The organism is Burkholderia sp. BCC1985, from assembly GCF_905339915.1.
GTDB lineage: Bacteria > Pseudomonadota > Gammaproteobacteria > Burkholderiales > Burkholderiaceae > Burkholderia.
The window spans coordinates 55,697-113,367 of sequence record NZ_CAJPGY010000007.1; the positions used below are offsets into that span (position 1 = coordinate 55,697).

Consider the following 57,671-nt stretch of genomic DNA (forward strand, 5'->3'; position numbering starts at 1 on the left):
AGGCGCGCCACCGGCGCGCGGCGCAGGTGCTTGAGCACCGCGCCGGCGAAATCGCCCATTTCGATCAGTGCCATGTCGGGCAGGCCGTAGTGCGCGCGCATCGCATCCTCGCTCGCGTTGCCGGTGCACGCGGCGATGTGCGCGATCCCGTTCGCGCGTGCGACGTCGATGCCCTGATGGATCGACGCGATGTATGCCGAGCACGAGAACGGCCGCACGATGCCGGTCGTGCCGAGAATCGACAAGCCGCCGACGATGCCCAGCCGCGGGTTCATCGTCTTCAGCGCGAGCGCCTCGCCGCCCTCGACACCGATCGTCACGTCGAAGCCGCCCGTGTAGCCGTATTCGGCCGCGAGCGCGTCGAGGTGCGCGGTCATCATCTGGCGCGGCACCGGATTGATCGCCGGTTCGCCGACCGGCAGCGTGAGCCCCGCGCGCGTGACGGTGCCGACCCCCGGCCCCGCGTGAAAACGCACGCCGGGCGCGGCGGCGAGCGCGACCCGCGCGAAGATCAGCGCGCCGTGCGTGACGTCCGGATCGTCGCCGGCATCCTTGATCGTGCCGGCTTCCGCGCCGTCGGCCGTGGCTCGGCAGAACGCGAGCCGCATCATCACGCGCTGCCCCTTCGGCAGCACGATCTCGACCGCATCGTCCGCGCGGCCCGCGAGCAGCACGCGTGCGGCGGCAAGCGACGTCGCGGTCGCGCAGCTGCCGGTCGTGTAGCCGAAGCGCAGCGGTGCCGGTTGTTCGGGGGTTTCGTCGCGCATCAGGCAGGGTCCGCGAGGTCGGTCGCCGTGGAAGCGGGCTTGTGCACGTCGTACAGCGTGACGGGCAACGGCTGCCGCCACGTGTCGAAGCGGCCGAGCGGCTCGGCGTGCGCGAGCGATACGCGCGTGAGCGTGCCGCCGTGCGCGTCGCGCCACGCGGCGAGCGCCAGCTCGCCCTGCAGCGTGACCGCGTTCGCGACGAGCCGTCCGCCGGGCTTCAGTGCCGACCAGCACGCGTCGAGCACGCCGGGCACGGTCGCGCCGCCGCCGATGAAGATCGCATCGGGCGCGGCGAGCCCCGCGAGCGCATCGGGCGCGCGCCCGGCCACGAGTTGCAGGCCCGGTACGCCGAGCGCGTCGCGGTTGTGCTCGATGAAGCGCTGCCGCTCCGCATGCGACTCGATCGCGATCGCCTGGCACGACGGATGCGCGCGCATCCACTCGATGCCGATCGAGCCGCTGCCCGCGCCGACGTCCCACAACAGTTCGCCGGGGGCAGGCGCGAGGCGTCCGAGCGTCAGCGCGCGCATGTCGCGCTTGGTGAGCTGGCCGTCGTGGCGGTACGCGTCGTCGGGCAGGCCGGGCGTGAGTGCGCGGCGCGGCGCATCGGGGCCGGCCTGGCAGTCGAGCGCGACGAGATTGAGCGCGGCGGTTTCGTCGATGTGCCAGTCTTGCGCGAGCCCGTCGATGCGCCGCTCGAGCGGGCCGCCGAGGTGCTCGAACACGCTGATGCGCGTCGGGCCGAAGCCGCGCGCGGCGAGTTCGGCGGCGACCGTGGCCGGCGTGCGGCCGTCGGCGCTCAGCACGAACAGGCGCCGGCCCGGCAGCAGGTGACGCGCGAGCGTCGCGAGCGGCCGGCCGACGAGCGACACCGCGCCGACGTCCTGCAACGCCCAGCCGAGCCGCGCGGCCGCCAGCGACAGCGACGACGGTGCGGGCAGCACGCGCCATTCGTCGGGGGACAGTTCGCGCGCGAGCGTCGCGCCGACGCCGAACAGCATCGGGTCGCCGCTCGCCAGCACGCAGACGGGTGAACCGCGCTGCGCGAGCAGGCCCGACAGGTCGAACGGCGACGGCCATGCGGCGCGTTCGGCCGGCAGCCGCGCGGGCAGCATGTCGAGGTGCCGCTTCGCGCCGACGACCCGCTTCGCCTCGAGCAGCGCGCGCCGCGCGCCGCGCCCGAGCCCCGCGTAGCCGTCGTCGCCGATGCCCACTACCGTCAGCCACGCCGTCATGCACCCTTCCCCTTCGTCCGATTCCATCGAGTCGCCGCACGGCGGCCGTGAAGGCGCCGGTGCGGCCGTCCGCATTGCGAAAGTCGGCATGGTACCGTGTTCCACCGCGCGTTTCATCTGCGAGCCCGCCGACGCCGGGCCGCGTTTCGCGTCGGCCACGGCGCCTGCCCGACGGTCGCCCGGCGGTCGCCTGGGGGGCCCGAAACGCCGGTGAAATCGGGTATCCTACGGCCGTTCGTTCGCCGGTGCCCTTCGGGGCCGAAGAGGGAACACAGGGCGCGCCTCGCGCCGCTGTGGCTGCCCCCGCAACTGTAGACAGCGAGCCGATCTCCCCCCTCATGCCACTGGTTTCACCGGGAAGGCCGGGAGCCGGCGCCGACCTGTCAGCCAGGAGACCTGCCGGCCTGAAAGTGCGTGCGTGCCAGTCGGCGTCGGGCGGGGTGTACCGATGCGTTGGCCGCGGCGCGACACTGTCCCGGTATCCCGTTGAGATCCGCCCCCGATTCGAATCCTGCTTCGCCCGTCGTGCGCCCTTCGGCTTGCCCGGGGCTCGTGCGCGTCGTCGCGGCCGCCGATGGCGGGCTGTGCCGGATCAAGCTGCCGGGCGGCCGGTTCGACACGCGGCAGGCGCGCGCGATCGCCGCCGTCGCGCGTGCCTGCGGCTCCGGCGCGATCGACGCGACCAATCGCGCGAATCTCCAGCTGCGCGGCATTCGCGACGGCACGGCCGATACACTGGTCGACGCGTTGCTCGACGCGGGCCTGGGCCCACGCATCAACGCGGGCGAGGCCGCTGACGACCGCGCCGCGCTCGCCGCAAGCGACGACGTCCGCAACCTGATGCTCAGCCCGCTTGCGGGGCGCGATCCCGACGCGCTGCTCGACAGCCGCGCACTCGCGCTTGCGCTGCTCGACATGCTGACGCACGAGCCGCGCCGCGGCGAACTGTCGCCGAAATTCTCGATCCAGCTCGACGGCGGCGAATCGGTCGCGGCGCTCGATCATCCGCACGACATCTGGCTCGCCGCGTGGCGTCGCGGCGACGGCGCGGTCCGCATCGCCGCGGGCCTGGCCGGCTGTCCGCCGGTCGCGCCCGGCGATCCGCCCGCCGCGTTCGACGTGGCGCCGGACCAGGCCGTCGCGCTCGTGCGCGCGTTGCTGCTGGCGTTCCTCGATCTCGCGCCGGCCGACGTCACGCGGATGCGCGCGTGGCTCGCGACCGGTGGCGCACGCGCGTTGCGCGAGCGTGCGCAGCATTACGTACCGTTCCCGCTCGAAGCCGATCCGACACTGGCCGGCTGGCGGCGCACGCAAGCGGATGCCGCGCTGCGTTTCGGCGCACGGCCGTCGCGCGACGCGGATCGCTGCAGCGTCGGCGCGCAGTTCGTGCTCGGCCGGCTCGACGCGTCGCAACTGGAACGGCTCGCGGCACTGGCCGACGCCGACGGCGACGGCACGCTGTCGATGACGCCGTGGCAAGGCGTGTTCGTGCACGGCGTGCGGCACGAACGTGCGCCGGCCGTGCTCGACGCGCTCGCGTCGCTCGGGCTCGTGTGCACGACATCCGACCCGCTGGCGGCGCTGGTCGCCTGCACCGGCAGCGCGGGCTGCGCGAAGTCGCGCGCCGATACGAAACGCGATGCGCTCGCGCTGGCCGCGCGCGTCGGCCATCCGGTCGACGTGCACCTGACCGGCTGCGAGCGCCACTGTGCGCTGCCGCGCCCCGCGACGCATACGCTCGTCGCGGTCGCCCCCGCGCGCTACGACCTTTACCGGCGCGACGCCGCCGCGGGCCTCGGCGCCCCGCTCGCGCGCCATCTGACGATTGACCAGGCCGCGGCCCGACTGAGGGGCGCGCGCCACAGCCAGGACACCACCGATGCTTGACTACATTCGCGACGGGCAGGAAATCTACCGCCAGTCGTTCGCGACGATCCGCGCCGAGGCCGACCTGTCGCAGGTTCCGCCCGATCTCGAGAAACTCGCGGTGCGCGTGATCCACGCGTGCGGGATGGTCGATGTCACCTACGACCTGCGCTTCTCGGCCGGCGCCGGCACGGCTGGCCGTATGGCGCTCGCGGCCGGCGCGCCGATCCTGTGCGACGCGAAGATGGTTGCCGAAGGCATCACGCGCGCGCGGCTGCCGGCCGGCAATCGCGTGATCTGCACGCTCGGCGAACCGGAAGTGCCCGACCTCGCGCGGCATCTCGGCAACACACGCTCGGCCGCGGCGCTCGAACTGTGGCGCCCGCATCTGGCCGGCAGCGTCGTCGTGATCGGCAATGCGCCGACCGCGCTGTTCCACCTGCTCGACATGATCGACGCCGGTGCGCCGCGCCCCGCGCTGATCCTCGGCTTTCCGGTCGGCTTCATCGGCGCGGCCGAATCGAAGGCGGCCCTCGACGCCGACAGCCGCGGCGTGCCGTACGTCGCGCTGCTCGGCCGGCGCGGCGGCAGCGCGATGGCGGCCGCCGCGGTCAACGCACTCGCGACGGAGGCCGAATGACGGCCCCGCGCGGACGCCTGTTCGGGGTCGGCGTCGGCCCCGGCGATCCTGAACTGATGACGATCAAGGCGCTGCGCGTGCTGCAGGCCGCGCCGGTGGTCGCGTATTTCGTCGCGAAGGGCAAGAAGGGCAATGCGTACGGAATCGTCGAGGCGCACCTGCGCGACGCGCAGACGCAATTGCCGCTCGTCTATCCGGTGACGACCGAGGCGCTGGCGCCGCCGCTTTGCTACGAGACCGTGATCGCCGACTTCTACGACACGGCGGCCGAGATCGTCGCGTCGCATCTCGACGCCGGGCGCGACGTCGCGGTGATCTGCGAAGGCGACCCGTTCTTCTACGGGTCGTACATGTACCTGCACGATCGCCTCGCGCCGCGCTACGACACTGAAGTGATCCCGGGCGTGTGCGCGATGCTCGGCGGCACGGCCGTGCTCGGCCAGCCGCTCGTCTATCGCAACCAGAGCCTGTCGGTGCTGTCCGGCGTGCTGCCGGAGGACGAATTGCGCGCGCGGCTCGCGCAGGCCGACGCGGCCGTCGTGATGAAGCTCGGCCGCAACTTCGACAAGGTGCGGCGCGTGCTCGACGAACTGGGGCTCGCGAAGCGCGCGCTGTACGTCGAGCGCGCGACGATGGCGGCCCAGCGCATCGTGCCGCTCGACGAAGTCGATCCGATGGCGTCGCCGTATTTCTCGCTGCTCGTCGTCCCGGGGGAAAAATGGCAAGGATGACGACCCCGCCCGCGATCGTGATTCTCGGCGCGGGCGCGCTCGATACCGCGCGGCGCATCCAGGCGCGTTATCCGGGGGCCGCCGTGCACGGGCTCGCGTCGCGCGTCGAGGCCGACGTGCCGTTCGACGAACTCGGCGCGCACCTGTGCGAACTCTACGCGCGCGGCTTGCCGATCGTCGCGCTGTGCGCGGCCGGCATCGTGATCCGTTGCGTCGCGCCGGCACTCGCCGACAAGGGTGTCGAACCGCCGGTGCTCGCGGTCGCGGAAGACGGGTCGGCCGTCGTGCCGCTGCTCGGCGGGCTGACGGGCGTCAACGTGATCGCGCGCGAAATCGCCGCATGCCTCGGCGTCGCGCCGGCGATCACCACGAGCGGCGAACTGCGCTTCGGCGCATGCGTGCTCAACCCGCCCGACGGCTATGCGCTCGCCGATCTCCAGCAAGGCAAGCGCTTCGTGTCCGACCTGCTCGCGGGCGCGGCCACGCGCGTCGACGGCGCGGCGCCGTGGCTCGACGACGTCGCGCTGCCGCGCGACGACGCGGCCGCGCATGCGATCCGCGTGACGCCCGATGCGTGGCGCGGCGCGCGCGACGAACTCGTGATCCATCCGCGCAGCGTGGTGGTCGGCGTCGATACGCGCGGCGTGCGGGCCGATGCGGCGCCGTCGCTTGCCGAACGCATCGACGCGCTGCTCGACGCGTACGGCCTCGCGCGGCTGGCGCTTGCCGCGCTCGTCGCACCGGCGACGTTGCTCGGCGATGCACGGGTCGAAGCCGCCGCACGGACGCTGGATGTGCCGCTGCGCTTCGCCGATGTCGATGGCGATGGTGATAGCGAAGGCGATGGCGATAAGGCCCGCGCTGGCAATACCGCTGCCGCCACCCTGCTCGCCCGCACGTTGCGCGTCGCGCATACGCTGCGCGCAGCGACCGATGGCCTCGCGTGCGCGGTCGCTGCCGAGCCCGTCGACCCCGCCACGCTCGGCCGTGCACGCGGCCGCCTGACGGTGCTCGGCCTCGGCCCCGGCGACGCTGCATGGCTCACGCCAGCGGCGCGCAGCGCGCTCGCGGACGCTACCGACATCCTCGGCTATACGACCTACGTGACGATGGCCGGCCCGTTCCGCGCGGAGCAGCGCGTGCACGGCACCGACAATCGCGAGGAAATGCAGCGTGCGCGCCATGCGTTCGAACTGGCAGCCGAGGGCCGGCGCGTCGCGGTCGTGTCGTCGGGCGATCCGGGCGTGTTCGCGATGGCCGCGGCCGTGCTCGAAGCCCTCGACGAAGCGCGCGATCCGCGCTGGGCCGCGGTCGAACTGCGCATCGAACCCGGCGTATCGGCATCGCTCGCGACCGCCGCGCAAGCCGGCGCGCCGCTCGGCCACGATTTCTGCGCGATCTCGCTGTCGGACAACCTGAAGCCGTGGGACGTGATCGATACGCGCCTGCGGCACGCGGCGCAAGCCGATCTGGTGATGGCGTTCTACAACCCGATCTCGCGTGCTCGGCCGTGGCAGCTCGATCGTGCGCTCGATGCGGTGCGCGCGCACCGCGCGGCCGACACGGTCGTCGTGCTCGGCCGCGACATCGGCCGGCCCGGCGCGACGCTCGCGACGACGACGCTCGGCGCGCTGCGCAGCGATCAGGTGGACATGCGCACGATGGTGATCGTCGGTTCGTCGACGACGCGGCGTTTCGCGATCGGCGACGGGCGTGAGTGGGTGTATACGCCGCGCTGGTATCGCTGAACTTTGATGCGGATTGAGCCACAGTCCAGCCTTGCTGGCCGGGGCGGTGGCGTGGTTCGGGCGTCGAGCTGCCCGGATATCGCGCAGCAGCCGTTCGCGTTCGCAGCGACCTTCGGGACGCTCGACGGCGAGCGGCGTACCGGCACGTGATGCGATGCGGCCGTTCCCGGTCGCTATCCTGCAGCGCGGTGAACGGGACGCGAAGCGAAGCAGCCACTCCGCCCCGCTTCGCGGCCTTTGCTAGCCGCGCGCCTGCTCGGCCAGCAGCCGCGCCTTCGCATCGACCAGCAGCGCTGCATGCGTGTCGCGATGCTGGCGGATCCGCTCGGTCGGCCCGACGACCGACAGCCCGTACCAGTCGCCGTCGAGCGTCAGCGCGACCGCGATCGCCGACAGCTCGGGCGCGCTCTCGCCGAAGTTCTCGGCCCAGCCGAGTTCGCGAAACCGCGCGGTTTGCGCGACGAGCGCCGGCAGGTCGGCCACCGTCGCATCGGTGAAGCGCTCGAACGACAACTGCGCGCCGAGCGCCTGCTGCGCATCGCTCGCGAGTTCCGCGAAGATCGCCTTGCCGATCGAGTTCGCATGCAGCGGGCGCAGCTCGCCCGGCTGGCGCGTATAGCGGATCGCCTGCTCCGATTCGACGACGTCGAGATACGTGACCGACGCGCCCTGGATCTTGCCGAGCACGGCCGTCTCGCGGCTCGCGTCGCGCAGCGCGACGAGATGCGGATGCACGATGTCGACGACGGGATCGGTCGCGTCGATCGCGGCGGCGATCGTCTGCAGGCGCCGCGTCGGATAGTAGCCGCCGCGCTTGCGCACCTCGTACAGATAGCCGCGGCTCACGAGCGTGCGCGCCATCGCCAGGCAGCTCGACGCCGGCACGTTGAGCAGGCGCGCGAGTTCGGTGAGCGGCAGCGGCCGCCGTTCGGCGGCGAACAGCTCGAAGAGATCGAGCGTGCGGGCAACGAGTTTGACGTCCATGACGAGCGCTTGATTCGGAACGGGAAACGCGCGCCGGGCGAGCCGCCGCGTGTCAGTACGACTTCGGCAGCCCGAGCACCTTCTCCGCGATGTAGCACAGGATCAGTTGCGGACTCACGGGCGCGAGCCTCGGAATCATACACTCGCGCAGGTAGCGCTCGACATGGTATTCCTTCGCATAGCCCATCCCGCCGTGCGTCGCGATCGCCGTCTGGCACGCCTGGAACGCGGCTTCCGCGCCGAGGTACTTCGCGGCGTTCGCCTCCGCGCCGCACGGCTGCCCCGCGTCGTAGCGCGTCGCGGCCTTCATCACCATCAGCCACGCGGCCTCGAGCTGCATCCACGCCTGCGCGAGCGGATGCTGGATCGACTGGTTCTGCCCGATCGGCCGGCCGAACACGACGCGCTCGCACGCATACTGCGTCGCGCGTCGCAGCGCGGCCTGACCGAGGCCGATCGCCTCGGCGGCGATCAGGATCCGCTCGGGGTTCAGCCCGTGCAGCAGGTAGCGGAAGCCGTCGCCTTCGTTGCCGATCAGGTCGTCGCGCGGCACGCGCAGGTTGTCGATGAACAGCATGTTCGAATCGACGGCCTTGCGGCCCATTTTCTCGATCTCGCGCACCTCGACGCGCGAACGGTCGAGGTCGGTGTAGAACAGGCTCAAGCCGTCGGTCGGCTTCGCGACCTGGTCGAGCGGCGTCGTGCGCGCGATGATCAGCATCTTGTTCGCGACCTGCGCGGTCGAGATCCAGATCTTGCGGCCGCTCAGCACGTAGTGGTCGCCGTCGCGGCGCGCCTGCGTGCTCAGGTGCGTCGTGTCGAGGCCGGCGTCGGGCTCGGTCACCGCGAAGCAGGCCTTGTCGCGCCCGGCGATCAGCGGCGGCAGGAAGCGCGCCTTCTGCGCGTCGTTGCCGAACACCTGCACCGGGTTCAGCCCGAAGATATTCATGTGGACGGCCGAGGCACCCGACAGGCCGGCGCCCGACGCGCTGATCGCGCGCATCATCAGCGCGGCCTCGGTCATCCCGAGACCGGCGCCGCCGTGGGCCGGATCCATCGCGATGCCGAGCCAGCCGGCCTCGGCGAGCGCTGCGTGAAAGTCGGACGGAAATCCGCCCGCGCGATCGCGCTCGAGCCAGTAGTCGTCGCCGAAGCGTTCGCAGATTTTCTCGATCGCGCTTTCGATCGCGCGCTGGTCGTCGGTCAGGTCGAACTGCATGGATTGCTCTCCAGGAAAACGTGAATGGCCGCGCCGCGCTCGAGACGACACCGGGCTTCGAGGCGCGTCGGTGGCGGCCGGCGCGGCGCGACAGGCACGCGGACGCTCACAACGGAAACACGCCCGCCACGACCGCGGCGAAGACCATCAGCACGGTGGCGGCGAACAGGAACGGGATCGTGAACTTCTGGTGCTCGGCCAGCTCGACGCCGGTCAGGCCGACGATCAGGAACGTCGCGGGCGTGAGCGGACTGACCGGGAACCCGGTGGTCATCTGGCCGAGCAGCGCGGCCTGCGCCATCTGGATCGGCGGTACGCCGAGCAGCTTCGCGCTTTCCGCGAGCACCGGCAGCACGCCGAAGTAGAACGAATCGGGATCGAACAGCAGGCTGAGCGGCATCGACAGCAGGCCGAGCACGAACGGCATGTGGCGCGCATGCTCGACCGGCACGTGCGCGACGACGACGTCGGCCATCGCCTTCAGCATCCCGGTGCCGGACATGATCCCGGTGAACGCGCCGGCCGCGAGCAGCACGCTCGCCATCATCAGCGCGGCCTTCGCGTGCGCGTCGATCCGCTCGCGCTGCGCCTGCACGTCCGGATAGTTGATGACGAGCGCGGCGACCGTGCCGAGCATGAACATCACCATCGGGTCGACGATGCCCGACACCAGCGTGCCGAGCACGACGAGCGTCAGCGCCAGGTTGATCCGGAAGCGGCCGGGCCGGCGCAACGCGCGCTCGGCGTCGGTCAGCTCGCGCGGCGCGACCGCGAGCGACGCCGCGCCGGCGCGATCGAGCCCGAGCCGCTTGGCCTCGCGCACGCCGAGCACGTAGGCGGTGCCGAACACGAACGCGAGCCCGACGATCTGCACCGGGATCATCGGCATGAAGATCGCCGAGCCGGGAATGTGCAAGGCCGCCGACGCACGCAGCATCGGCCCGACCCACGGCAGGAAGTTGACCCCGGCCGCCATCGACGCGACGCACGCGAGAATCCGCCGGTCCATGCCGAGCCGCGTATAGAGCGGCATCATCGCGGGCAGCGTGACGAGAAACGTGACGGCGCCCGAGCCGTCCAGGTGGATCAGCAGCGCGAGCAGCGCCGAGCCCGTCACGATGCGCGGCGGATGGCAGCCGATCACGCGCAGCACGCCCGCGATGATCGGGTCGAGCATCCCCGCATCGGTGAGGATTCCGAAAAATAGAATCGCAAAAACGAACATCCCGGCGATCGGGCCGATGTTCTGCACGCCGCGCACGATGAACGTGCCGGTCGAGAGTCCGAAGCCGGCCGCGAGCGACGCGGCCACCGGCACGACGATCAGTGCGACGAGCGGCGACAGCCGCTTCGTGATGATCAGGCCGAACAGCGCGACGATCGCGATCGCGCCGATCCATGCGAGCATGATGTGTCTCCTCTGGCGCCGGCGCGCGTCGGGCGCGGTGCGGCGCGATGTCCGAAGCGGCGTGCGGGCGTGCGGCGGCGTCGGGGGGCGCCTTCGCACGGCCGCCGGCCGCCACGCGTGTCAGTTGCGGCGCGTGCGGCCGGTGTTGTCGTTGGCGTCGTTGCCGTGGCCGGCGTCGCATGCATCCTCGGCAAACACCTGTGACGCGTGTTCGTTCAGCGCCGGCGGCGGCCGCCGGTACGTGGCCGGTGTGCGGCCGAGCTTGATCGGCGACGCGATGCCGCGATGCCGGCCCAGTTCGACCTTCATCTGCCGATGCGCGACGTGCGGATGGTCGAGCGCCGCATCGAGCCCGAGCACCGGCGCGCACGGCACGCCGCGGCGCATCAGCTGCTCGGCGAGTGCCGCGCCGTCGTGCGCGGCCAGCGCCGTTTCGAGCAGCGCGCGCAACGCGGCGCGGTTCGCGCTGCGCGCGCGGTTGTCGGCGAAGCGCGGATCGGCGGGCCAGTCGCGCGTGCCGAGCACGTCGCACAGCGCGGCGAACTGCCCGTTGTTGCCGACCGCGAGAAAGATGTCGACGCTCGCGGTCGGAAAACTGTCGTACGGCGTGATGTTCGGATGCGCGTTGCCGGTGCGCGCCGGCGCCTTCCCGGAATGGAAGAAATTCGGCGTATGCGGATGCAGGATCGACAGCGCGCAGTCGAACAGCGTCGCTTCGACGAACTGGCCGCGCCCGCTCGCATCGCGTTCGCGCAGCGCCATCAGCACGCCGAGCGCCGCGTTCAGCCCGGTGACGAGATCGACGATCGGCACGCCGACGCGTAGCGGCGCGCCGCCCGCCTCGCCGTTCACGCTCATCAGCCCGGCCAGCGCCTGCACGGCCGCGTCGTAGCCGGGCAGGCCGCCGAGCGGGCCGTCCGCGCCGAAGCCCGAGACGCGGCAATGGACGAGGCGCGGAAAGCGCGCGTGCAGCGTGTCGAAGCCGAGGCCCCAGCGCTCCATCGTGCCGATCTTGAAGTTCTCGACCAGCGCATCGGCGTGCTCGAGCAGGCCGAGCAGCCGCTCGCGATCCGCCGGCTGCGTCAGGTCGAGCGCGATGCCGAGCTTGTTGCGGTTCACGCCGAGGAAATACGACGCCGTGTCGCCGTCGAACGGCGGCCCCCAGGTGCGCGTCTCGTCGCCCGACGGCGGTTCGACCTTGATCACCTCCGCGCCGTGGTCGGCGAGGATCTGCGTCGCGTACGGGCCGCCCAGCACCCGCGACAGATCGATGATGCGCAACCCCGCCAACGCGCCCTGCTGCTTCAGTTCCGCCATGCGTCTCGCTCCTGCTTCCGGTTGATCGGACCGCCGGTTCCACCGGGCCGACAGCGACGGCACGGCTTTCCGGATTCGAAGAATAATTCTTGTGTGTGAATTTATATTCACACTCGCGAATTTCATTGTCAAGCAGGAGATGCCGCGGCGGCCGCGCCGAGAACGCGGCCGGCCGCAAGTGGGGACGCCACCGAACGCCGGCCGGTTGCCGCGCCGGGGCGCGATTCGCTAAGCTGGCGGACGGTGCTCAACTGAAGAAAGACGGAGATTTCATGAAACGCATGCTGCTCGCGGCCATCCTGCTGGCGTCGACGCTGGGCGTCGCCCGCGCGCAAACCCAGACCTTCCATTTTGGCGAGGGACAATTACAGCCGCAGGCCGCCGCGCCGGTGGCACGACCCGCGCCGGTGCGCCCGCATGTGACGCCGCCGCATCACCACCGGCGTGCCGTCCACAAGCAGCGCCACGGGCGGTCCGGAAAGCCGCCGCGCGCGGGGATCGACACGCACGCGTGAGGTGATCCGCGTTGCGCGCGGCAACGCACGGAACTGTCACGAACGGCCGGTATGATCGGCGCGGCGGCTTGCATGCCGTCGTGCCCGGCGATCGGCCGACGTGCATTTCCCTTCACGATTGAGCGCCAGTTTTGTTTTGCCGAACATGAATACCGGGCCGGATACCGTCGTCAGCATCAAGGAACGCGCCACGATCGTGTGCCGCCAGCGCAGCAGCGTGCTGCTGGTCGCCCGTACCGCGGCGCGCTGGTCGCTGCCGGGCGGCACGATCCGGCGCGGCGAGACGCCGCTCGAGGCCGCGCAGCGGGAACTGGCGGAGGAAACGCGGCTGGAGGGGCTCGCGCTCGACTACGCGGTGCAATTCGGCGGCCTCACGAAGCTCCATCACGTGTTCGTGGCCGACGTGCCGAAACACCTGACGCCACGCGCGAGCAACGAGATCGCGCGCTGCAAGTGGTTCGACGTCGAGCGGCTGGAGACGCTGCGTGCGAGCGTGCCGACCCGCAAGATCATCGAGCTGCTGCACCTCGACCGCTTTTCCGCGCTCGCGGACGGGCCGCCTCGCTCGCGCTGAACCGGCCCGCGCGGCTCACGCGCGCAGCAATGGCCCGGCCTTGCGCTCGAGCAGTGCGACCAGCTCGGGCTGCATGTAGGCGTAGCGATCGGGGATGTCGAGACAGACGATCTTCTTTTGCTTCAGCCGGGCGCCGAATCGGGCGGACAGCTTCGCCTGGTGCGCGCGTTCCATCACGAACACGATCTCGGCCCATTCGAGTTGTTCCGCGGACAGACGCGTTTCCGCGTCGGGCGCGAGGCCCGCGGAGTCGGTTTCGACGCCCGGCCACGCGGCGAACACCGCCTCGGCCGTCGGGCTGCGCAGCCGATTGCGGCTGCAGATGAACAAGGCGCGTGTCATGCCGGTGCGCGGCGGCGGGATCGTCCGCTCGACCGTTCAACCCTGCGGAATCGTGCCGGGCCGCACGTAGGCCAGCATGTGCGGCACGTAGTCGGCCTTGCCGAGCTCGACGCCGTGATGGCGCAGGATCGCGTACGCCGCAATCGAATGAAAATAGAACTGCGGCAGCGCCCAGTCGCGCACGTACTGTTCGCCCGTCATGTCGAACGCGATGCCGTTCGGCAGTGCGAGCGCGACCGGCAGCGTGGCGCCGCCGTCGAGTGCGTCGGGCGCGAGTTCGCCGAGGAACGCGATCGTGCCGGCGAGGATGCCCTGTGCGTCGCCCAGCGTGCCAGGCTGCGCATCGGCATGCCAGCCGGCTTCCCGCAACGCCAGCAGCGCGTCCGGCAGCGGTTCGCCGCGCAGCCGGTAGACGGGTTCCATCGCCTGGAAGCACGAGAACCGCACCTGCGCCGCAAGCGGATACATGTCGGGTGCGAGCTTCAGTGCGAGCACCGCATCGGGCGCGTCGCCGGCGGCCTGCCGGTGCGCCACGGCCTTGTCGAGCCACGCGGATTGCGCGCGCAGCATCTGGGTGAACGTTGGAACGAGAAGTTGAGTCGGTGACATCCATGCCCTCCGGTGGGTCGTTCGCGCCACGACATCGATGCCGGGGCAGCATCCGTATTCTGCCGTAGCGGACGGTTCGACGCGAAACCGGTGGCGTATCGCACGACCGACCCGTGGGGCCTGATGGGTCAGGGCTTGCCGTGGCGTGCCAGGAACCGGTCGAGCTGCGACGCGAACGCCTTGCCGTCGCGTGCGCTGAACGGGGCCGGCCCGCCCGTATCGATGCCCGCGCTGCGCAGCTGATCCATCATCGCGCGCGTCGACAGGCGCTCCTCGATGTTCTCGCGGCTGAACCAGTTGCCGCGCGGGTCGAGCGCATGCGCGCCCTTGTCGAGGACGGCGGCGGCCAGCGGGATGTCGGCGGTGATCACGAGATCGCCGGCTGCCGCGAGCTCGACGATCCGCGCATCGGCCACGTCGAAGCCGGCCGGCACCTGCAGCGCCTTGATGAACGGCGACGGCGGCGTGCGCAGGAACTGGTTCGCGACCAGCGTCACGCAGATCTCGGCACGACGCGCGGCGCGAAACAGCATGTCCTTGATGACGGCGGGACACGCGTCGGCATCGACGAGTACTTGCATGGCAGGCATTCCGGTGAGTAGAAACGGCGATCATAGCGCAGCGCCGGCAATCGACCCGCCCGGCCCGCGCGCCCGATCACCGGATCAGCCGGCCAGCCCTGGGCACAGCGACGCGGCCGTCATCCATTGCGCCCCCCATGCATCGGCGAGCCGCCTGCCCTGCCCGATGCGCACCGCTGCATCGTCGAAATCGACGAACACGACGTGATCGGCGGCCGCCGGTTTCGGCGGTGTTTCGCGCGTGCGTCCGTCGGACAGCACCCACAGCCAGCGCTGCTGGTCCGGCGTGCGCCGTGCGGCGCGGGCGAGCAAGTGCGCGGCGGCCGCGATGCCGTCCGCAAGCGGCGTGCCGCCGCCGCCGTCCACCGGCTCGAGCCAGCGCGCATTCCACCAGCGCGGCACGGCCGGGCCGAAGCGTCGCGCGGCGCCGTTGCCGCCGAAGCAGATCAGCGCGGTTTCGACACGGTCGCGCGCGGCCTGGTCGAAGTACGCGACGATCAGCCCTTTCGCGAGCGCGAGCCGCTCGTGCGACAGCATCGACGCCGAACAGTCGAGCACGAAGCAATGGAGTGCGCGCGGCGTGCCGGCCTGCTTGCGAAAACGCAGGTGGTCGGCGTGCAGCGGGCCGCCGCGCTTCGCGGCGAGCGTCGCCGGCCATGCAACGGCCGTGCCGGCACGCACCGTACCCGGCACGCGCGCGGCAGCGCCTGGCAGCCATCGAGGACCGCGAACGGTGTTCGCGGCGGCGTCGGCTCGATGGCTCAGCGTTTTTTTAGCGGCAGCGGCACCACGCCTTTCACGTCGCGCAGTCCGGCGGGCTCGGGCGGCAGGTAGCCCCAGTCGCCTTGCGACGCCGTTGCATCGTTGCGTGCCGCGCCCGGTCGATGATCGGGCTGCCGGCGCAAGTCCGGCGGCGCAGGGTCGTCGTGGTCGCCGCCGCCCTCTGCATTCGACTGCGATGCGCCCGACGACGGCGGCGCACCCGCATGACGCCGATGCCGCAGCACCGCGTCGGCCACGCGTTCGACATGTGACACCGTCACCGCGTCGGCCTGTTCCAGCGCCGCGAGCGCGCGCGCGGCGCGCAGCATCACGAGGTCGGCGCGCAGGCCGTCGACGGCCGCGTCGATGCACAGCGCGCTGACGCGCGCGTGAACCGCATCGTCGAAATCCAGCGTCGACAACTTTGCCCGCGCCGCGTGGATGCGGTCGCGGAGGTCGCGCTGTGCAGTCGCGTGACGTGCGCGAAACGCATCCGGATCGAGATCGAACGCGAGGCGCGCCTTCACGATCTGCTCGCGCTGCGCGGCGTCGAAGCAGTTCGCGAGTTCGACCATCAGCCCGAAGCGGTCGAGCAATTGCGGGCGCAGTTCGCCTTCCTCGGGGTTCATCGTGCCGACCAGCACGAAGCGCGCGTCGTGCGCATGCGACACGCCATCGCGCTCGACCACGTTCACGCCGCTCGCGGCGACGTCGAGTAGCGTATCGACGAGCCCGTCGGCGAGCAGGTTCACCTCGTCGACGTACAGCACGCCGCGATGCGCGCGCGCGAGCAGGCCCGGCCGGAAGCGCACGCCGTTTTCGGCGAGCGCATGCGCGAGATCGAGCGTGCCCGTGACCTGCTCGTCGCTCGCCGACAGCGGCAGCGTGACGAATGCCCCTTCGGGCAGCAGTTCGGCGAGCGCGCGCGCGGCGGTCGATTTCGCGGTGCCGCGCGGCCCGCTGACGAGCACGCCGCCGAGCGACGGGTCGATCGCCGCGAGCAGCAGCGCCTGCTGCAGCGGTTGCTGCGCGACCAGCGCCGCGAACGGGAATACCGCGCGTGCGTGCTGCGTCGTCGGATCGGTCATCGCCGTCCTCCTTCCTGAAGTTGTTCGCTGTCGAGCCAGACCGCTTCGATCCGCTCGCGATAGTCGCCCGGCTGCTGCCACAGCCCGCGCTGCATCGCTTCGACGAAGCGTTCGCAGATGCCGTGCAGCGCCTTCGGGTTGTGGCGTTCGAGGAACGCGCGCGTGTCGTCGTCGAACAGGTACGCGTCGGCGACGAGCGCGTACTGGTGGTCCGACAGCACGCGCGCGGTCGCGTCATAGCCGTACAGGTAGTCGACGGTCGCCGCCATTTCGGCCGCGCCCTTGTAGCCATGGCGCTTCACGCCGTCGAGCCATTTCGGATTGACGACGCGCGAGCGGATCACGCGCGCGATCTCCTCGCGCAGCGTGCGCATCTTCGGCGCGGCCGGGTTCGCATGGTCGCCGTGATAGATGCTCGGCTGCTGCCCGGACAGGTGCCGCACGGCCGCCGTCATCCCGCCCTGGAACTGGTAGTAGTCGTTCGAATCGAGGATGTCGTGTTCGCGGCTGTCCTGGTTCTGCACGACCACGTCGATCGTCGCGAGCCGCTCGCCGAACACGTCGGGCGCGGGCTCGCCCGCGCTGTTCTGCGCGTATGCGTGGCCGCCCCACTGGCGGTACGCGTCGGCGAGATCGGCGTCGCTCTGCCAGCGGCGCCGGTCGATCAGGTCCTGCAGGCCGGCGCCGTAGCTGCCCGGCCGCGCGCCGAACACGCGCCAGCCGGCACGGCGCCGCGCTTCGTCCGGCGCCACGCCCCGCTCGATCCACGTTGCGCGTTCGCGCTCGACGCGCGCGCGGATCGGGTTCAGAGCCTCCGGCTCGTCGAGCGCGGCAACGGCCTGCACGGCGGCGTCGAACAGGTGCATCAGGTTCGGGAACGCGTCGCGGAAGAAGCCGGACACGCGCAGCGTCACGTCGATGCGCGGCCGGTCGAAGATCTCGATCGGCAGGATCTCGAAGTCGGTCACGCGATGGCTGCCGTGCGCCCATTTCGGCCGCACGCCGAGGAGCGCGAACGCCTGCGCGATGTCGTCGCCGCCGGTGCGCATCGTGGCCGTCCCCCAGACCGACAGCCCGATCGCGCGCGGATAGTCGCCGTGATCCTGCAGATGACGTTCGATCAGCTGCTGCGCGGATTTCAGCCCGAGCGACCACGCGGCCTGCGTCGGCACCGCGCGCGTATCGACCGAATAGAAGTTGCGGCCCGTCGGCAGCACGTCGGGGCGGCCGCGCGACGGCGAGCCGCTCGGCCCCGGCGGCACGAAGCGGCCGTCGAGCCCGCGCAGCAGCTGGCGCAGTTCCTCGCCGCCGCACGCGTCGAGCGCGGGCATCAGCGCCGCGCGCACACGTTCGATGACGGCGAGCGTGTGCGGCCAGTCGCCGGGCGGCGTCGTGCCGATCCCGGAAGCGCCGGACGTGCCGGCCGCGCACACGCCGTCGAGCCACTGCTGCGCGAGCCGTTCGAGCCGCTCGCGCGTGTCGCCCGCATGGCGCCACGGCGATGTGTCGAGCGCCTGCAGCACGGCCGGCCGCGGGCCCGTCCACGGCGCGGCCCAGTCGGCCGCGAGCGGATCGAAATCGTCGCCGAGCGCGAGATCGCGCGCGAGCGCGCCGATCAGCCCCGCACGTTCGCCCTTGCCGTCGCCGACCGGAAAGCGCGCGAGCGCGAGCAGCGTGTCGCGGCGCTGCCGGTCGGCCGGCGACGCGCCGAACACATGCAGCCCGTCGCGAATCTGCGCTTCCTTCAATTCGCACAGCCACGCGTCGACGCGCGTCAGCAGCGCATCTTCGTCGCCCGCATCGCGCGGCGGCGACACGCTCAGTTCGTCGTGCAGCCGGTGTTCGGCGATCGTCGCGAGGATCGTCTTGCGCAGCAGCTTCGCGCGCCGCGCATCGACCATCAGCGCCTCGTAGTATTCGTCGACCTGCCGTTCGAGATCCTGCAGCGGGCCGTAGTTTTCCGCGCGCGTGAGCGGCGGCATCAGGTGATCGATGATCACCGCCTGCGCGCGGCGCTTCGCCTGGCTGCCCTCGCCCGGATCGTTGACGATGAACGGATACAGGTGCGGCAGCGGCCCGAGCGTCAGGTCAGGCCAGCACGCGTCGGACAGCGCGACGCTCTTGCCCGGCAGCCATTCGAGGTTGCCGTGCTTGCCGAGGTGGATGACCGCGTCGATGCCGAACGCATCGCGCAGCCAGAAATAGAACGCGAGGTACGCGTGCGGCGGCACGAGATCCGCGTCGTGGTAGCTCGCATAGTCGTTCTCGCCGCGCGAACGCGACGGCTGGATGCCGACGAACACGTTGCCCGCACGCCAGCCGGCGATCGTGAAGCGCCCGTGCCGCAGCGTCGGATCGGCTTCGGGCGGGCCCCAGCGTGCGTTCAGCGCGTCGCGCACGGCGGCCGGCAGCCGCGCGAAATGCGCGACGTAATCGGCCAGCGCGAAACTCTGGAACGCCGGGCGCAATGCGCGCACGGCCGGGTCGTTGGTCACGCCTTCGGTGAGCCGCGCGATCAGCGCGTCGCCGTCGGCCGGCAGGTCGGCCACGCTATAGCCCGCGTCGCGCAGCGCCGCCAGCACGCGCAGCGCGGACGCCGGCGTGTCGAGCCCGACGCCGTTGCCGATCCGCCCTTCGCTTTGCGGATAGTTCGCGAGGATCAGCGCGATGCGCTTGTCGGCAGGGTCGAGCGTGCGCAGCCGGCACCAGCCGCGCGCGAGCGCCGCGACGAACGCGATCCGCTCGGCGTCCGGCTGGTAGCGCACGACGTCGACTTCGGTGTGCGGACAACGATACGCCAGCCCCTTGAAGCTCACCGCGCGGGTGACGATGCGCCCGTCGACCTCGGGCAACGCGATGTGCATCGCGATGTCGCGCGCATGCAGCCCCTGGTTGTCGGCCACCCACGCGTCGCGGTTTCCGCCGGACAGGATCACCTGCAGCACCGGCGCGTCGCCGGCGAGCACGTCGGGCTCGGGGCTGTCGATCGCGCCGGCCGCGAAGGCCGTGGTGTTCAGCACGAGCGCGACACCGTGCGTGTCGCACAGCCGCGTGATGACCTCGCGGCTCACGGCATCCTTCAATGACGTGACCGCGATCGGCAGCGGATTGAGCCCTTCGCGCACGAGCGCATCGGCCAGCGCGTCGAACACGGCGGTGTTCGCGGCCTGCCAGTGCGCGCGATAGAACAGGATCGCGACGACGGGCGCGCCGGGCGTCCAGCGCGGACGCCAGTCCTCGACGCTCGCCGGGTCGCGCGCCGGGTGATACAGCGCGGCGGCCGGCAGCGGGCGCGGCAGCTCGGGTTCGTCGCCGACCCCGAGCGTATGGAACGCGATGCTGCGCAGCAACGCTTCGGCGTTGTGCATCCCGCCTTCGCGCAGATAGCGCCACCACAACCGGCACAGGTCGGGCGCGACTGTGCTCTTCGCGACGAGGTTCGGATCTTCCTGCAGGTCGCCCGAGAACATCGCGAGCTGCTGCCTGCGTTTCGACGCGAGCGACACGGCCTGTTCGATCCCGTACGGCCAGTACGCTTCGCCGCCCAGATGATCGATCACGACCGTCTTCGCATGACGCAGCACGTCGTCGACATAGAAATCGACCGACGCCGGCTGCCGCAGGAACGTGACGTTCGCGAGCCGCACGCTCGGAAAGCCGGCCGGCAGCCTCGGCACGACGCTGGCCAGCAGCGACAGCGTCGTGTCGGCCGAGCTCAGGATCACGATGTCGGCCGGCTGCTGGTCGATCCGGACGACACCCTGCGTATCGTCGACGAAGCCGCCCGGCGTGGTGCGCAGCAGATGCATCGTGCGTTACGCCTGTTGCGGCTCGGCCGCGCACGCGACCTCGAACGCGCGCTGCAGCGCGGCCGCGTCGAGATCCTCGCCGATCAGCACGAAGCGGCTCGCACGCGGCTCGCCGTCCTGCCAGCGACGGTCGAAATAGCTGTCGAAGCGGCGGCCGACGCCCTGGATCACGAGCCGCATCGGCGCATCGGGCAGCGCCGCGAAGCCTTTCGCGCGGTAGATCGTGTGCGTCTCGACGACACGCTGCAGCGCGGCGATCGTCGCCTCGCGCGAGCCCGCGTCGCCCGACACCACCACCGAATCGAATTCGTCGTGGTGATGGTCGTGATCGCCGTCGTCGGCCGAGCCGTGATGGTCGTGCCGCAGGTGGATCGTTTCCTCCGATGCCGATTCGAGGCCGAGCAGCATCGCGAGGTCGAGCTCGCCGCGCGTCGCGCGCACGATCTTCACCTGCGGCGGGATCTCCTCGCGAATCGCGGCTTCGACCGCGGCGAACTGCGCGTCGGCGACGAGGTCGGCCTTGTTCACGATCACGAGATCGGCGGACGACAGCTGGTCGGCGAACAGTTCATGCAGCGGCGATTCGTGGTCGAGGTTCGGATCGGCGCGGCGCTGCGCGTCGACGGCCTGCGGGTTCTCGGCGAACTGGCCGCTCGCGGCGGCCGGCCCGTCGACGACGGTCACGACCGCATCGACCGTGAAGCTGTTGCGGATCGTCGGCCAGTTGAAGGCCTGCACGAGCGGCTTCGGCAGCGCGAGGCCCGACGTCTCGATCAGCACGTGATCGATGTCGGCGCGGCGCTCGACGAGCGCTTCCATCACCGGATAGAACTCCTCCTGCACGGTGCAGCACAGGCAGCCGTTCGCGAGTTCGTACAGCTGGCCCGACGCTTCGCTGCGGGCGCCCTCGGCATCCTCGCAGCCGATCCCGCAGCCCTTGAGGATTTCGCCGTCGATGCCGAGCTCGCCGAATTCGTTGACGATCACCGCGATGCGGCGGCCTTCTGCATGCTGCAGGATGTGGCGCATCAGCGTGGTCTTGCCGCTGCCGAGAAAGCCCGTGACGATCGTGACGGGAAGCTTGCGTAGGGTCATGGTGGGTCCTGTGTCTAAAAGGGAGTCAGGCCGAGAGCGTCACGTCGATCTCGTCGTAGCGTTTGAGGCGGTAGATCGCGGCCGATACGATCCAGCACGCGACGAACAGGCCGATCACGACGTAGCCGAGCATGCCGAAATGCGATGCGACCATCGTCGCGAAATCCCATACCGGGCCCTGCAGCGAGAGTTTGTCCGCGAGCAGCGCGAGCACCTCGATGCCGCCGATCAACGCGGCAACCAGCACCGACACGAACGTGATCGTCATGTTGTAGTAGATCTTGCGGATCGGCCGCACGTACGCCCAGCGGTACGCGCCCATCATCAGGATGCCGTCGGTCGTGTCGACGAGCGTCATGCCCGCGGTGAACAGCACCGGCAGCACCATCACCGACCAGAACGACAGGCCGCCCTGCACCTGCGTGGCCGAAATGCCGAACAGCGCGATCTCGGTCGCGGTATCGAAGCCGAAGCCGAACAGGAAGCCGACCGGATACAGGTGCCAGCTGCGCGACACGAGGCGGAACAACGGCCGGAACAGGCGGGCCAGCACGCCGCGCTGGTTCATCAGCATGTCGAGATCGGCGTCGACGATCGGCTCGCCGCGGCGGGCCGCGCGAAACGTCCGGTACACGGAGATCAGGATCAGCAGGTTCGCGGCCGCGAGCACCAGCAGGAAGAACGCCGACACGCTCGTGCTGATCACGCCGCCCCAGGTCTTCATGCTCTCGAAGCGCGCGAGTGACGCCGCGGTCAGCGCGACCGCGACCGACATCACGATCACCACCGTCGAATGGCCGAGCGAGAAGAACAGGCCCGCGCCGAGCGGGCTGCGGCCCTCCTGCATCAGCTTGCGCGTGACGTTGTCGATCGCGGCGATATGATCGGCGTCGACCGCGTGGCGCAGCCCGAACACGTAGGCGAGCAGCGCGGTACCCAGCAGCACGGGCTGGTCGCGAAACGCGATGAAGGCCCAGATCCACGCGCCGACGTTGAACGCGACGAGCAATGAATAGATCGCGACGATTTTGCCGCGCAGCCCGGACGGGCTGTCGTTGAACAGGCGGAAGAACGAGTCGAGCATGATGCTCCTTTGCGAACGGTCGACATGATGAATGCCAACACGGCCGTCGTCGGCCTGCCCGCGGCGCTGGCCGTTCTTCGCCCCGGCCCGCACGCGTGCAGCGGCTGACGGATCGGCGAAGGAAGGGCAACGCCCGGGCGTCCGGCGAACTGCGGCCGTGGACGATGCGCCGCCTCCCCGCGGCGCTGAACCCCAACGTCTCGGCCGGTATCCGGGCTGACGAACACGCCGCTTCGCCTTCCCGGATGCGCGGCATCCAGTGGCGGTCGTCCGCATGCGGCAGGCATGCGGCGAAGCGGCGCTGCATCGCGCTGGGCGCGACGCGTTCGCTTACCGTTGCGGGGGCAGCACAGGTTGGCCCGACTGCGGCGCAGGCAGGCTCCCTGTTTCCCGTTTAACTGCGCGCGCCGGAGGAGCGCGCGCGAGCACCGAAACGCGTGCGAGTGTAGGCGGCGGTGCGGGGAGCGTCAAGGTAAAGGCGGAACGGCCCGCCGCGGCGCGTCCGGCGTGGTGGCGGCATCGCACCGGGGGCGCTTGCGGCGCCCGCGCGGCGGGTTCGCGCGGGCCGACCGCTGTGCTATCGTATGCGCCGCGTTCGGTGCTCGCATGCGCATTCCGCGCACGCAGTTAAACGGGAAACAGGAGGCGGAAGTCCGCCCGGCCTGTGCTGTCCCCGCAACGGTACGCCGCCCGCGCGCCGCGGTTCCCCCCGCACGCGCCCAGGCCGCCCGCGATGCCACTGCCCTTCAGCGGGCGGGAAGGCTGCGGCCTGGCAAGCGGCCAGCCCGGATACCGGCCGACGCAAGGGGCGAGCCCGCTGCTCGCCGAACGCCCGATCCGCGGGGGACGGATGGGGTGCGCTTTCCGCCCGCGTTCGCGCGGGCTTCGCCCGATCCGTCATGCCTTGCCTGTCCGCCGGCCGCCGATGCGCCGCTCGCTGTCCCCTTTCCACTGCCACGACGCGGTGTGCGCCGTGCCGCGTCCGATGAGCCGCGCCTGGCTCGTCGGCGCCGGCCCCGGCGACGCCGATCTGCTGACGCTGAAGGCCGTGCGCGCGATCGCCGCGGCCGACGTGCTGCTCGTCGACGATCTCGTGAACCCCGATGTATTGCGCCATGCGCGCGCCGACGCGCGCATCGAGCACGTCGGCAAGCGCGGCGGCCACGCGTCGACGCCGCAGGAAACGATCGTCGCCGCGATGCTCGCGCACCTGCGCGCGGGCCGCAGCGTCGCGCGGCTCAAGGGCGGCGATCCGTTCGTGTTCGGCCGCGGCGGCGAGGAGCTGCTCGCGCTCGGTGCGGCGGGTTTCCCGGTCGAGGTCGTAAACGGCATCACGGCCGGTATCGCGGCCCCGGCCGCGCTCGGCATTCCGGTCACGCATCGCGGCGACGCGCAGGGCGTGATCTTCGTCACGGGCCACGGCGCGGGCGCCGACGAGCCCGACTGGCGCGCGCTGGCCGCGACGCGCATGACGATCGTGATCTACATGGGCATACGCCGGCTCGACACGATCTTGGCCGCGCTGCGTGACGGCGGCGTGCCCGGCGACATGCCGTGCGCGGCGATCGAGAACGCGACGCGCGACGGGCAGCGGCACGCGCTCGCGACGCTCGACACGGTCGTCGAACGCATCGGCGCCGCCGGTATCGGCTCGCCCGCGATCGTCGTGATCGGCCGCGTCGCGGCGCTCGCCGACGATCCGGCGGTGCGCGCGGCGCTCGGCGGCCGCGCATGATGCGCGTCGCGCTCGGCGTCGGTTTCCGCGCGGGCGTGACGGCCGCGCAACTCGATGCCGCGATCCGCGCGGCGCTGGCGCGCTACCCGGGCGCCGAACCGGCCGTCGTCGCGACGCTCGCCGACAAGGCGCGTGCCCGGCCGCTGCGCACGCTGTGCGCACGCCGCGGCTGGCCGCTCGTCGCGTTCGACGCGGCGCAGCTCGCGCGGTGCCCCGAACCGGCCTTGAGCAGCCCGTCGGCTGCGGCGCTCGCGCGTTTCGGCGTCGCGGGCGTGGCCGAGCCGTGCGCGCGGCTCGCGGCGCCCGACGGCCGGCTGCTCGGCCCCAAATCCATCCGGGACGGCGTGACGGTCGCGCTCGCCGGCCCGCTCTGAACCTTTTGTTTCGCTTTCGACAGGACGATTCCCGATGAAGACCGATGCCGAATCCCATCAGCGGATGACCGAACGCCGCCGCGCCGGCCATGAAAAGAAGCAGGCTGCCGCTACCCAGGAAAAGGGCCTGCTGATCGTCAATACCGGCAACGGCAAGGGCAAGAGCACGGCCGCGTTCGGCATGGCCGTGCGCGTGCTCGGCCATGGCATGCGGCTCGGCGTCGTGCAGTTCATCAAGGGCGCGCTGCACACGTCCGAGCGCGACTTCCTCGGCGCGGTCGCGCAATGCGACTTCGTGACGATGGGCGACGGCTATACGTGGAACACGCAGAACCGCGACGCCGACATCGCAACCGCGCGCAAGGGCTGGGACGAGGCGCGCCGGATGATCGAAAGCGGCGAGTACCGGATGGTGATCCTCGACGAGCTGAACACCGTGCTGAAGTACGAATACGTGCCGCTCGACGAAGTGCTCGCGACGCTCGTCGCGCGCCCGGAATCGGTGCACGTCGTCGTCACCGGGCGGCATGCGCCCGATGCGCTGATCGACGCAGCCGACCTCGTCACCGAAATGCGGCTCGTCAAGCATCCGTACAAGGAGCAAGGCGTGAAGGCGCAGCCCGGCGTGGAGTTCTGAGCGATGCCGGCCTGCCCCGCGCTGTTCGTCAGCGCGCCCGCGTCCGGCCAGGGCAAGACGTCGGTGACGGCCGGCCTCGCGCGGCTGCACCGGCGGCTCGGCCGGCGCGTGCGCGTGTTCAAGACCGGGCCGGATTTTCTCGATCCGATGCTGCTCGAACGCGCGAGCGGCGCGCCCGTGCACGCGCTCGACCTCGGCATGGTCGGCGAAGCCGGCTGCCGCGCGCTGCTCGCCGATGCGGCGCGCGACGCGGACCTGATCCTGATCGAAGGCGTGATGGGGTTGTTCGACGGCACGCCGAGCAGCGCCGATCTCGCGGTCGCGTTCGGCGTGCCGGTCGTCGCGGTGATTGCCGCGAAGTCGATGGCGCAGACGTTCGCGGCGATCGCGTTCGGGCTCGCGCGGTTCCGGCCGGAGGTGCCGTTTCACGGCGTGCTGGGCAATCGTGTCGGGTCGCCGCGACACGCGGAACTGCTGCGGCAGGCGCTGCCGGACGACCTGCGCTGGCTCGGGCACGTGCCGGCCGATGCGGGCATCGCGCTGCCGGAACGGCATCTCGGCCTGCACCAGCCGGCCGACATCGACGATCTCGACGCGCGGCTCGAGCGTGCGGCCGACGTGCTCGCGCAGACGGCGCTCGCCGAATTGCCGCCGGCCGTCGCGTTCGCGGAACCGGACGTTCACGCCGCGCTGCCGCGCGTGCTCGCCGGCAAGCGGATCGCGATCGCGCGCGATGCCGCGTTCTCGTTCATCTATCCGGCCAATCTCGCGCTGCTCGACGCGCTCGGTGCGCAGCTGACGTTCTTTTCGCCGCTTGCGGACGAACCCGTGCCCGACGATTGCGATGCGCTGTTCCTGCCGGGCGGCTATCCGGAACTGCACGCGGCGACGCTCGCGGCGAATGCCGTGACCGCGCGGACGATTCGCGCGCATGCGGCGGCCGGCCTGCCGATCGTCGCGGAATGCGGAGGAATGGTGTATCTGTGCGAATCGCTGACCGACGTGGACGGCGCGACGACGCCGATGCTCGGACTGTTGTCAGGCCATGCGACGATGCAGCGCCGGTTCGCGGCGCTCGGGATGCAGCAGCTGGACACGCGCACCGGGCCGATGCGCGGTCATACGTTTCATTATTCGCGGCTCGATACGCCGCTGGCGCCGGTGGCGACGGCCGCACGACCCGACGGCGCGCCCGGAAGCGGCGAAGCCGTATATCGCGCGGGCCCGATCGCCGCGACCTACATGCACATGTACTGGCCGTCGAATCCGGAGATGGCGGCCGCGCTGTTCGGCGGCACGGCATTCTGACGAAAAATACCCCGGGACACCGCGCGGCCGCGCGGTCAGGGTTTTTCGCGGCCCGGCGCTTCCGAGCGCGAAGTCCGGATCACGGTGCCGTCGGGGGAGAAATGCGCGTTGAACATCGCGTCGCCCGATACGCCGCCCTCGGCCCAGTGCCAGCTCCACACTTCCTCATGGCTCAACGCGTATTGCGCGACCTCGGTCGGCTTGCCGAGCAGTTGCCGTACGTCGTCCTTCGACATCCCCGGCACGACCTTCGCGATGTTCGCCGCCGTCAGCGCCTGCGTGATCGACACGAGCCGGCCGTCGGGCCCGAAATCGAGCATGTACGTGCTCGTGCCGTACGGGCCGCGCGGATACTCGAAACGCTGCGAGCCGTCGTCGCCCTGCCGGACCATCTCGGGCTTGCCCGCCTGGCGCAGCACGTCCTCGGTCGTCGAGACGCCCGGCTGCAGATTGCCGAACGCCATCGGATCGGGCTTGATCGCGTTCACCGCATCAGCTACCTTCTGGTCGTCGCATCCGGCCGCCAGAACGCCGACCGCGCAAGCCGTCAGCACGGTCAGAAACTGTTTTCGCATGTCGTCCACACCTGTATTCATCGAGCCGATCCGGCGTCGCGCGCAGCGTAGCACGCGGCCCGTGCCGTCGATGTCAAGGAGCGTCAAATTCAGCGCGTGAGCGCTTTCCAATGGAACAGGAGCCTGGGCGAGGGTTTGCGGTAGCTCTTGTGTAGCGCCTTTGGCGCGTTTCCAATGCGTCCCGCGCGGCCGGTGTCATGGCCGCGCGGGCGCGCACCGGGCGGCGGTGCCCACGTCGATGCGACGCGGCGTCACACCAGGAAGGTCTCCGCCAGCTTGACCCAGTACGATGCGCCGATCGGCAGCGCCGCGTCGTTGAAGTCGTAGCCGGGGTTGTGCACCATGCAGCCGCCCTCCCCGTCGCCGTTGCCGATGATCAGGTAGCAGCCCGGCCGCTTCTCGAGCAGGAACGCGAAATCCTCGCTGCCGGTGAGCGGCACCATCCCGTCGATCAGGTTCGCTTCGCCGACCCACCCGCGCGCGACGCCGCGTGCGAACGCGGTCATCTCCGCATCGTTGACGAGCACCGGATAGCGACGCTGGTAGTCGATCGTCGCGGTCGCGCCGAACACGGCCGCCTGCGCATGAACGACTTCCTTGATGCGTGTCTCGAGCAGGTCGCGCACCTCGGGCTTCAGCGCGCGCACGGACAGGCGCATCTGCGCGCGGTCGGGAATCACGTTCGGCGCCTCGCCCGCGTGGATCGCACCGACCGTGACGATCGCCATGTCGAGCGGCGATACGTTGCGCGAGACGATCGTCTGCAGCGCGATGACGATCTGCGCGCACACGACGACCGGGTCGATCGCCTTGTGCGGCACCGCACCGTGGCCGCCGCGCCCCTGCACGTCGATGGTCACGGTATCGGACGACGCCATGAACGGCCCCGGCAGGAAGCCGAACTTGCCCGTCGGGAAGCCCGGCATGTTGTGCATCGCGAAGATCGCGTCGCACGGGAACTGCTCGAACAGCCCGTCGTCGAGCATTTTCTTCGCGCCGCCGAGCCCTTCCTCGGCCGGCTGGAAAATCAGGTTCAGCGTGCCGGAAAAGCGGCGCTCGCGCGCCAGGTGCTTCGCGGCCGCGAGCAGCATCGCCGTGTGGCCGTCGTGACCGCACGCGTGCATCTTGCCGGGGATCGTGCTCTGGTACGGCAGGCCGGTCGACTCGTGGATCGGCAGCGCGTCCATGTCGGCACGCAGGCCGAGGCGCTGCGTGCCATTGCCCACCTTCAGCTGCGCGACGACGCCCGTGCCGCCGAGCCCGCGCTGCACCGTGTAGCCCCACGCCTGCAACTGCCCGGCGACGAGATCGCTTGTCGCGAATTCCTCGAAGCCCAGTTCGGGGTGGGCATGAATGCGGTGCCGGATCTCGATCATTTCGTCGGCGAGGCCTGCGGGGATCACGCTGTGCGTCACGGTGTCGTCTCCTGGGTTCCGGGGGGAATGTGCAGGCAAGGATAGTCGGTTGAGCGGCAACCGGACAGACAGAAAGTCGTCGCTGAGACAACCTTTAGTTGCCGGTCTATCCTCCGGCACAAGACGAATCGCACGGCGGGAGGAAACCGGCCATTCGGGCGACTGCCGGCCACGCATCGGGATGCGGGACACTGCGAGTTCGTCTTGATTTCTCGGGTGGGAGTGCACGTTGAGTTCCGTTCGTCATTCCGGAATAATCCCGTCCCATCAAAGGGTTGAGCGTTCTTGTTCATTTTTTGACGGTTGTACATTTTTTGTGTACGCTGTCAGAAAAGTGAACAAGCGATCCACCCCGATGCCCGAGAACGCCACCCTGCCGATAGCGGAACAGCACGTGCTCGACGAAGCCTGCGCCGCGTTCGAACGCGCGACCCGGCGCTTCCGTGCGCGGCCCGTGCGCGTGCCGGCCGCCTATGACGCGCATGCCGACGCGATGATCCGTTTCGCCATTGCCGGGCAGGCCTTCGAGATGCCGGCGGCGGTGAGCGTCGGGGTCGAATCGGTGCAGGACGCACGCGCGGCGCTGCGCCGGCGCGGCGGCGCCCCATGGCCCGGCGAGCGGCCGCTGATGCTGGTTGCGCCGTACGTATCGGTCGAGCTGGCCGCCCGCCTGACCGATCAAGGCATCCCGTTTCTCGACACGGCCGGCAATGCGTGCCTGATCCAGCCGGAAGCGACCGTGATGATTTCCGGCCGGCCGAAACCCGCCCGCACGCCGCGCCGGCAGGCATCGCGCGCGACGACGCCCAAGGGGCTGGCCGTGATGTTCGCGCTCGCGACGCAGCCGGGCCTCGTCGCGCAACCGTACCGGGCGATCGCTGCCGCGTCGGGCGTCGCGCTCGGCACGGTCAATCTCGCGATGGACGACCTGCTCGCGCGCGGCCTTCTCGCGCAGCGGCGCAACGGCGAACGGCTGATGCCCGACTGGCCGCGCTTCATGCAGGAATGGGTCGCGCTGTATCCGAGCCGCCTGCGCGCGAAACTGCCCGCCCGGCGGTTTGCCGCGCTCGCGCCCGACTGGTGGCGCGGCTTCGATTTCGCGGCATTCGACGCGCGGCTGGGCGGCGAACCCGCGGCCGACTTGCTGACGCACGACCTGAAGCCGGCCGCGATCACCGTCTATACGCATGGCGCCGTGTCGAACCGCCTGCTGCTCCAGGCACGCCTGCGCCCGGACGAGCGTGGCGACGTCGAGCTGCTCGAAGCCTTCTGGCCGCCGTCGCCGGCGCTCGACTGGCGCGAGCAGGACGTGCCGCTCGTGCCGCCGCTGCTGATCTACGCGGATCTCGTCTCGTCCGGGGACAGTCGCAATCTCGCCGCCGCCGAACACATCCATGACCGATACCTCGCCCGCCCGCCCGCTTGAAGTCGACGCGCGCCGGCCGCTCGAGCCGGCGGCGGTCGCGCTGCTGCAGGCGGTCCGCGCGGCCTGCTCGCAGCTCGACGCGGCATTCGTCGTCGCCGGTGCGACCGCGCGCGACATCCTGATGTGGCACGTCCACGGCATCCGCCCGGTGCGGGCGACGCGGGACGTCGACGTCGCGGTGTGCGCGGTGAGCTGGCCGTTTCACGAACGGCTCGTCGACGCGCTCGTCGCGACCGGGCAATTCGCGCGTGCGCCGAAGCATCAGCAGAAACTGCTGTTCGACAGCGGGACGCAAGGCTTTCGCACGGAACTCGATCTCGTGCCGTTCGGGCCGCTCGAAACGCCGCCCGGCGAAATCGCGTGGCCGCCTGGCGGCGATTTCGTGTTGAATGTGCTGGGCTTTCAGGAGGCGATCGATACGGCGCTGGTCGTGTCGATCGCGGCCGACGTCGAGGTGCCGGTGGCGAGCCTGTCGGCCCTTGCGCTGTTGAAGTTGCTCGCGTGGAAGGACCGGCGCGCGCGCCAGAACAGCGACGCGTACGACCTGTTGTTCCTGCTCACGCATTTCCACGACGCAGGCAATCGCGAGCGCATCTGGGACGTGGCGCCCGACCTGCTCGAGCAGCACGGTTTCCAGCCTGAGGTGGCGGCGGCTGCGCTACTGGCGCGCGATGCGCAGCGGATTGCTTCGCCGCCGACGTACGATGCGATCCGCGCGCTGTTGTCCGACGAAGCAATCTACGCGACGCTCGGGCAGGATCTGCAGGCCCGCGCGTTCGCGCTGCTGCCGGGGGAATTCAGCGCGGACGCCGACCGGTATCTCGACGCGTTCCGCAGCGCCTTCCTCGCGGATCCGCCTGTTCCTCGCGTGTGACGTGCGACCGCGCGGGCGCCACGCCATCGCGCATTCACGACCTCAGGCCGAGGCCGCCCAGTCTTCGAGCGACAACCCCGCGACGCGGCCGAACTCGCGACGATTGTTCGTGACGAGCACGGCACCGGCCGCGATCGCGTGACCGGCGATCGACGCATCGTTTGCGCCGATCGGCGTGCCGCGCGCGGCGAGGTCGGCGCGAATCGCCGCCGTTGCATCGACCGCCGCGGTATCCCACGACAACACGCCGTCCAGCCGAGCGACAAAGGCCGTCACGAGTTCCGCATGCTTCGGCGATGCCTTTCTGCCGACCGCGCCGAACCGCATTTCCGCATAGGTAATCGCCGACACGACGATCCGGTGCTGCGCATTGACGCACGACTGCAGCCGGGACAACACCACGGACGGTCGCTCGCGCATGATGAACGAACAGATGTTCGTATCGAGCATGTAGAGCGTGGTCCCGAACGGCCGACGCGCGCCCCCTGCAAGCCGCGCGAAACGTCGATGCTTGCGAATCGACGTTTCGACGAATCGACACTTCGCGCCCCCGTCCCCGTCACGGCAACCGGAAAGTGTCGAAGAATGTTTCGCGCTCCATCACGGTAAGCGCCGCGCGCTTGTGCGGGAAATCGAACTCCTTCAACGTATGGAACCCGAGCCGGTGCATGTACGCGATATGCCGCACGTGATCGACGCGCGGCTCGCCGACGAGCCGCTGCGTGCGCGGTTCGTCGACGAACATGTAGTGCAGCACCCCGCTCCACCATGCATGCAGCTTGCCCGCGCTCTGGAAGCGCGAGTCGCCGATCAGCAGGTGCAGCCCGCGATCGTAGTCGTGCGCGTCGTAGAACGGCGCGAGGCGGTCCTCCTTCGCCCAGTAGAACTCGAAATAGCCGAACGGCGTGTCGTCGAAATAGCCGATCATCGGATGCATGTGCGGATCGGCGAGCCGCTCCGCGAGATACGCGGCGTGCTCGTCGAGCGTGCCGCGCTGATCCCAGAAATGCGCGACGCGATCGAGGTTCATCCAGTCGCTGAACAGCTGCGCATGTGCAGCGATGTCGACGGTGCGCAGGCTGAACGTCATCCCGACCTGCGGCATGTAGCGCGCATAGATCTCGCCGGCCGGCGACGGCGGCCGCACCGGGTGCCGGTGGCCGTTCGTGATCGTGTAGCGCAGCGGCATCCCGCCCGACGCGGGTGCCTTCAGCCACGGCAGCGGGTTCTGCCAGAACGTCGCGCGCGATGCGGTGACGCGCAGCCGGTCGCCCGCGATCCGCGCGCCGTCGATCACGCCTTCGCGCACCGCGCGCGCGACGTACGACGCGACGGCCGCCGGATCGGCGCCGCCGAGCGGCACCGACACCGTCGCCGCGTCGTGCCGCGTGTCCGTGTTGAACAGCGCGACGAATTCCGCGAGCAGCGCCGCCGGCGGATCGCCGGGCCGCCACGCGTCGAGCGTGCGCTCGACGGCGGGCGGCTCCTGCCCGTGCGCGGCGCCGTCGAGTGCCGCGGCCACCTCGCCTTCGACCGCGTCTGCCGCGTTGGCCGGTTTCGTCAGCGTGTCTTCCATCACAGTGCTCCCGCGTCGTGGCGGTCGGCAAGGATGTGCAGCCCCTGCTCGAGCGCCGGAAACAGGCTGCGCTGGAAGTTGTTCCAGCGCAGTTCGAGAATCGTGTCGTCCGGCGCGATCGGCGTGTCGAGCACGTCGCAGATCACCTCGCCGGAATCGATGCCGTTGTCGACGTAGTGGAACGAGGCGCCCGTCATCGTCACCGGTTCGACGCGCGAGGTCGCGCCGCTCGCCCAGTCGACCCGTTCGCCGCGCGCGCCGTGCAGCGCGTCGAGCGTCGCCCACGCACCGCGCCGCTGGTACGGCGAAGCGTCGGCCGTAATGCCGGGATGGATGTTCGCGATGCGGCGGTGAAAGCGCGCGCCGGGACGCACGAGCTCGTCGAGGATCACGAGCAGCCCGTCGAGCACGACCACGTCGGCGTCGAGTTCGAGCAGGCGTTCGAGCAGGCGGCGCTCGAACGCCTGCTTGCCCGTCACGCGCTCGCGCGCGTCGCGCGGCAGCCGGCGGTACGTCGATGCAATCGTGCAGAACAGTTCGTCGACCGGCCGGCCCTGCACCGTCAGCCCGTCGGGCAGGATCCACGGGCGGCCCGGCGTGCGCGCGAAGCCGTAGTCGGCGACCTTCGCGCGGTCGGCCGGCGAGCCTGCGTCGTCGTCGACGATCACGCCCTTGAGCGCATAGCGTTCGCCGAGCGGCGAGTCGTTCAGGCGCTCGACAAGGAATTCGAGCGGCGCCTTCATGTAGCGCGTGCCGCCCCGGTAGGCGACCGGCTGGCCGGCGCGATCGGCCGCGCCGTTGCGCAGCGACTGGATGTAGACGAGATTTTTCTTCGGCATGGAGGCGTCGTGGAAAAAACGGACGACGGCGCCGCGGCCCGCCCGCGCCGGCCCGAAGGCCGGCCGGCGCGCCGCGGCGCGCGGCGTCACCAGTTGTATTTCGCGGTGGCGAGCACCGTGCGGTCGGTCCCGAAAATGCAGACGCTCGTCGACTGGCAACCGCTGATGTAGTGGCGGTTGAACAGGTTCGTCCCGTTCACGGCGAAGCGCCAGTTGCGCGTGTCGTAGTGCACGCCCGCGTCGAACAGCGTGTAGCTCGCGACCGTCAGCGAGTTGTCGGCCGCACCGGCCGACGCGCTCTGGTAACGCACGCCGCCGCCCAGGCCGAAGCCCGTGAGCGGCCCCGTGTGCCACGTCCAGTCGGCCCACAGCGACGCCATCTGGCGCGGTCGCGGAATGTCGACCGGCCAGTTGTTCAGCGATGCGTCGTTCGCCTTCACGTTCTTCACGTCCTGGTAGACGTAGGACGCGATCAGCGACAGGTTGCGCGTGAGCTTGCCGGTCGCGTTCAGCTCGATCCCGCGCGAGCGCACTTCGCCCGTCTGGACCGACGTCGTGCCGGACGAATCGAGATTGAGCGGCGTCGACGTGAGCACGTTGGTCTGGTTGATCTGGTAGATCGCCGCGCTCAGCATCAGGTTCTTGCCGGGCGGCTGCCAGCGCAGGCCGGCCTCGATCTGCTTGCCGCGGGTCGGCTGCGGCAGGCCGCCGCCGTACAGGTTCACGCCGATCAGCGGGTTGAACGACGTCGCGTAGCTGACGTACGGCGACAGCCCGTAGTCGCCCTGGTAGGTGAGGCCCACGCGGCCGGTGAACGCACTGATGTCGGCCTTCGACTGCGTGCCGCCCTCGCGGTCGTCCATCCGCTGGTTGACCCAGTCCTCGCGGCCGCCGAGCGTCAGCGTCCAGCGGTTCCACTTGACCTGGTCCTGCACGTACAGCCCGAACGTGTTCATCGTCGTGTACGTGTTGGTGCGGTACGTGGTGTTCGGCGGCGAGAACACGGATAGCGTGACGGGCGTGTAGACCGGGTTGTAGATGTTCAGCGTCGGCGCGGCGGCCAGCCATTCGCTGTCGGTCGCGGTCTGCCGGTTGTACTGGAAGCCGAGCAGCAGCGTGTGCTCGAGCGGCCCCGTGCCGAAGCGGCCCTGCAGGTTGTTGTCGATGTCGAAGCGGCTGTAGTTCGTCTGGAACACGCCGGCCCAGCGGTTGATGTCGGTCAGGCTGCCGTCCGCGAAGCCCGCGCCGAACACCGAGCCGTTGTCGAGCGACAGGTGCATCCAGCGCACGTTCTGCCGGAACGTCCACATCGAATTCAGATTCCGCTCGAACTGGTAGCCGAGCGACCACTGCTTCTTGCGGTAGTAGTTGAAATCCGGATCGCCGCCGTAGACGTCCTTGTCGAGCTGCCCGTTCGGGTTCGGCAACACCGTGCCTTGCGCCGGCAGGAAGTTCGACGAGATGTCGCCCCAGTCCTGCAGGTACGTGGCGGACAGCGTCAGCGACGTGTCCGCGTCCGGACGCCAGCGGAACGACGGCGCGAGCGCGACGCGCTGGTCGTTGTTCGGGCCGGTCAGCGCGTTGCCGTCGCGCGCGACGCCGACGAACCGGTACGCATACTTGCCGTCCGCATCGAGCTTGTCGCCGACGTCGATCATGAACTGCTTGCGCGCATAGTTGCCGAACTGCACGCCGGCTTCGCGCACGCGCTCGCCGTCGGCCGTCTTGGTCTGCACGTCGATGATCGCGCCCGGGTCGCCGGCGCCGTACAGCACCGACGTCGGCCCGCGCAGCACGGTGATGCTGTCGATCATGTACGGATCGACGCGCCAGCTCGACAGGTTCAGCGTGTTCGGCACCTGCAGGCCGTTCACGTAAGCGGTCGGTGTGAAGCCGCGCAGCGCCGCGTACCAGTCGGAACGGTTGTCCGAGCCGTACGACGAGAAACCCGGCACGTAGCGCAGCGCCGCGTTCACGTCGGTCGCGCCGGTCATCTCGATCTGCTGCGCGGTGACGATGTTGATCGTCTGCGGGATTTCGTTGATCGACGTATCGGTCTTGGTGCCGGTCCGGCTGCGCTTCGCGACGAGCCCGACCGTGCCGTCGCCTTGCGAGCCCGCGTTGACGTTGATCGCCGGCAGCGTGCCGGTCGTCGAGCCATTCTGCGCGCCGGTCGACGTGCTTGCCGCCGCACTAGCCGCCGCACCGTTCTGCGCACTGCCGCCCGACACCGCGGCACCTGCGTTCACGGCCGGCGCCGTCTGGGCGTATGCATGCCCTGCCGCCATCCCGAACGCCACGCTCGCCGCGGCTGCGATCGCACGCACACGCGTGCCTGTTGCCCACTCCATCTTTCTCTGCTCCACTTTCTTGATGCGGTCTCCGACCGCGCCTTTGTCAAAGAGCGAAAGCCATGCGGCCCGCGCTCGCCCCGTTTTGGTGTCGTTGTTCATGCAGCGCCCGGACCGCCCCGTCGTCATGGCCGGGTGCGATCCCTTCCTCGAGCGACGCACAGATCTCGTCCGCACGGCGCGCGAGGACCGACAGCAGCGTGTCGGACAGGCCGTGGCTGTCTTCGCAGCAGCCTTGCAGGTAGATGCGCGGCGCGAAGTGCTCGGGCGTCGCGAGCAGGTAGTCGCGCGTGACGTCGCCGCGCGTGAGCGCATCGCCCAGGTGCGGCGCGAGTCCTTCGAGCAGCGCCGAATGCGTGTCGCGCCGGTAGCCGGTCGCCAGCACCAGCGCGTCGAAGCGTTCGACGTGCGTCGCGCCGTTCATCCGGTCGCGCAGCGTCAGCTCGATGCGGCCGTCGGCGGTGCGCACCGCGGCCTCGATCGCGCTGTTCGCGCGCAGCGCGTGACGCGGCGTGCCGTCGATGCGCTGCAGGTACAGCATTTCGTAGATCTGCTCGATCAGCGGCCGGTCGACCACCGCGTAGTTGGTGTCGCGATAGCGCTCGAGCAGCGCGCGGCGCGCGTCGTGCGGTTGCGCATAGACGACGTCGGTGAACGCCGGGCTGAAGATCTCGTTGACGAACGGGCTGTCATCGGCCGGTTTCAGTGCGCCCGCGCGCATCACGAGGCTCGCGTCGACGTGCGGGAAGCGGCGCGCGAGGTCGATGAACACCTCGGCCGCGCTCTGCCCCGCGCCGATCACCGCGACGCGGCGGCGCTCGCCGTCCGGCGACGCGACCAGCCGGTCGATGTCGGTCAGGTAGGACGACGAATGGATCACGCGGTCGCGACCGAGCGCGGCGAACGCGTCCGGCACCGCCGGCGTGCCGCCGACGCCGACCGACAGCGCACGCGTCACGCGCTGGCGTTCGTGGCCGGCCGCATCGCGCGACAACACGCGCAGCGCATCGACGCGCGCGCCGTCGCCGTGAACGGGCTCGATCGCCGTGACGGTTTCGCTGTAGTGGACGTGCTCGTCGAACGCGCCGGCGACCCAGCTCAGGTAGTCGTGGAATTCGACGCGGGTCGGATAGAAGTTCTTCAGGTTGACGAATTCGTTCAGCCGGCCGCGTTCGAACAGATAGTTGATGAACGTGTAGCGGCTCTTCGGATCGCGCATCGTGACGAGATCCTTCAGAAACGAGATCTGCATCCGGCAGTCGTCGAGCAGCATGCCACGGTGCCAGCCGAATTCCGGCTGGCATTCGACGAAGCAATGCGCGAACGGACGCGTGCCGCGGCGTTCCGCGAGGCGCACGGCCAGCGCCAGGTTCGACGGCCCGAAGCCGACGCCGATCAGGTCGAATACGGTTTCTCTCTGCATGTCTCTCAGCTCCCTTGTCGGTGAAACCGGCCCGTCAGACGTGACGGCCGGAGAAGAAGGTCTCGCGCAGCGTGCGCATCCACAGCGGCTGCCCGTTGGCGAGCGCCAGGCGGCGCTGCCGCGCGAAGCCATGCCGCGCGAGGGTATCGACGACCCGCGCGCGGCCGGCCGGGACCGCGCAGCCGACCGCTTCGGTGCGCGGGTCGTCGAGAAACAGGTAATGCACGACGGACGGCAGCCAGCCCGCCACGCAATGCGGGCCGCGCCAGCGCGATGCGCCGACCAGCATCCGCAGCCCGCGGTCGTAGTCGCGTGCGCCGACGTGCGACGCGAGCGGGTCTTCCTTCAGCCAGTACGCCTCGACGTACGCGAACGGTTCGCCGTCGAAGCAGCCGACGAGCGGGCTCACGTGCGGATCGGCATCGGGCGCCGTGCCGTGCGCGCCGGGCTGCGTGCGCGGCCAGCCGTCGCGCACGCGCGGCTCGTCGAACCAATGCGCAAGGCGCGCGGCATCCTCGCCCGGCTGCCAGCCGCGCAGCGTGAAGCGCACGCCGAGCGCCGGCAGGTCGCGCGCATACACGTCGCCGCGCGGCGCGGGCGGCCGGCGCGGATGACGCCGGCCGTCGGTCAGCATCGGCAGCGTCGCGCACGGCAGATGCGCGCCGACGCGCCACAGATCGGCCTGCTGGGCCCAGCCCTCGCGCATGCACCGGCCGCCGTCGGCCAGCACGCCGCTCGCGCGCAGCGCATCGAGCGCGACCGCCGGCCATGCGGCCGGGTCGAGCCGGATCGCCGCGTGGCGCGCGCTGTCCGAAAACGCCGCGGCGAGCGCGGCCAGCAGCGCGCGGCGCTGGTCGGCCGGCGCCGCACGGTGGTTGTAGGCGACGAGGCGCAGCGCGCCGTCGTCGCCGAGTTGCGCACGCAGCAACTGCGCGCCGATGCCGTCGCCCTGTGCGACGCGGATCTCCGTGCCGTCGCGCACCGCGAACAGGCCGTCCGCGAACGCGAGGCGGTACGTATCGAGCAGCGTGAATCCGTCCGGGCGCACTTCAGCCAGCATCGCGCACCTCCAGCCGCGTGTGCGCCGCTGCGTCGAGATGCGTGCCGAGCGCCGCGAGCGTCGGCGACGCGAACACGTCGGCCACCGTCAGCGCGTGCCCGGCGCGGCTCGCCGCATCGACGAACCGCACGACGTCGAACGACGTCGCGCCGGCCTCGAACAGATCGGCATCGGGCGCGGGCGCGGCCGTCGCGAACGTGTCCGACCACAGCGCGGCGAGCGCGGCAGCCGTGTTCGGCACGCGCGATGACGCCGCCGCATGGGTCGCGTTGCCAGCCGGTGCGACCGCGACCGCTGCCGGCGCGGCGAACAGCGCATCGGGCACGCCGAGTGGCGCTTGCGCCGCACCGGCGAAACGCGCGACTTCGTCGTGGTAAAGATCGACGAGCGCATCGACGAAGCGGCCGTCGATCAGTTCGTCCGCATAGGAGAACGCGGCGCTCACGCGGCCGTCCGGATGCTCGACGACGTCCAGCTCCAGCGTGAACACGACGCGATGACGCACGTCGTCGAAGCCGGCGAGCGACAGGCCGGCCCAGTCGCGTGCGGCCGCGCCGGTCGGACGCAGGTAGTTGAACATCACCTGGAACAGCGGATTGGCCCGCGCGGCACGCGGCGCGCGCAGCGCCGCGACGACGTCGGCGAACGGCACGTCCGCACGCGCATACGCGGCGAGCGCCGTATCGCGCACCTGAGCGAGCACGTCGAAACGGCGAGCCGCCGCGTCGATCCGCGTGCGTACGACCACCGAATTGATGAAGAGACCGAGCGCGTCGCGTGCGGCTTCACCCGTGAGTTCGCGCGTCGATGCCAGCACGCCGACCGGCTGGTCGGCCGCGCCGGTCACGCGGAACAGCGCGGTATTGAGCGCCGCATGCAGCAGCATCGGCAACGTCGCGTGCGACGCCGACGCGGCATCGCGCGCGGCACGGATCAGCGACGCGTCGAACTCGAACGCGATGCGCGCCGCACGCCATTGCGGCACGGCCGGCGCGTCGGCGCGCTGCGGCAGCATGGGCGGCGGCAGATCGGCCAGCGCGTCGCGCCAGTACGCGACACGGGCCGGCTGGCACGGCGCGGGCAGCACGAGCAGCGTGTTTTCTGGCGCCGTTGTCGTCGTCGAAGAGGCCCGGGCCGCTTCGCCGCGCACGAGCGCGACATAGCGCGCGCGCACCGCGTCGAGCCACAGCTCGATCGATTCGCCGTCCGACACGATGTGATGGATCGTCACCGACAGCACGTGATCGTCCGCGCCGAGCCGCAGCACGCGGGCGCGCCACAGCGGCGCGTCGGCCGCGAGATCGAACGGCGCGAGCGCATCGGCGCCGGTCAGCGCCGCCGCGCGGGCGAGCGCGTCGGGCAGCGCGGACAGGTCGACGACCGGCAGCGCGACGCTCGCCGCGGCGTCGATCCGCTGGCCCGGCAGCATGCCGTCGCGCGCGACGAGCCGCGTGCGCAGCGCCGGATGCGCGGCCGCGACCGCCGAAAACGCCGCGCGCAGCGCATCGACGTCGAGCGGGCCGCGCACGCGCAGCGCGACCGGAATGTTGTATGCGGCGCTGTCCGGCTGCGCGCGCCACAGGAACCACAGGCCGAGTTGCGCGGGCGACAGCGGCCACACGCCGAGCGCATCGGGCTTCGCCATCGCGACGCCCGGCGCCGCGGCGCCGGCGTGCGCGGCGCGCGGCGCGTCAGCCACCTGGCGCGCGTATTGCGCGAGCACCGGCGCTTCGAACAGCGCGCGCACCGGCACGTCGCGGCCGAGCCGCTCGGCAACGCGCGTCGCGACGCGCACCGCCGCCAGCGAATGGCCGCCGAGTTCGAAGAAGTGATCGCCGCGGCCGACGCGCTCGACGTTCAGCACGTCGCGCCAGATCGCCGCGAGCGCGGTTTCGTCGCCGTCGTGCGGCGCCTCGTAAGCGCGTTCGACGCGCACCGGCGCCGGCAGCCGCGCCCGATCGACCTTGCTGTTCGCGTTGCGCGGCAGCGCGTCGAGCACGATCAGCTGCGCGGGCACCATGTAGTCGGGCAGCGTGCGGCGCAGATGTGCGTCGAGCGTCGCGGCCTCCACCGGTTGCGCGGCCGCCTGCGCGTCGGCGGTCAGTTCGACGTACGCGACGAGCTGCGCCTGCGCGCCCTGCCCGTGCACGACCGCGCACGCTTCGCGCACCGCATCGTGCGCGGCCAGCTGGGCCTCGATCTCGCCGAGTTCGATGCGCAGCCCGCGCAGCTTCACCTGGTGATCGACGCGGCCGATGAAGTCGAATACGCCGTCCGCGCGCCGCCGCACGAGGTCGCCCGTGCGATACAGGCGTGCGCCCGGCGCGCCGTACGGATCGGGCACGAAGCGCTCGGCCGTCAGCGCGGGACGGTCGAGATAGCCGCGCGCGACGCCGATCCCCTCGCCGCCGAGGTACAGCTCGCCGATCACGCCGACCGGCAGCGGATGCAGCCGCGCGTCGAGCACGTGCGCGGTGCGCGCGCCGACCAGCGTGCCGATCGGCAGGTACGCGGCGTCGCCGAGCGTCGCGAGATCGTCGCCGGGACGGAACATCCACAGCGTCGGCGTGATCACGGTCTCGGTCGGGCCGTAGCCGTTGACCACGCGCACGTTCGGCATCGCGCGGCGCAACATCGCGAACGCTTCGCGCGACGTCGCCTCGCCGCCGACGGTCAGCGAGCGCAGCGTCGGCGGCGCGCCGTGCGCGAGCGCCCATTCGGCGAGCTGCGCGGCGCAGCCGGGCGGCACGTAGGTCATCGTCACGCCGTCGCGAATCATCATCGCGCAGGTCTGCGCGGGCGGCCAAAGCACGTCGGCCGTCACCGACACGGCGGCACCCGACAGGTACTGCGAAAACCAGCCTTCGTGCGCGCCATCGAAGTTGACCGACTGGAACAGCAGGAACACGTCGTGCTCGCCCGCGCCGTAGCGCTCGGCGATCGCCGCGCAATGCCGCGCGAACGCCGCGTGATCGACGATCACGCCCTTCGGCTTGCCGGTCGAGCCGGACGTGTAGATCGCGTACGCCGCATGGCCGGGCAGCACGTCCGGCAGCGCGACGTCCGCGGCTTCGTCGAGCGCGTCCACTTCGTCCGCGCGCCAGACGCGCAGCGCCGGTAGCTCGGGCAGCGACGCGGCGCTCGCGGCGTCGGTCAGCACGTGCGCGATGCCCGCGTCGCCGACGATCTGCGCGAGCCGTTCGCGCGGATGCGCCGGATCGAGCGGCACGAACGCGGCGCCCGACTTCAGCACCGCGATCAGCGCGACCAGCAGGTCGACCGAGCGCTGCAGCGCGACGCCGACGCGCATTTCCGGCTGCACCCCGGCGGCGACGAGGTTGCGCGCGATGCGGGCCGCGCGCGCGTCGACCTCGCCGCGCGTCAGCGCGCGATCGATGTCGGCGACGCCGCGTGCGTCGGGCCGTGCGTGCGCGTGCGCGGCGATCCGTGCATGCACCGGCACGAACGGTTCGGCTTCGGCCGCGCCTGCCGGCGCATTCCACGCGAAGAGTTGTGCGAGCTCGTCGGCCGACAGCCAGTCGAGATCGCCGATCGGCATGTCGGGGCGCGCGAGCGCATCGCCGAGCAGCGCGACGAAGCGCGCGGCCAGCCGCGCGATCGCGTCGCCGTCGAACAGGTCGAGCGCGTAGATGAATGCGGCGTCGAACGTGCCGTCGGGCGTCGCCTCGACGGCAAGCGTCAGGTCGAATTTCGCGGAAGGCGTGCCGGACGGCAGCAAGGTTGCCGATGCCGCGCCCAGCGCCGGCAGCGCGCGGCGCTCGCCGTATGCGGCCATCACCTGGAACAGCGGATGGTGGCTGGCGCTACGCGGCACGCCGAGCGCGTCGACGACCTGCTCGAACGGCACGTCCTGATGCATCTGCGCATCGACGAGCGCGCGCTGCGTGCGCGCGACCAGCGACGCGAAATCGCCGTGCGCGGGCACGTCGACATCGATCGCGAGCGTGTTGACGAAAAAGCCGATCAGGCCGGCCGTTTCCGCGCGCTCGCGGTTCGCGGCCGGCACGCCGACGCAGATCCGCGCATCGCCGGTCGCGCGCGCGAGCAGCGCGTCGAGCGCCGCGAGCAGCACCGCGAACGGCGTCGCGCCCGACGCGGCCGCGAACGCGCGCAGCCGCGCGCCGGTGTGTGCGTCGAGGGAAAACACGTGACGCGCGCCGCGTGCGCTGCGGCGCGCCGGCCGCGCTGCGGCACCGGGCAGCGTCAGCACGCCGCGTTGCGGGTCGAGGCGCTCGCGCCAGAACGCCAGCTGCCGATCGCGCTCGCCGGCATCGAGCCAGCGGCGCTGCCACAGCGCATAGTCCGCATACTGGATCGGCAGCGGCGAGAGCGGCACCGGCGCGCCCGACGCATACGCGCGATAGAACGCCGCGAGTTCGAACCGCATCACGTCCGACGACCAGCCGTCCGACACGATGTGGTGAACGGTCAGCGCGAGCCAGTGATGCGTCGCGTCGAGACGGATCAGGTGTGCGCGCATGAGCGGCGCCGCGCCGAGATCGAACGCGGCGGCTTCGTCGGCGGTCGCGATGCTTTCGGCGCGTGCCATGCGCTGCGCGTCGGGCAGCGCTTCGAGACCGGTCTCACGCCACGGGCAGCGCAGCGGCGGATGGATCGTCTGCGCGACGCCGTCCTCCGCTTCGTCGAAGGTCGTGCGCAGCGACTCATGCCGCGCGATCAGCGCATCACACGCGAGCCGCAGCGCGTGCACGTCGAGCGGGCCCGTCAGCGCGAGCCGCTCGGTGATGTGATACGCGTCCGGCGCGTCGATCAGCCGCGCGTGCAGCCACAGCCGCGTCTGCGCGAACGATGCCGGCAGACGGTCGCCGCGCGGCGTGCGCGGCGGGATCGGCAGCATGCGAAAGTCGATGCCGGCCGCGCCGAGCTTGTCGATGAACACCGCGCGCTGCGCGTCGGGCAATTGCGCGAAACGCGTCGCGAGTGCGAGCCAGTCGGGTTGCATCCTCGTCATCCGTCGTCCTTATTGGGTTTCCAGTTCGCCGAGCAGCGCGTCGATCGCGCTCGCCGCGTCGGTCGCGCCGCGTGCCGCGCAGGCCGCATCGATCGCGTCCGCGCAGCGTGCGAGCGTGCGGGTGTCGAACAGCGTGCGCAGCGGCAGCGCGAGGCCCCAGTGCAGGTTCGCCTGCGCATGGGCTTGCGTCGCGAGCAGCGAGTGGCCGCCGAGCAGGAAGAAATCGTCGTCGCGGCCGATCGCGTCGACGTGCAGCACGCGTTGCCAGATCGCCGCGAGCGCGCGCTCCGTGTCGGTCGCGAGTTCGCTGGCCGCGGCCGCCTCGCGCACCGGTGCGGGCAACGCATGGCGGTCGCACTTGCCGTTCGGCGTGACCGGCAGCGCGTCGAGTTCGATCAGCTGCGACGGCACCATGTAGGCCGGCAACTGCGCGCGCAGCGAATCCAGCAGGGCCGCACGGTCGAGCGGCCCTGCGTCGCCGCGTGCGACATAGCCGATCAGCTGCTCGTCGCGCACGATCACGACCGCGTCGTGCACGCCGGGCGCCGTGCGCAGCAGCGCCTCGATTTCGCCCGGCTCGATCCGCTGGCCGCGCAGCTTCACCTGCGTGTCGACGCGGCCGAGGTAGTCGAGCGCGCCGTCGGCGCGACGCCGTGCGAGGTCGCCGGTGCGATACATGCGCGCGCCCGGCACGAACGGATCGGGCACGAAACGCTCGGCGGTCAGCCCCGGGCGGCCGAGATAGCCGCGCGCGAGCCCCGCGCCGGCCAGATACAGTTCGCCGGTCGCGCCGGCCGGCACCGGCTGCCAGGCCGCGTCGAGCACGTGCAGCTGCAGGTTCGCGATCGGATGACCGATCGGCACCGCGAATGCGTTGGCGTCGTCGGGGCCGCAGGTCCAGTGCGACACGTCGATCGCGGCTTCCGTCGGCCCGTACAGGTTCACGAGCGTCGCGTTCGGCACGAGCCGCGCGACCTTCGCGACGAGTTCCGGCGCGAGCGCCTCGCCGCTCGCGACGATCAGGCGCACGCTGTCGCATTGCGCGGCGGCCTGGAAATCGTCGAGATACGCGGCGAACGCGGCCAGCATCGACGGCACGAAGTGCAGCACCGTCACGCCGTGCGCATGGATCGCGGCCGCGAGGCGGGCCGGATCGCGGTGGTCGCCGGGCGCGGCGATCGCGAGCTTCGCGCCGATCGCGAGCGGCCACACGAATTCCCATACCGACACGTCGAAGCCGAACGGCGTCTTGTGCAGCACGACGTCGTCGCGCGTGAGCCGGTACGCGTGCTGCATCCACGCGATCCGGTTCGCGAGCGCGCCGTGCGAGTTGCCGGCGCCCTTCGGCTTGCCGGTCGAGCCGGACGTGTAGATCAGGTATGCGAGCTGGGCGGCGTCGATGTCGGTGGCGACGCCGGCGGCATCGCCCGCTTCGCCGTGCTCGCCGCCATCGTTCGCGTCATCGGCGAGCAGATCGGCGACCGTCAGCAACTGCGTCGTCGCATCGTCGCCGAGCGCGGCCTCGACTCGCGCGCGCAGATGGGCCTGCGTGATCGCGACCGCGGGCCGCGCGTCGCGCAGCAGGTACGCGATGCGCTCGGCCGGATAGTCGGGGTCGACCGGCAGGTACGCGGCGCCTGCCTTCAGCACCCCGACGAGCGCCGTCACCATGTCGAACGAACGCTCGACGCACAGCGCGACCGGCGTGTCGGGCTGCACGCCGCGCCGGCGCAAGGCGGCGGCGACGCGTGTCGTGTTCCGGTCGAGTTCGCGATAGGTCGCGCGTTGCACGTTACCTTGCGCATCTGCATATTCGAGTGCGATCGCATCGGGCGTTGCGCGTGCGGCGTCCGCGAATTGCAGATGCAGCGGTTGCCGTTGCGCGTCCGGCCAGCTCCGTGCGGTGTCCTGCGCGCGGGCCAGCGCGTCGCGCGTCGCGTCGTCGGCGATCGACAGCGTGCCGAGCAGCGCGTCGGGCGTGCGGGCCAGCGCATCGAGCGCGCACGCGAACGCGCGGTGCCAGGTCTCGACCTGGCGCGCATCGACGCGCGCGGTGTCGTAGCCGTAGTCGATCGTCAGCTCGGCGCCGCTTTCGATCACGAGCGTCAGCGCGAAATCGGTCGACTCGATGCTGCGCACGCCGCTCAGCGCGAGCGCACGCGGATCGGCATCGCGCGCCGTGTCGTCGACCGGGTAGTTCTCGAACACGACCAGCGTGTCGAACAGTGCGCCGCCGGCGCCGCGCGCCCAGCGCTGGATGTCGGCGAGCGGCGTATGCGCATGCTCGGCGGCCGCCGCGTTCTCGCGCTGCAAACCTTGCAGCCAGTCGGCCGCGCGTTGTTGCGGCGCGGGCGCCGTGATCACCGGCAGCGTGTTGATGAAGAGGCCGAGCACCGTATCGACGTCCGCGAGCGCATCGGGACGGCCCGCGACGGTCGCGCCGAACGCGACGGCCGGCTGGTGCGTCATGCGCTGCAGCGCGAGCGCCCACGCGCCCTGCACCAGCGTGTTGACGGTCAGCTTCAGCGCGCGCGCCGTGTGCGCGATACGCGTCGTCGCGGCCGCGTCGATCGTCGCGCGCCACGTGACCATCTCGGCGTCCGCGCGGTCGGCCACACGCTCGGCGATCAGCGTCGGCGCGTCGAGGCGCGCGAGCCGCCCGGTCCAGAAGCGTTCGTCGGCGTCGCGGTCGCGCGTGCCGAGCCACGCGATGAAGTCGCGATAGCGCAGCGCCGGGCGGCTCGCGAACGGCGACACCGCATCGGGGTCGCGATAGTCGCGCAGCACGTCCGCGAGCAGGCGCGCGGTGCTCCAGCCGTCGAGCAGCACATGGTGGCGCGTCCACACGACGCGCCACGCGTCGTCCGTTACGCGGATCAGCGTGAGCCGCATCAGCGGCGGCTCGCGCCAGTCGAAGCCGCGTGCGCGGTCGGCCGCGAGCCACGCGTCGAAGTCGGCGTCGAGCGTGTCGCCGCGCGTACGCCAGTCGAGTTGCTCGACCGGCATCCGCGCATGGCGATGCACGCATTGCAGCGGTGCGGCCTCGTCGGGCATCACGCTGGTGCGCAGGATGTCGTGACGTGCGACCGAGGCGGCGAACGCGGCCGCGAGCCGGTCGGTATCGAGCGCCGTCGCGGTCGCGACGAGCTGGTTCACGTAGCTCGCATGACCGGGCGCGAACAGCGCATGGAACAGGATCCCCTGCTGCATCGGCGACAACGGATACACGTCGTCGATCGTGCGCCAGTCGAGCGGCGCGCGCTCGATCGCGGCCTGCGTGAGGCCGGCGGCCTGCGCGAGCGGGAAGTCGCCTGGCGTCGCGCCGCCGCCGCGATGCGCGACACGCGATGCGCATGCGTCGGCGAGTTCGCGCAGTGCGGCCGCATAGCGTTCCGCGAGCGCATCGATCGTCGCGCGCTCGAACTGCGGCGCGCCGTATACCCAGTGAACCTTCAGCGTGCGCGCGCCGTCGCGGTCGGTATCGAGGTATGCATGGATCGCGAGCGTGTTGCCGAGCGGCCCGTGCGGGTCGCGCTCGATGCCGGTGCCGCCGAAGCGCGGCACGAGCGCTGCGTCGCGCGGCGCGTCGAACTGGCCGAGATAGTTGAACGTGACGCGCGGACGCGGCACGGCGGCCAGCGCCGCACGCGTCGCCGCGTCGCCGTAATGCGCGAGCACGCCGAAGCCGAGCCCCTTGTGCGGCACCGCGCGCAGCGTGTCCTTGACCGCGCACAGCGTGTCGCGCGCGGTGGCTTCGACCGGCAGCGTGACCGGATAGTGGCTCGTCAGCCAGCCGATCGTGCGGCTCGCGTCCGCATCGTCGAACAGCGGCTCGCGGCCATGCCCTTCGAGTTCGACGCGGCACGACGCGGCGCCGTCGGCACCGGCCAGCGCCAACGCGAGCGCCGCGCCCAGCAGTTCGATCGTCTGCGTGCGATACGCGGCGTGCGCGTCGGTCAGCGCGGCGCGGGTCAATGCCGCGTCGATGGTCTGCACGACGACCGCCGCGTCGGCGTTCGTCGCCGGTGCGTCGGGATGATCGGGCACCAGGTCGTCGCCCTGTGCCATGCCGGCCCAGTAAGCCGCTTCAGCGGCGAACGGCGATGCCGGCTCCGTCGCGGCACGCGCGAGGCGCGCGGCCCACGCATCCGCGCGCAGGCCCGGCTGCGATAGGCGAACGGGCGTGCGCTCGCATGCGGCGCGATACGCGGCGTCGAGGTCGTCGAGCAGGATGCGCCACGACACGCCGTCGACGATCGCGTGGTGAATCGCCAGATACAGCCGCGCCGCGCCGTCCGGCAGCCGCGCCGCGCATGCGCACGCGAGCGGCCCGCGGCCGAGGTCGAGGCGACGCTGCAACGCGTCGAAGCGCGCCAGTGCGTCTGCTTCGTCGCGCGCGGCGACTTCGACGAACGGCAGCGCGTCGTAGGGTTTCGGCGCATCGCTCGCGCGCCACTTGCCGTCCGCGCCACGCGCGAAGCGCTGGCGGAATGCGTCGTGATGGGTGAGCAACGCGTCGAATGCACGCGCGAATGCGTCGGCGTCGAACGGACCGCGCACGTCGAACGCGACCGACTGGTTCCAGTGGCCCGGATGCGGCACGTCGAGCGCGAAGAAGCGCTGCTGTGCAGGCGTCAGGACCGCTGCGGAAACCTTTGCGGACCGAGACGGCGCGGTCGATGTCGATGTCGTTGCGGCGGCAACGTCCTCGATCTTCGCGATGCGCGCGAGTTCGGCGACCGTCGGGCCGTCGAACAGCTGCTTCGGCGTGAAGCGCACGCCACGCTTGCGGGCGCGTGCGATCACCTGCAGCACGAGGATCGAATCGCCGCCGAGCTCGAAGAAATTGTCGTCGCGGCCGACGTGCGGCGCCTTCAGCACCGCTTGCCAGACTTCGGCGAGCGCCGTTTCGACCAGCCCCTGCGGCGCATCGCCGGCGGCCACCGCCACCGGCGCGGCGGCCAGTTCGCGCAGCGCCGCGCGATCGAGCTTGCCGTTCGCGGTCACCGGCAGGCGTGCGAGCACGACGAACTGCGCGGGCACCATATAGTCGGGCAACGTCGCGCCGAGCGCCACGCGCACGGCCGCTTCGTCGAATGCCGCGCCGTCGCGCATCACGACGAACGTGGCGAGCCGCAGGCGGGCGTCGTGCTCGATCGCGAGCGTTTCGGCCTGCGCGATCGGGCCGGCCGCGCGTACCGCCGCGCTCACCTCGCCCGGCTCGACGCGATAGCCGCGAATCTTCACCTGGTCGTCGATGCGGCCGAGGAACGCGAGACGGCCGTCCGCGCGCAGGCGCACGCGGTCGCCGGTTCGATACAGGCGCGCACCGGCCGCGAACGGATCGGGCACGAAGCGCTCGGCGGTCTGCGCGGGCCGGTTCAGGTAGCCGCGCGCCACGCCCGGCCCGCCCAGATACAGTTCGCCCGCCGCGCCGGCCGGCACGCACGCGCCGAATGCGTCGAGCACGAGCGCGCGCGCATTCGGCAGCGGGCCGCCGAGCGGCACGCCGCTCGCGGGATCGCGCGCATCGGCGGCGATCGACGCGGTGTCGCACGCGATCGCGCCGACGGTCGCCTCGGTCGGCCCGTAATGGTTGATCACGCGGCAGGCCGGCGCGAGCGCGGCGATTCGCGCGACGAGCGCCCACGTCAGCGTTTCGCCGCCGGTCACGAGCGCATGGCGCGGCAGCACGTCGGCCGGCACGCGCGCGTCGAGCAGCGCCTGCAGGTGGCTCGGCACGATCTTCAGCACGCCGACGTCGCGGCGGCGCATCTCGTCGGCGAACAGGTCCGGATCGAACGCGCACGCGGCCGGCAGCAGGTGCAGCGTGCGGCCCGCGCACAGCGCGCCGAACAGCGTCGTGTGGCCGAGGTCGGCGGCGACGGTCGACACCATCGCGAAGGACGCGTCCGGTGCGAACGCGAGTTCGTCGAGCATCCCCTGCACGTAGTCGGCCAGTGCGCCGTGCGACACGACGACACCCTTCGGCGTGCCGGTCGAACCCGACGTATAGATCAGGTACGCGCCCTGTTCCGGATGCGGCGCGACGCGGATGCCGGCCGCATGCGCGAGCGTCGCGTCCTGCGCGAGCGTGTCGACGTCGAGCGGCTGTGCGGCGCTGTCGGCCGGCCACGCGGCCCCGTCCGGCTGCTGCGCGACGAGCGCCCAGCGCGCGCCGCAATCGGCGGCCGCGGCCACGAGGCGCGCGGCCGGCTGGGCCGGGTCGAGCAGCACGGCCAGCGCGCCGGCCTTCAGTGCGCCGAGCAGGCCGACGACGAAGCGGGCCGAGCGCTCGATGCAGACGATGACGGGTGCTTCGGCCGTCGCGCCGCGCAGTTTCAGCGCATGTGCGATACGGTTCGACGCATCGTCGAGTTCGGCGAACGTCAGCGACGCCGACGCATCGGCGAGTGCGACGCGATGCGGATACGCGGCGGCCTGCCGCGCGAACGCGGCGACGATGTCGGCGTGTTCGATCTGCAACTCACGGCCGTCGCGCGGCTGGCGCGATGCCGGCGACGCATCGCACGGCAGCGCGGCCGTCGCGCGGTGCGGTTCATGTGCGGCGGACGCGACGAGCGCCGCATAGCTGTCGAGCCATGCGCGCGCGGTGTCGGCTTCGATGCAGTCGGTCGCGTAGGCGGCGACGAGTTCGATCCCGTGCGCGTCGTCGGTGAAATCAAGCGCGAAGTCGAAGCGCGCGGCGAGATCGGGCCCCGGCGTCGCAACGGCGGTCGCGCCCGGCAGCACGCTGTCGTGCCGCGCATCGAACTGCTGCGCGAATTTCACGCGCAGCCATTCGTCGCCGCGCCGGACGGGCGGTTTCACCGCATCGACGACGCGCTCGAACGGCACGTCCTGGTGAGCGACCGCATCGAGTGCCGCCGTGCGCGCCGCGTCGACCAGCGCGCGAAACGGCAGCGTCGGCGCCACCCGCACGCGCAGCGCGACCGTGTTCAGGAACAGGCCGAGCAGCGCGCGGGTTTCCGGCCGCTGCCGATGCGCGACCGGCACCGCGACGACCACGTCGGTCTCGCCGGTCAGGCGCGACAGCCATGCGTCGAGCGCGGCCAGCAGCACCGTGAAGACCGTGGCCTGCGCGTCGCGCGCGAGACGCCGGACGTCGGCCGCGACCGCGTCGGGCAGGCGAACCGACACGCGTGCGCCCTGCAGCGTGCGCGTCGCACCCGGCTTCCGATCGACCGGCAGCGCGAGCGGGCCCGGCACGTCGCGCAAGGCGTCGCGCCAGTAATCGAGCTGACGCTCGCCTTCGCCGCCGGCGAGCATGTCGCGCTGCCAGTCCGCATAGTCGGCGTACTGGATCGGCAGTTGCGGCAACGACGGTTCGCGGCCTTCCGCATACGCACGGTACGCGGCCGACAATTCGTCGAATGCGCAGCGCGAGCTCCAGCCGTCGGTGATCGCGTGGTGCGCGGTCAGCAGCAGCCGGTGGCGCTCGTCGGCGAGCACGACGAGCGTCGCGCGCAGCAGCGGCCCGTTCGACAGATCGAACGGTGCGCCCGCGTCGCGCTCGGCGATACGCGCGGCTTGCGCGTCGCGTGCGGCCGGCGGCTGGTCGCGCAAGTCGAGCGTCGCGATCGTAACCGGCAGATGGGCATGGATGCGTTGCATCACGATGCCGTCGTCATTGTCGACGAGCGTCGTGCGCCACGCGTCGTGCCGCCCGATCACGTGATCGAGCGCGCGCTGCAGCGCAGCGCGGTCGAGCGCACCGTCGATCGTCCAGTGCGCGGCGATGTGATACGCGGCGCTGGCGTCGCGCGTTTGCGCGAGCACCCAGAAGCGTTGCTGTGCGAGCGATGCGGCACGATCGACATACGGGGCGCCCGATGCGGCGGCTTCGTCCGGTGCACGGCGTGCGGCAATCGCGGCCAGCGGCTCGCCCGTTTCGCGCTCCGCCTGATCGACGTGCGCGGCCAGCTCGGCCAGTGCCGGATCGGCGAACAGCGTGTCGAGCCGCAGGTTCACGCGCAACGCGGCGCGGATCGCGGCCTGCAGCTGCATCGCGGCGAGCGAATCGGCGCCCAGCGCGAAGAAGCGGTCGTCGCGCGACGGCGTCGCGTCGAGGCCGAGCAGCGTCTGCCAGAAGCCGGCGATTCGCGCTTCGGTCGGCGTGCGCGGCGCGGCGCCGGCGGGTGCTTCGGCGTCGCGAGCGGCGGCGCTGCGCTCGCGCAGCGCGGCACGGTCGAGCTTGCCGTTCAGCGTGTACGGCAGCGCATCGCAGCGCACGAAGCGGTGCGGCTGCCACGCGGCGGGCAATTGCGCGCCCACGTGCGCCTTCAGCGCCGCATCGTCGACGGCCGAGCGCAGCGCGACGCACGCGATCAGCCGCGTCGGCCCGTTGCCGGCTTCGGCGATCACGGCCGCGTCGGCCACTGCCGGATGCGTGCGCAGGCATGCGGCGATTTCCGCGGGCTCCACACGCACGCCGCGCACCTGGACCTGATCGTCGAGGCGGCCGAGATAATCGAACGCACCGTCGGCGCGCAGGCGTGCAAGATCGCCGGTGCGATAGACGCGGGCACCGGGCTCGCCGTGCGCATCGGGAATGAAGCGTTCGGCCGTCAGCGCCGGGCGGCCGTGATAGCCGCGCGCGAGACACACGCCGCCGAGCAGCAGCTCGCCGCCCTCGCCCGCGTCATTCGGCTCGCCGGCCGCGTCGCCGTCGATGCGCGCGACACGCGGGCCGATCGCGCGACCGATCGGCAGCGACGCATACGCATCGTCCGCTGCCAGCGCGGGCATTTCACCCGGCTCGACCGGCCACAGCATCGGCGAGATCACGGCCTCGGTCGGCCCGTAGCCGTTGATCAGGCGTACCGACGGGAACGTACGGCGCACGAATTCGAATGCCTGTTGCGGCAGCGCTTCGCCGCCGAACGCGAGCACGCGCAAGGCCGGCGGCACGCCGTCGCGCGCGGCGATGGCGGCGAATTCGCGCAGGTAGGCCGGCGGGAACGCGGCGACGCTGACCGCTTCGCGCACCATCAGCGCATGCGCGGCGTCCGGCGCGAACGGTTGCGGCGGCGCGATCGTCACGCTCGCGCCAACCGCGAGCGGCGCGAGCCAGCATTCGTGCGCGGCATCGAAATTGACCGACGCGAAATGCAGCAGGCGGTCGCCGCCCGCGATCGGCAGCGCGGCCGCGAGCGCATCGCAATGCGCGGCGAGCGGCCCGTGCTCGACGACCACCGCCTTCGGCGTGCCGGTCGAGCCCGACGTATAGATCATGTAGGCGGCCGAGCGCGGATGAACGGGCACGTCCTCGTCGTCGATGCCGGCAGCTGCCTCCGCGGAGCTTGCGTCGAACGCGTGTTCGAACGACGCGCCGAGCGCCGCGCGGCCGGCCGCATCGACGACGCCGTGCCGCAGTTGCGCATCGCGGACGATCCAGTCGAGGCGCGCGGCCGGATGACGCGGATCGAGCGGCACGAATACGCCGCCCGCCTTCAGCACGGCGAGCAGCGCGACGAACAGCTCGCACGAGCGCTCGACGCAGACACCCACCCGCACTTCCGCGCCGACACCGGCCGCGCGCAGTTGGCGGGCAAGGTGCGACGCACGCGCGTCGAGCGCGCCGCGCGACAGGCGCAGGTCGTTCTGGAAAGGCGCGGCGAGCGCGGGCGCGTCGGGCGCGCGGCGCGCCAGTTCGCGGATTCGGTGATGCAACGCAGTCGGGAAACTCGTCATGTGCGTGAAGTCCTTCGGTCCGGCCGCTTCGGCCAAGTCTCGGGGCCGCATGGGGCGGCTTCACTGGTGTGACGAACGGCGCGGCCGATTTTTTACCGTTTTGCGTGCAAAGCCGGCACGGATGCATTTTTTGAAGGCAGGGCTAAATATTTGCGCGGCCCGTTCGTCTATCAGGGAGGAAAGTCGCAAGCGGGCCCGCCCCGCGCGCCGCTTTCGCATCAGTCTTGCCGTTTCCGCAGGGTTTGCCTGCCCTTCATTTACCGACGTTGCCGATGACCGCTGCCCACGAGCCTTCTTCCCCGCCGTCCCTCGACGCCTCCCCCGGCCGCCCCGCGGCCCGCCTGATCCTCGCGTTGCTGCGCGAAAGCCGCGCGTCGCTCGCGCTGGCGCTCGTCGCCTGCGTGCTCAACGGCGTCGCGAGCGTGCTGCTCGTCGCGACGCTGAACCGCGCGCTCGCGACGCCCGGCGCGGCCGACGCGGCGCTCGCGTGGCGCTTCGCGCTGTGCGCGGTGATCGCGCTCGTCACGCGGATCGTGTCGGGCACGCTGTTCGCCCGGCTGTCGCAGGACACGATGGCGCGGCTGCGCGTGCATCTCGCGCGACGCGTCGGCGCGGCCGAGCTGCGCGACATCGAGCGGATCGGCGCGGCGCCCGTGCAGTCGGTGCTGACCGACGACGCGACCAACGTGTCGATGCTGTTCTTCGCGCTGCCGAACCTGGTGATGCACGGCTCGATCGTGTTCGGCTGCCTCGGCTATCTCGCGTGGCTGTCGTGGCCCGTGTGCGTGCTCGCGCTGACCGCGATCGTCGCCGGCTCGCTCGGCTATCACACCGGCGATCGCCGCGCGATCGCGTCGCTGGAGGCGGCCGGCCACGCGCAGGACCGCCTGTTCGGCTATCTCGGCTCGCTGTTCTCCGGCGCGAAGGAACTGAAGCTGCACGACGCGCGCGCGCGCCAGTTCGTCGACGGCCAGCTCGGCGCCGCGATCGGCGAGGTGCGCGACCACCGCCGCCGCGCGTTCAGCGCGTATGCGGTCGGCGTCGGCTGGATCATCTTCCTGTTCTACGTGTTCCTCGGCGCGGCCGCGTTCTGGCCGCAGCTCGGCGTGCATGCCGATGCGGGCACGGCGGCCGGCTACGTCGTCGTGTTCCTGTTCATGCTGGTGCCGCTCGACGGTCTGCTGAACAACCTGCCGACCGTCAACGCGGCGCGCGTGTCGCTCGGGCGCATCGAAGGCGTGATGGCCGAATTCGGCGCGCTGCGGACGGTGCCGCCCGCCAGCGACGCACCCGACGTGCCGCCGGCAGGCGCCGTCACGCTGCGCGGCGTCACGCACGCGTATTTCCACGAGCGCGACGAACGGATGTTCCGCATCGGGCCGATCGACCTGACGATCCGGCCGGGCGAGCTCGTGTTCATCGTCGGCGGCAACGGCAGCGGCAAGACGACGCTCGCGAAGGTGCTGACGGGGCTCTACGAGCCGGAGGAAGGCACGATCGAGGTCGACGGCCGCCCGATCGGCTGGCGCGAGCGCGCCGCGTACCGGCAGCGTTTCAGCGCGGTGTTCAACGACTTCCACCTGTTCGATGCGCTGCTCGGCATCGTCGATCCCGACGATCCGGCGCGGGCGCAGGCCGATGCGCGCGCGAACGCGCTGGTCGCGAAGCTCGCGCTCGATCACAAGGTGAAGGTCGTCGACGGTGCATTCTCGAACCGCGCGCTGTCGACCGGGCAACGCAAGCGGCTCGCGCTCGTCGTCGCGTACCTGGAGGACCGGCCGTTCTACCTGTTCGACGAATGGGCGGCCGACCAGGATCCGTCGTTCAAGGCGGTGTTCTACGAACAGTTGCTGCCGGAGCTGCGCGCGCGCGGCAAGGCCGTGATCGTGATCACGCACGACGACCGCTATTTCGGTCTCGCCGATCGCCTGCTGAAGCTCGACAACGGGCAGATCGTCAGCGATACGACGCCCGCACGGTCACGCGCACGCGATGGTGCGGATGTGCTGAGCGCGTAAGTATCGTCAAACACCTGCCGCCTGCGCGCAGCGGATGCTGCACGCAGGCGGTTTCAGGTTAGAAGAAGGGTGAGCGTCGGGAAGCACCGGAAATGTATCGTTCGGTGTACATAGATGTTTGCGACGCCGACGTAATGCAGCGGAATAGGCATTCGCGCAACACGCGCGAGACCATGCAATTCGCGACCACGCCGCCCCACCCGCCGACGACCCGCCGCGCGTTCAGCGCACGGCCGGCAGCTTCAGCATCGTATCGGTCATCACGTCGGCCAGCTTCAGCGCCGACATCGGCCCGCCGAATCCCCAGATGTTCCGTTCGACGAGCGCGATCCTGCGCTCGCGCAGCGCGGGCACGAAACGCCACACCGGCGAATCGAGTTTCGACGACAGCGGCACGTCCATCCCCGTCGCGGTGACGAACAGCACGGCGAGATCGCGTTGCCGGAGCAGATCGGCGGACGTCACGTAAAGCGTGCCTTCCCGCGTCGGCTTCTTCGGCCACGGGTCGAGCCCGAGCGCGCGCGCGAGGCCGGCCGACGTGCTGTTGCCCGTATAGGCCCAGTAGCGGTCGGGCAGCCCGAGATCCTGCAGCAGTGCGATGCGTTCGCCGCCGCGGCCCGCGGCCGCGAGCCGCGCCGCATTGCGCGCGATCCCTGCGTCGAGTTGCGCTTCGACCGCCTGCGCGCGCGCCTCGCGCCCGGTCACGCGACCGATCGTCCGGAAGATCTGGCGCATCCAGTCGAGCTGCGTGACGGGCACGCCGTCTTCCGACACGTTCGGGCTGAACTGGAACAGGATCGTCGGCGCGATCCGGTCGAGCGCGGCGAAGATCGGCGCATGCCGGAAGCCGACGCCGATGATCAGGTCGGGCTTCACCGCGGCGATCGCCTCGAGCCCCGGCTCCTGCCGCGAACCGATGTCGGTCACGTGCGCGAGCCGGTCGCTCTGGTAGCCGAGCCAGCCGGGATAAAACGCGGTATCGGCCATGCCGACCGGCACGAGGTCGAGCGCGATCACGCTTTCCGCGAACATGAAGTCGAGCGCGACCACGCGCTGCGGCCGCAGCGGCATCGTCGCGCTCGCCTGCGACACGACGGGGTTGGCGGCGAGCGAGCGTTCCGGTTGCGACGGCATGCCGCCCTGCCCGGCGCGCGCGCCGTCCGCGATCGCGGCGGCCGGCGCACCGCAGCACGCGGCGCCGAGCGCGGCCAGTGCCGCGAGCGCATGGCGGCGGCCGGCATGCGGTACCGGCATCACCGGATCGCATCCTGCCCGGCCAGCGCCGCGTCGTCCATCGTCAATAGCAGCGGGCAGCTTCCACACAGTTGCGTTTCTCCAGGAATTTCATAGCGCAGGCAGCACACGCGGCGCGCGCGAAACGGCGTCGGCAGCAGCGGCGAGCGCGGCACGGCGTCGCGCACCGGCATGCGCAGCGGATTCGGTTCGCCGTCGACGCAGCACGCGCCGAACAGCCAGTCGGCATCGCGAACGGGATCGGCCGCGCACGGCAGCGCGCGGTACGTGTCGAGCAGATAGTCGAGCAGGTTGCCCGCGTTGCTCCACAGCACGCGCGGCGTGACACGGCCCATCGCCGCGAGCAGGTCGATCACCGCGCCGAGATGCGCGACGAGCCCCGCATAGCGCGGCGCAGGTTCGTCGCACGGCGCGCCGAGCGCGTCCGGCGCGACGTACAGCGCGGCCGGCATGCCGTCGTCGAGCGCGACGAAGGTGCGCTCCGGCGCCATGTCGAGCGGCCGCCCGAGCGTCAGCGCGGCGACCACGCCGGCGGGCGCCGCGCGGCCGAAGTAGTACTTGCTCCATTGCGACACCAGCGCGCGCGCATGCAGCGCCGGATCGCCGCCGTAGTGGCGGACCATCGCGTCGAGCACCGCATCGCGATGCTCGGGCAGCGCGCTGACCGGCACGACGATCCGGCCCGGCGCGTGCGTGTCGTCGGGCATCCCGAGCCACACGGCGTCGAGATGCGCGGCGAACGGTTCGGGCGCGAACGCGGAGAATCGCGTGGCGCGTGCGCCGTCGAGCGCCGGCGTCATCGCCCCGCGCGCCGGGCACGGCGCCCCTCGAGGATCAGCAACCCGAGCAGGTAAGGCGCGCCGATCAGCGCGGTCAGCACGCCGGCCGGCACTTCGCGCGGCGCGACGACCGTGCGGGCGGCCAGATCGGCGAGGCCGAGAATCAGCGCGCCGCATGCGGCCGCGAGCCACAGCCGCGTGCGATGCCGGCGCGCGCCGAGCATCGTCGCGACGTGCGGCGCCATCAGCCCGATGAAGCCGACCGGGCCAACCGCCGCGACGGCCGCGCAGGCGGCGAGCGTCGCGATCGTCAGCGCGAGCGGCCGCAGCGCGGCGACCGGCAGGCCGAGCGCGGCCGCCTGGTCGTCGCCGAGCGCGAGCATGTCGAGCGGCCGCGCGAGCCATGCGAATACCGGCAGCGCCAGCACGCACCACGGCAGCAGCATCGACACCTCGCCCCAGCTGCGGCCGTAGGTGCCGCCGACGAGCCAGACGACGAAGCGCGCGGGCTGCACGCTTTGCTGCGTGATCAGCCATTGCGCGAGCGTGGTCCACAGCGCGCCGATCACGATGCCGGTCAGTGCGACCGCGAGCGGTGCGTAACGATGCCGGTGATTCAGCACGAGCGTGATCGCGAGCGACGCCGCACCGCCGCTCAACGCGGCCGCCGCGAGCGTCACGTGCCCCATCAGCGGCCACGTCGACAACGCGAACAGCGTGACGAGCCCCGCGCCCTGCGTGACGCCGAGCACTTCGGGGCCGGCGAGCGGGTTGCGCACGACGCTCTGCATCGCGACCCCGCTCACCGCCAGCAGCGCACCCGCTAGGAGCGCACACAGCAGCCGCGGCATGCGCAGGTCGATCAGCATCCGCGCGACGGCATCGTGACCCGACAGCGCGGCCGACCAGCGTGCCGGCGACAGCCATTCGGGGCCGGCCGACACGC

At 71.2% G+C, this 57,671-nt stretch carries 40 protein-coding genes and 3 riboswitches (2 of these 43 running past the window's edge); of the genes, 13 read left to right on the plus strand and 27 right to left on the minus strand.

The window, feature by feature from the left end:
* Positions 1-767: the 5' portion of a cobalt-precorrin-5B (C(1))-methyltransferase gene (locus U4Z31_RS08895; protein ID WP_321810006.1), read on the minus strand. Its footprint begins 322 nt before the window's first position; 767 of the gene's 1,089 nt are visible here — the first part of the coding sequence; its start codon is at positions 765-767; its stop codon lies beyond the left edge, outside the window.
* Positions 767-2,002, minus strand: coding sequence for a bifunctional cobalt-precorrin-7 (C(5))-methyltransferase/cobalt-precorrin-6B (C(15))-methyltransferase (locus U4Z31_RS08900; protein WP_044843625.1), 1,236 nt, complete (start codon positions 2,000-2,002; stop codon positions 767-769). Before U4Z31_RS08900 ends, U4Z31_RS08895 begins: the two co-directional genes overlap by 1 nt.
* Positions 2,003-2,228: 226 nt before the next feature.
* A riboswitch (cobalamin riboswitch) is annotated at positions 2,229-2,421 on the plus strand.
* Between the two features lie 106 nt (positions 2,422-2,527).
* Here U4Z31_RS08900 and cobG point away from each other — a divergent pair.
* From cobG to cobJ, 4 genes are read left to right on the plus strand one after another with little or no spacing between them, the layout of a single operon-like run.
* Positions 2,528-3,889: a precorrin-3B synthase gene (cobG, locus tag U4Z31_RS08905; RefSeq protein WP_321810137.1), complete on the plus strand. Its 1,362-nt coding sequence runs from the start codon at positions 2,528-2,530 to the stop codon at positions 3,887-3,889.
* Positions 3,882-4,508, plus strand: a complete 627-nt coding sequence (locus tag U4Z31_RS08910) for a precorrin-8X methylmutase (protein WP_044843547.1) — start codon at positions 3,882-3,884, stop codon at positions 4,506-4,508. The genes cobG and U4Z31_RS08910 overlap by 8 nt, the downstream gene beginning before the upstream one ends.
* Positions 4,505-5,239, plus strand: a complete 735-nt coding sequence (locus U4Z31_RS08915; protein ID WP_044843548.1) for a precorrin-2 C(20)-methyltransferase — start codon at positions 4,505-4,507, stop codon at positions 5,237-5,239. The genes U4Z31_RS08910 and U4Z31_RS08915 overlap by 4 nt, the downstream gene beginning before the upstream one ends.
* Complete coding sequence (gene cobJ, locus U4Z31_RS08920) at positions 5,236-6,987, plus strand: precorrin-3B C(17)-methyltransferase (RefSeq protein ID WP_321810007.1); 1,752 nt, start codon at positions 5,236-5,238, stop codon at positions 6,985-6,987. Before U4Z31_RS08915 ends, cobJ begins: the two co-directional genes overlap by 4 nt.
* Positions 6,988-7,227: 240 nt before the next feature.
* Here cobJ and U4Z31_RS08925 read toward each other — a convergent pair whose 3' ends face one another.
* The 4 genes from U4Z31_RS08925 to U4Z31_RS08940 all read right to left on the minus strand — a co-directional run bounded on the left by U4Z31_RS08925 (position 7,228) and on the right by U4Z31_RS08940 (position 11,915).
* Complete coding sequence (locus U4Z31_RS08925) at positions 7,228-7,971, minus strand: IclR family transcriptional regulator (protein ID WP_044843550.1); 744 nt, start codon at positions 7,969-7,971, stop codon at positions 7,228-7,230.
* 52 nt (positions 7,972-8,023) lie between these two features.
* Positions 8,024-9,190 (minus strand): acyl-CoA dehydrogenase family protein, encoded by a 1,167-nt coding sequence (locus U4Z31_RS08930; RefSeq protein WP_321799584.1) that lies wholly within the window; start codon positions 9,188-9,190, stop codon positions 8,024-8,026.
* Between the two features lie 106 nt (positions 9,191-9,296).
* A complete protein-coding gene (locus U4Z31_RS08935; protein WP_321810008.1) occupies positions 9,297-10,598 on the minus strand; it encodes a citrate:proton symporter in 1,302 nt (433 codons plus the stop codon).
* Positions 10,599-10,718: 120 nt separating this feature from the next.
* Positions 10,719-11,915, minus strand: a complete 1,197-nt coding sequence (locus U4Z31_RS08940; RefSeq protein WP_044843553.1) for a CaiB/BaiF CoA transferase family protein — start codon at positions 11,913-11,915, stop codon at positions 10,719-10,721.
* A gap of 272 nt (positions 11,916-12,187) precedes the next feature.
* Between U4Z31_RS08940 and U4Z31_RS08945 the strand changes: the two genes are divergently transcribed.
* A complete protein-coding gene (locus tag U4Z31_RS08945; protein ID WP_321810009.1) occupies positions 12,188-12,430 on the plus strand; it encodes a hypothetical protein in 243 nt (80 codons plus the stop codon).
* Positions 12,431-12,575: 145 nt separating this feature from the next.
* Complete coding sequence (locus U4Z31_RS08950; RefSeq protein ID WP_044843626.1) at positions 12,576-13,004, plus strand: NUDIX hydrolase; 429 nt, start codon at positions 12,576-12,578, stop codon at positions 13,002-13,004.
* Positions 13,005-13,019: 15 nt separating this feature from the next.
* Here the strand turns inward: U4Z31_RS08950 and U4Z31_RS08955 are convergent, their stop codons facing one another.
* The 8 genes from U4Z31_RS08955 to U4Z31_RS08990 form a co-directional block, all read right to left on the minus strand.
* Positions 13,020-13,346 (minus strand): low molecular weight protein tyrosine phosphatase family protein, encoded by a 327-nt coding sequence (locus tag U4Z31_RS08955; RefSeq protein WP_321810010.1) that lies wholly within the window; start codon positions 13,344-13,346, stop codon positions 13,020-13,022.
* 36 nt (positions 13,347-13,382) lie between these two features.
* Entirely contained in the window at positions 13,383-13,955 is a 573-nt protein-coding gene (locus U4Z31_RS08960) for a DUF1993 domain-containing protein (protein WP_321810011.1), read from the minus strand.
* A 128-nt stretch (positions 13,956-14,083) separates the two neighbouring features.
* Positions 14,084-14,536, minus strand: a complete 453-nt coding sequence (locus tag U4Z31_RS08965; protein ID WP_044843557.1) for a YaiI/YqxD family protein — start codon at positions 14,534-14,536, stop codon at positions 14,084-14,086.
* Between the two features lie 84 nt (positions 14,537-14,620).
* Positions 14,621-15,229, minus strand: coding sequence for a vWA domain-containing protein (locus U4Z31_RS08970; protein WP_321810012.1), 609 nt, complete (start codon positions 15,227-15,229; stop codon positions 14,621-14,623).
* A gap of 68 nt (positions 15,230-15,297) precedes the next feature.
* Complete coding sequence (locus U4Z31_RS08975) at positions 15,298-16,386, minus strand: ATP-binding protein (protein WP_321810013.1); 1,089 nt, start codon at positions 16,384-16,386, stop codon at positions 15,298-15,300.
* Positions 16,383-20,195 carry a cobaltochelatase subunit CobN gene (gene cobN, locus U4Z31_RS08980; RefSeq protein ID WP_321810014.1) on the minus strand — a complete coding sequence of 1,271 codons (3,813 nt, stop codon included), beginning with the start codon at positions 20,193-20,195 and terminating at the stop codon, positions 16,383-16,385. Before cobN ends, U4Z31_RS08975 begins: the two co-directional genes overlap by 4 nt.
* A gap of 6 nt (positions 20,196-20,201) precedes the next feature.
* The gene (cobW, locus tag U4Z31_RS08985) at positions 20,202-21,290 is read right to left on the minus strand and encodes a cobalamin biosynthesis protein CobW (protein WP_257773193.1); all 1,089 of its coding nucleotides are present in this window, start codon (positions 21,288-21,290) and stop codon (positions 20,202-20,204) included.
* 25 nt (positions 21,291-21,315) lie between these two features.
* Positions 21,316-22,374: a HoxN/HupN/NixA family nickel/cobalt transporter gene (locus U4Z31_RS08990; RefSeq protein ID WP_044843562.1), complete on the minus strand. Its 1,059-nt coding sequence runs from the start codon at positions 22,372-22,374 to the stop codon at positions 21,316-21,318.
* Between the two features lie 184 nt (positions 22,375-22,558).
* Positions 22,559-22,822, minus strand: a riboswitch (cobalamin riboswitch).
* A 131-nt stretch (positions 22,823-22,953) separates the two neighbouring features.
* Positions 22,954-23,190, plus strand: a riboswitch (cobalamin riboswitch).
* A 109-nt stretch (positions 23,191-23,299) separates the two neighbouring features.
* On the opposite strand from U4Z31_RS08990, the gene cobA reads away from it, so the two are divergent.
* From cobA to U4Z31_RS09010, 4 genes are read left to right on the plus strand one after another with little or no spacing between them, the layout of a single operon-like run.
* Positions 23,300-24,109, plus strand: coding sequence for a uroporphyrinogen-III C-methyltransferase (gene cobA / locus U4Z31_RS08995; RefSeq protein ID WP_321810015.1), 810 nt, complete (start codon positions 23,300-23,302; stop codon positions 24,107-24,109).
* Positions 24,106-24,483 carry a cobalamin biosynthesis protein gene (locus tag U4Z31_RS09000; RefSeq protein WP_321810016.1) on the plus strand — a complete coding sequence of 126 codons (378 nt, stop codon included), beginning with the start codon at positions 24,106-24,108 and terminating at the stop codon, positions 24,481-24,483. Before cobA ends, U4Z31_RS09000 begins: the two co-directional genes overlap by 4 nt.
* 34 nt (positions 24,484-24,517) lie before the next feature.
* Positions 24,518-25,120 carry a cob(I)yrinic acid a,c-diamide adenosyltransferase gene (cobO, locus tag U4Z31_RS09005; RefSeq protein WP_321810017.1) on the plus strand — a complete coding sequence of 201 codons (603 nt, stop codon included), beginning with the start codon at positions 24,518-24,520 and terminating at the stop codon, positions 25,118-25,120.
* A 3-nt stretch (positions 25,121-25,123) separates the two neighbouring features.
* A complete protein-coding gene (locus tag U4Z31_RS09010) occupies positions 25,124-26,428 on the plus strand; it encodes a cobyrinate a,c-diamide synthase (RefSeq protein ID WP_321810018.1) in 1,305 nt (434 codons plus the stop codon).
* 35 nt (positions 26,429-26,463) lie between these two features.
* Here the strand turns inward: U4Z31_RS09010 and bamE are convergent, their stop codons facing one another.
* Together bamE and U4Z31_RS09020 are read right to left on the minus strand one after the other, a co-directional pair.
* Positions 26,464-27,003, minus strand: a complete 540-nt coding sequence (gene bamE, locus U4Z31_RS09015; protein WP_321799611.1) for an outer membrane protein assembly factor BamE domain-containing protein — start codon at positions 27,001-27,003, stop codon at positions 26,464-26,466.
* A gap of 251 nt (positions 27,004-27,254) precedes the next feature.
* The gene (locus U4Z31_RS09020; protein WP_124485510.1) at positions 27,255-28,418 is read right to left on the minus strand and encodes a M20 aminoacylase family protein; all 1,164 of its coding nucleotides are present in this window, start codon (positions 28,416-28,418) and stop codon (positions 27,255-27,257) included.
* A gap of 355 nt (positions 28,419-28,773) precedes the next feature.
* Between U4Z31_RS09020 and U4Z31_RS09025 the strand changes: the two genes are divergently transcribed.
* On the plus strand, positions 28,774-29,844 hold the full coding sequence (locus U4Z31_RS09025) for a type IV toxin-antitoxin system AbiEi family antitoxin (RefSeq protein WP_321810138.1): 1,071 nt from the start codon (positions 28,774-28,776) through the stop codon (positions 29,842-29,844).
* Positions 29,813-30,718, plus strand: coding sequence for a nucleotidyl transferase AbiEii/AbiGii toxin family protein (locus U4Z31_RS09030; protein ID WP_321810019.1), 906 nt, complete (start codon positions 29,813-29,815; stop codon positions 30,716-30,718). The genes U4Z31_RS09025 and U4Z31_RS09030 overlap by 32 nt, the downstream gene beginning before the upstream one ends.
* Before the next feature lie 42 nt (positions 30,719-30,760).
* Here U4Z31_RS09030 and U4Z31_RS09035 read toward each other — a convergent pair whose 3' ends face one another.
* The 8 genes from U4Z31_RS09035 to U4Z31_RS09070 all read right to left on the minus strand — a co-directional run bounded on the left by U4Z31_RS09035 (position 30,761) and on the right by U4Z31_RS09070 (position 52,674).
* On the minus strand, positions 30,761-31,168 hold the full coding sequence (locus U4Z31_RS09035; protein ID WP_044843628.1) for a PIN domain-containing protein: 408 nt from the start codon (positions 31,166-31,168) through the stop codon (positions 30,761-30,763).
* 109 nt (positions 31,169-31,277) lie between these two features.
* Positions 31,278-32,294, minus strand: a complete 1,017-nt coding sequence (locus U4Z31_RS09040) for a GNAT family N-acetyltransferase (RefSeq protein ID WP_321810020.1) — start codon at positions 32,292-32,294, stop codon at positions 31,278-31,280.
* Entirely contained in the window at positions 32,294-33,133 is an 840-nt protein-coding gene (locus U4Z31_RS09045; protein WP_044843572.1) for a formyltransferase family protein, read from the minus strand. The genes U4Z31_RS09040 and U4Z31_RS09045 overlap by 1 nt, the downstream gene beginning before the upstream one ends.
* An 86-nt stretch (positions 33,134-33,219) precedes the next feature.
* Entirely contained in the window at positions 33,220-35,484 is a 2,265-nt protein-coding gene (locus tag U4Z31_RS09050; protein ID WP_321810021.1) for a TonB-dependent siderophore receptor, read from the minus strand.
* 46 nt (positions 35,485-35,530) lie between these two features.
* The gene (locus U4Z31_RS09055) at positions 35,531-36,907 is read right to left on the minus strand and encodes a lysine N(6)-hydroxylase/L-ornithine N(5)-oxygenase family protein (RefSeq protein WP_321810022.1); all 1,377 of its coding nucleotides are present in this window, start codon (positions 36,905-36,907) and stop codon (positions 35,531-35,533) included.
* A gap of 34 nt (positions 36,908-36,941) precedes the next feature.
* Positions 36,942-37,967, minus strand: a complete 1,026-nt coding sequence (locus U4Z31_RS09060) for a GNAT family N-acetyltransferase (RefSeq protein ID WP_321810023.1) — start codon at positions 37,965-37,967, stop codon at positions 36,942-36,944.
* Positions 37,957-42,960 (minus strand): non-ribosomal peptide synthetase, encoded by a 5,004-nt coding sequence (locus U4Z31_RS09065; RefSeq protein WP_321810024.1) that lies wholly within the window; start codon positions 42,958-42,960, stop codon positions 37,957-37,959. Before U4Z31_RS09065 ends, U4Z31_RS09060 begins: the two co-directional genes overlap by 11 nt.
* 9 nt (positions 42,961-42,969) lie before the next feature.
* Positions 42,970-52,674, minus strand: a complete 9,705-nt coding sequence (locus U4Z31_RS09070; RefSeq protein ID WP_321810139.1) for a non-ribosomal peptide synthetase — start codon at positions 52,672-52,674, stop codon at positions 42,970-42,972.
* Between the two features lie 272 nt (positions 52,675-52,946).
* On the opposite strand from U4Z31_RS09070, the gene U4Z31_RS09075 reads away from it, so the two are divergent.
* A complete protein-coding gene (locus U4Z31_RS09075; protein WP_124892208.1) occupies positions 52,947-54,692 on the plus strand; it encodes a cyclic peptide export ABC transporter in 1,746 nt (581 codons plus the stop codon).
* A 222-nt stretch (positions 54,693-54,914) separates the two neighbouring features.
* On the opposite strand, the gene U4Z31_RS09080 is transcribed toward U4Z31_RS09075, so the two are convergent.
* The 3 genes in view from U4Z31_RS09080 to fhuB are tightly spaced (each overlapping or abutting the next) and all read right to left on the minus strand, a layout consistent with a single transcriptional unit that may run on beyond the window.
* Positions 54,915-55,946, minus strand: a complete 1,032-nt coding sequence (locus U4Z31_RS09080; RefSeq protein ID WP_321810025.1) for an iron-siderophore ABC transporter substrate-binding protein — start codon at positions 55,944-55,946, stop codon at positions 54,915-54,917.
* Positions 55,946-56,746 (minus strand): siderophore-iron reductase FhuF, encoded by an 801-nt coding sequence (gene fhuF / locus U4Z31_RS09085; RefSeq protein WP_321810026.1) that lies wholly within the window; start codon positions 56,744-56,746, stop codon positions 55,946-55,948. Before fhuF ends, U4Z31_RS09080 begins: the two co-directional genes overlap by 1 nt.
* On the minus strand, positions 56,743-57,671 hold the end of the coding sequence (gene fhuB / locus U4Z31_RS09090) for a Fe(3+)-hydroxamate ABC transporter permease FhuB (protein WP_321810027.1). The gene runs 1,174 nt beyond the window's last position; 929 of the gene's 2,103 nt are visible here — the last part of the coding sequence; its start codon lies beyond the right edge, outside the window; its stop codon occupies positions 56,743-56,745. Before fhuB ends, fhuF begins: the two co-directional genes overlap by 4 nt.

What these genes read in the sequence shown, in the direction of transcription:
- U4Z31_RS08960 (WP_321810011.1), bottom strand. Translation starts at nt 13,955, where the DNA reads ATGTCACCGACTCAACTTCTCGTTCCAACGTTCACCCAGATGCTGCGC.
- cobO (WP_321810017.1), top strand. Translation starts at nt 24,518, where the DNA reads ATGAAGACCGATGCCGAATCCCATCAGCGGATGACCGAACGCCGCCGC.
- U4Z31_RS09040 (WP_321810020.1), bottom strand. Translation starts at nt 32,294, where the DNA reads ATGGAAGACACGCTGACGAAACCGGCCAACGCGGCAGACGCGGTCGAA.
- U4Z31_RS09070 (WP_321810139.1), bottom strand. Translation starts at nt 52,674, where the DNA reads ATGACGAGTTTCCCGACTGCGTTGCATCACCGAATCCGCGAACTGGCG.
- cobW (WP_257773193.1), bottom strand. Translation starts at nt 21,290, where the DNA reads ATGACCCTACGCAAGCTTCCCGTCACGATCGTCACGGGCTTTCTCGGC.
- U4Z31_RS09075 (WP_124892208.1), top strand. Translation starts at nt 52,947, where the DNA reads ATGACCGCTGCCCACGAGCCTTCTTCCCCGCCGTCCCTCGACGCCTCC.
- U4Z31_RS08975 (WP_321810013.1), bottom strand. Translation starts at nt 16,386, where the DNA reads ATGACCGATCCGACGACGCAGCACGCACGCGCGGTATTCCCGTTCGCG.
- U4Z31_RS08915 (WP_044843548.1), top strand. Translation starts at nt 4,505, where the DNA reads ATGACGGCCCCGCGCGGACGCCTGTTCGGGGTCGGCGTCGGCCCCGGC.
- U4Z31_RS09025 (WP_321810138.1), top strand. Translation starts at nt 28,774, where the DNA reads ATGCCCGAGAACGCCACCCTGCCGATAGCGGAACAGCACGTGCTCGAC.
- U4Z31_RS09045 (WP_044843572.1), bottom strand. Translation starts at nt 33,133, where the DNA reads ATGCCGAAGAAAAATCTCGTCTACATCCAGTCGCTGCGCAACGGCGCG.
- U4Z31_RS09050 (WP_321810021.1), bottom strand. Translation starts at nt 35,484, where the DNA reads ATGGAGTGGGCAACAGGCACGCGTGTGCGTGCGATCGCAGCCGCGGCG.
- U4Z31_RS08900 (WP_044843625.1), bottom strand. Translation starts at nt 2,002, where the DNA reads ATGACGGCGTGGCTGACGGTAGTGGGCATCGGCGACGACGGCTACGCG.
- U4Z31_RS08955 (WP_321810010.1), bottom strand. Translation starts at nt 13,346, where the DNA reads ATGACACGCGCCTTGTTCATCTGCAGCCGCAATCGGCTGCGCAGCCCG.
- U4Z31_RS09065 (WP_321810024.1), bottom strand. Translation starts at nt 42,960, where the DNA reads ATGACGAGGATGCAACCCGACTGGCTCGCACTCGCGACGCGTTTCGCG.
- U4Z31_RS08925 (WP_044843550.1), bottom strand. Translation starts at nt 7,971, where the DNA reads ATGGACGTCAAACTCGTTGCCCGCACGCTCGATCTCTTCGAGCTGTTC.
- U4Z31_RS09035 (WP_044843628.1), bottom strand. Translation starts at nt 31,168, where the DNA reads ATGCTCGATACGAACATCTGTTCGTTCATCATGCGCGAGCGACCGTCC.
- U4Z31_RS09000 (WP_321810016.1), top strand. Translation starts at nt 24,106, where the DNA reads ATGATGCGCGTCGCGCTCGGCGTCGGTTTCCGCGCGGGCGTGACGGCC.
- U4Z31_RS08965 (WP_044843557.1), bottom strand. Translation starts at nt 14,536, where the DNA reads ATGCAAGTACTCGTCGATGCCGACGCGTGTCCCGCCGTCATCAAGGAC.
- U4Z31_RS09055 (WP_321810022.1), bottom strand. Translation starts at nt 36,907, where the DNA reads ATGCAGAGAGAAACCGTATTCGACCTGATCGGCGTCGGCTTCGGGCCG.
- cobJ (WP_321810007.1), top strand. Translation starts at nt 5,236, where the DNA reads ATGACGACCCCGCCCGCGATCGTGATTCTCGGCGCGGGCGCGCTCGAT.
- U4Z31_RS09030 (WP_321810019.1), top strand. Translation starts at nt 29,813, where the DNA reads ATGACCGATACCTCGCCCGCCCGCCCGCTTGAAGTCGACGCGCGCCGG.
- U4Z31_RS08940 (WP_044843553.1), bottom strand. Translation starts at nt 11,915, where the DNA reads ATGGCGGAACTGAAGCAGCAGGGCGCGTTGGCGGGGTTGCGCATCATC.
- U4Z31_RS08910 (WP_044843547.1), top strand. Translation starts at nt 3,882, where the DNA reads ATGCTTGACTACATTCGCGACGGGCAGGAAATCTACCGCCAGTCGTTC.
- fhuF (WP_321810026.1), bottom strand. Translation starts at nt 56,746, where the DNA reads ATGACGCCGGCGCTCGACGGCGCACGCGCCACGCGATTCTCCGCGTTC.
- U4Z31_RS09080 (WP_321810025.1), bottom strand. Translation starts at nt 55,946, where the DNA reads ATGCCGGTACCGCATGCCGGCCGCCGCCATGCGCTCGCGGCACTGGCC.
- U4Z31_RS08935 (WP_321810008.1), bottom strand. Translation starts at nt 10,598, where the DNA reads ATGCTCGCATGGATCGGCGCGATCGCGATCGTCGCGCTGTTCGGCCTG.
- cobA (WP_321810015.1), top strand. Translation starts at nt 23,300, where the DNA reads ATGCGCCGCTCGCTGTCCCCTTTCCACTGCCACGACGCGGTGTGCGCC.
- U4Z31_RS08950 (WP_044843626.1), top strand. Translation starts at nt 12,576, where the DNA reads ATGAATACCGGGCCGGATACCGTCGTCAGCATCAAGGAACGCGCCACG.
- cobN (WP_321810014.1), bottom strand. Translation starts at nt 20,195, where the DNA reads ATGCATCTGCTGCGCACCACGCCGGGCGGCTTCGTCGACGATACGCAG.
- U4Z31_RS09060 (WP_321810023.1), bottom strand. Translation starts at nt 37,967, where the DNA reads ATGCTGGCTGAAGTGCGCCCGGACGGATTCACGCTGCTCGATACGTAC.
- U4Z31_RS08930 (WP_321799584.1), bottom strand. Translation starts at nt 9,190, where the DNA reads ATGCAGTTCGACCTGACCGACGACCAGCGCGCGATCGAAAGCGCGATC.
- bamE (WP_321799611.1), bottom strand. Translation starts at nt 27,003, where the DNA reads ATGCGAAAACAGTTTCTGACCGTGCTGACGGCTTGCGCGGTCGGCGTT.
- U4Z31_RS08945 (WP_321810009.1), top strand. Translation starts at nt 12,188, where the DNA reads ATGAAACGCATGCTGCTCGCGGCCATCCTGCTGGCGTCGACGCTGGGC.
- U4Z31_RS09010 (WP_321810018.1), top strand. Translation starts at nt 25,124, where the DNA reads ATGCCGGCCTGCCCCGCGCTGTTCGTCAGCGCGCCCGCGTCCGGCCAG.
- U4Z31_RS08990 (WP_044843562.1), bottom strand. Translation starts at nt 22,374, where the DNA reads ATGCTCGACTCGTTCTTCCGCCTGTTCAACGACAGCCCGTCCGGGCTG.